The organism is Xenococcus sp. PCC 7305 (genome assembly GCF_000332055.1).
Taxonomy (GTDB): Bacteria; Cyanobacteriota; Cyanobacteriia; order Cyanobacteriales; family Xenococcaceae; genus Xenococcus.
Window position 1 is genome coordinate 1 of record NZ_ALVZ01000189.1, and the last position, 45,835, is coordinate 45,835.

Here is a 45,835-nt window from a genome sequence, read left to right on the forward strand (position 1 = left end):
GTGTTTGGCAGTGGAGATGGAGGGACATTAAGCGTCAATGCGGAGCGAGTAGAATTAATTGGCGGTTCGCGAGTCGCTGGTTCGAGTGGTCTTTTTGCGCCGATTGTGCCAGGAGCAACCGGTGATGGGGGAGATATTAATCTGGCGGCCGATAGCTTGTTAGTAGCAGGTGGGGCTCAGGCTTTTACGTTAACAGTAAGTGGTAGTACAGCAGGGGATTTTAATATTGCAGCACAAGATATTGAACTCAACGCAACTTCTCCCAATGGGACCCCTAGTGGTTTGTTTAGTAATACTTTTGCCAATGGCGATGGAGGAAATGTCAATATTGACACTGGTAGTTTGGCTCTAATAGATGGGGCAGAGATTGGTTCTACAGTAAGTGGAACTGGAAGAGCAGGAAATATAAAAATCAAAGCTAATTCGATAGTATTGACTAATCCTGCCCCCTTGGAAAGACCGAGTTCAATTGCTGCGTCTGTTCGACAAGGAGCAACAGGAGTTGGTGGGGATATCACGATTGAGACTGATAGCTTGAGCCTGAATGATGGAACTCAGATTAACTCTCTTGTCTTGGGTACTGGGGATGGCGGAAATGTCTCTATTACTGCTAGTGAAATTAATCTGAATGGATATTCTGCGATCGCGAATCGACCCAGTGGGGTCTTTACCGTAGTTAATCCAGGAGTTATGGGTAATAGTGGGAATGTGGCGGTGACCACTGATAATTTAACAGTATCTGATGGAGCGCAAATTTCGGTTGCTACTGGGGGCTTCGGTTCGGCTGGAAATCTTCAAGTGACAGCATCAGAATCAATAGAATTGACAGGTAATTTGATCGCTGAAGGGGGTGGTAGCAGTGGTCTATTCTCTAGTGCGGTTTTTGGTGATGGGAATGGGGGCAATCTGGATATTGCAACAGACCAATTAATCATTAAAGATGGTGCAACTGTTAGTGCGAGTAATTTCTTAAGTAGTAATTCTGCCGTGCCACCAGGAACTGGGATGGCTGGAAATATTAATATTAATGCTCAAACTATTGCACTCGATGGCGTGGATGCGGACACTGCTTCTAGTATCAATGCTGCAACTTTTGCTGGTGGTGGCGGCAATATTGTGCTGAACAGTCAGACAATCACTGCTACAAATGGCGCTCAAGTAACTGCCGATACTTCAGGTGCAGGCAATGGTGGATCAATTCAAGTAAATACCGATAATCTGAATCTTAGTAATAGAGCAAGCTTTAGTAGTAGTACTACTGCAACGGGGGATGGCGGAAGCATTGCGATCGCGGTACAGGAGGAATTTAACTTAAATAACCAAGCTCAAGTTTCTGCGAATAGTACCGGATTAGGTCAAGCAGGTAATATCGCGATCGCATCTGACACTTTAAAGCTTGATGAAGGTCGGATTACTGCTACTTCTACTCAGACTGGTGGTGGGGATATTGATTTAGTTACAGATTCTTTATTTTTAGATAACAATAGTTTAATTAGTACAAGTGTTCTCGATAGTACGGGGGGCGGCGGTAATATTTTGATTGAGAACAGCGGTTTTATCATTGGGGAAAATGGTAGTGCTATCAGAGCTGATGCCGTTTTTGGGGATGGAGGAAATATTCAGATTAACGCTCAGGGAATTTTCTTCGACCTAGATAGTGAAATTACTGCCAGTTCTAAGTTTGGTGTTGATGGTATCGTCGAAATTAACCTTAGTGAATCGGATGAAAAGTTGGGGACAGTATATTTTCCTGACAAATTATCTACTCCTGAAGCTATTATCGTCAGCAGTTGCCCAGTTCCAGAAAGCAATAGCTTTACCGTTACAGGATCGGGAGGATTACCAGAAAATCCCAGTTCTTATTTAAGAGGCAGAACTGTTTGGCAAGACACTAGAAGATTGACCCATGATCAAATCAAGGGGGGAGAGATTCAGGCAGAAACCACCAGTTCCAAGCCAGGTCAGGAGCAAAAAACTGCCAAGGTAAAGCCTATTGTTGAATCACAAAGTTGGATCATCAATCAAAGAGGCAAAGTCGAATTAGTAGCAGCAAACAGCCAAAGAATTTCTCCAAATATCTGGTCTCAAGATATTAATTGCGGAGACTTGTAAAGCGTGAATTCGATATTTATACTAAGTTGTGTTTTAAAGTGTACTTTTATATCTCGCGCAAAGACGTTTACCCAGCTTCGTGTTCTGGGCAAAGGCGCAAAGGGTATTAAGGATGGTTTTAAGGCGATTTCTCAAAATATTTGTACCAGGTTTTGATCAGATTTATCGATAATCTGTAAGGACGATTCGCGAATCGCCCCTACGTCAATGGTGTGTTCTTTCTCAGAAATCACCTAAGTATATGAACACAGTTTGGGATTACCTAAAACCTAACACCTAACACCTAAAACCTTTTCCCCCAACTAATCAATCAGCTCGAAAGAGTCGAAGAAGGTCGCAACTGATTTCTCGGAAATGGCATCACTATGTTGACTAACCGCCAAGATATAGAGCCGTTGTTCAACCAGTAAGAGACGATAGATAATCGTTTCGTCTTTGTTTTGCAGCTTAAATTCTCTGCCTGGATGCTTGTCAAAAGTAATGTCATCATCAGCAACTTTATTTAAATCAATCTTATTCTCAATAATATAATCACGCGATTTCTCTAATACTTCTTGACTATTGGCAACTCTTTCGGGTGTGACCTCTTCTGAGTAAGCAATTACATAACGAGAAGATGGTGGATGACTGGCAATAATATCGAAGTTAATATCTCCATTGGGCGATTCAACGACCTCAACTTCGTTAGTTAATGCTCCAGAAGGGAGCATGGCCGTAAATCCGACTGAATTAACTACAACTCGTGACCATGGTAGAGCTGCCTCATCAACAGTCAAGGAAGGTGATGTATTGGTTTCACTCTGCTGGTCAAATCTACGAATTTCTTCTTCAAACTCTCTGCGTCCTCTCTCGAAAAAGTCAGGTCGATCAAAGGGGCCTGCGATCGCCGGAACGACGGCAAGACAAGATAATGTAAGAACAGGAATACTCAGCCAAGGATATATTTTCATAATAATTCGGGCAAATAAAGTAAAATAAGAAGATAATTTGGAACTTTGAATTGGCAATTACTTTTAGATTGTCTCAAAGTCTTGGGTTATTGTTCTGTGTCACAATAATATCAAATAAAATTTTAATCTTTGCTTAAAAACTTTTAATAAAAGCATGACATCAAAATCTCACAATAATCAAGCCATGACTAGTTATGATATTGCGATCGCAGGTGGTGGGATTGTCGGTATTACGCTAGCTGCTATTTTGAAAAACTCGGGACTCAAAGTAATTATTATTGAAGCCAAGCCCTTAGCGGTTGCTGCGGCGAGAACTCAAGCCTATGCCTTTTCCTTGCTTTCGAGTCGGATTTATGAGGGAATTGGCGTATGGCAGGACATTGTTCCCCATATTGGAAAATTTAAACGCATTAGACTATCAGATAGCGATTTTTCCCAGACAGTCCAGTTTGAAACAACAGATTTGAATACTGATTATCTAGGTTATGTTGCTCAGCATAATGTTGTCTCGACCGCCTTGCAAAAATATCTTGCTGATTGCCCTAATATTGATTGGTTATGCCCTGGAGAAGTTACTAATGTTATCTATCAAGAGCAGATTGCTCAGGTATCGGTCAGGACGCAAGAGACAGAGCATTTGATCGAGGCAAAATTAGTTATTGGTGCTGATGGAGTTCGTTCCCATCTGCGTTCCTTGGCCAAGATTACGACTCGTGGCTGGAAATATTGGCAATCTTGTGTTGCTTTTACGATCAAACATACCGCAGCACAAAATGATACGGCTTTTGAGCGATTTTGGTCTACAGGGCCGATGGGAGTTTTACCTTTGCCGGGAAATCGTTGCCAAATCGTTTGGACTAATCCCCATGAGCGAGCGAAGAAGCTACAAGCCTTGAGTGAAGAAGAGTTCCTCGAAGAACTTACACATTACACCCAAGGATCTTTGGGGGATTTAACATTGATTAGCGATCGCGTTATTTTTCCTGTGCAACTAATGCAATGCGATCGCTATGTCCAATCTAGATTAGCTTTAATTGGTGATGCGGCCCATTGCTGTCATCCTGTGGGAGGACAGGGTTTAAATCTTGGGATTCGAGATGCTGCTAGTCTTGCTCAAATATTGATTGCGGCTCATGATCAAGGACAAGATATTGGTAGCTTATCAGTTCTCAAAAAATACGAAACTTGGCGTAAACAAGAAAACCTAGCTATTTTGGGATTCACTGATTTTCTGGATCGTTTCTTTTCTAATGATTGGCTGCCGATTGTAATTATTCGGCGCCTAGGTTTATGGCTAATGAGTAATCTGAGACCACTAAAAATATTTGCTTTGCAATTAATGGCAGGATTAAAAGGAAGAACCCCCAAGCTAGCTCAAAATAATTAAGATATTTTTGTTATGGGCTATAAGGAATAAGTTATCAGTTATTAGCTTTTCTTATTTCATATTTGGGTAATCCCCATGATCTGCGATTGCATCACCTAATTAATTAAGCCTTCTCACAAGAAGATTAACAATAAACTTTACAAAACAACAGTGTTTTCCCTCTTGCCATTTTTTTTCTGTGAAATATACTGGATGGACATAAACTGAAAGGTTTATTAATAATGTATTTGAAAGTCTTATTTTATTAGATATCTAAGGGTTTCAACTAAGTTAATCTTTTAGGTGTGAGGATCAGTTAAATTATGTCTAGATTATTTTGGAGGGCTTTGAAAGCTGCTCCTGTTGTTGTTGCAGGTTCTTTGCTCGTTAGCAATGCAACTATGGCTCAGACTGTTGCGAGTAATGAGTCTCCTGTTGATGGGACTTTAGAGCAGATCGATGGCTATAGCGGCTATGAGGAAACTGCGGAAGATGCGATGTCTCAGGTGACTAATGTTAACCAATTAAGAGATGTTTCTCCTGCGGATTGGGCTTATGAGGCGTTACGCAGTTTGGTAGATCGCTATGGTTGTATTGTTGGTTATCCTGATCAAACCTATAGAGGCAATCAAGCTTTAAGTCGTTATGAATTTGCTGCGGGCCTAAACGCTTGCTTAAATCAAATAGAACGTCTGATTGCTTCTTCTGAAGCTCTACTGAGAGAGGATATTGAAACAATCAATAAGCTGCTTCAAGAGTTTGAGGCCGAACTCGCGACACTCAATGGCAGAGTCGATAGCTTAGAAGGTCGGGTGGCTTTCCTAGAAGACCATCAATTTTCGACGACGACTAAGCTAAAAGGGGAAGTTATCTTCACTTTGGGTAATACTTTTGGCGACGATATTGATTCTCAATTCACCTTTAGCGATCGCGTTCGCCTAAACTTCAACACTAGTTTCACTGGAAAAGACATCTTACGGACTCGTCTCCAAGCGGGAAATACTCAAGGCTTCAAAGCTGGTATCACAGGGACAGACTCGACTCGTCTGGGTTTTGATCAAGGCGGAAATTCTAACGATATCAGGATCGACGATTTGTACTATCGCTTTCCGGTAGGAGATAAAGTAAGAGTCTGGCTGGCGGGTAATTCCATCGGAACTCACAACATCTTGAACGTTGGCAATCCTTATCTCAAAAGCACTGGTGCTGGGGCCTTATCCCGCTTCCATATTCGGAACCCTCTCATATTCCGTCCTGTACAAGGTACTGGTTTGGGTACTAATGTCAAACTAAGCGACTTGTTCACCTTTAATGCATCTTACTTAAGTACTAGTAACGATGGTGCTGATCCTTCTTTGGGTGAAGGGATCTTCAATGGTTCTTTTAGTGCTGGTGCTCAGTTAGTAGCTTCTCCGACAGATAACTTCGAGATTAATTTTGCCTATATTCGGACTTTTGAAACTGGAGATGATGTAAATATTTCTGGCAGTACGGTCAGTGGCAATGCGAAGCGACCTTTTGGTCGGGTTGACACTTCAACTAATCGTTTTGGGTTAGGCGCTAATTATCAATTTGGCGACAGAGTTGCGATCGCAGCTACCGGAGCTTATGCTGATGCCAGCGAACGAGGTGGTGACGGTAGTGCAGACATCTGGACTTGGAGTGCTAATATTGCATTTCTTGATCTAATGAAAGAAGGCAGTGTCTTAGCCGTTGCTGGCGGTTTACCTCCCAAACTAACCGATGGTGATGGTGTTACCGAAGATGAGGATTCTTCCTATATTATTGAGCTGTTTTACAAGTATCCCGTTAATAAAAACATCATTGTGACTCCTGGTGTTTATGTTGTAACTAACCCAGATCACGATGATAGTAATGATGCAGCTTATGTTGGGGTAATCAGAACTACCTTCAAGTTCTAGTTGTCCAAAATATTTCATATTGAGTTAGTCGAGATAGAGGTGTTTAGAAAAACATCTCTATTTTTTTCAGGCAAGATTGAAAACCAAAGAGGATAAAGAATTTACCTGAAGTCTAACTCTTAACAGAGTATTCGATACCTCACTAGGATGAGAACTGCTATAAGATAGAGAGCGACAATAAAACAATCAGGTTTGATCGAAATTTTTGTTTGAGGGGACAAGGCTTATCATATGGCACAAATAGAAACTAGAACCGAGCCCATGGTTATCAACATGGGGCCTCACCATCCCTCAATGCACGGCGTTTTACGCCTCATTGTCACGCTTGATGGAGAAGATGTTATCGACTGTGAACCAGTCATTGGCTATCTTCACCGAGGCATGGAGAAAATTGCAGAAAGTCGTACTAATGTAATGTACGTACCCTATGTAAGTCGTTGGGACTATGCAGCAGGGATGTTTAATGAAGCAATCACCGTTAATGCACCAGAAAAACTGGCTGGGATTGAAGTCCCCAAAAGGGCTCAATACATTCGAGTGATTATGCTGGAGTTGAACCGCATTGCTAACCATTTGCTCTGGTTGGGGCCATTTTTGGCCGATGTGGGGGCAACTACGCCCTTTTTCTACATATTTCGCGAACGAGAACTAATTTACGATCTTTGGGAGGCGGCCACAGGACAGAGATTAATCAATAACAATTATTTTCGTATTGGTGGGGTTGCCGTAGATTTACCCTATGGTTGGATTGATAAATGCGAAGACTTCTGTGATTACTTCGATCCTAAAATTGATGAATATGAGAAGTTAATCACTAATAATCCCATTTTCCGGCGTCGTGTGGAAGGAATTGGTACGATTACTCGTGATGAGGCGATTAACTGGGGTCTTTCTGGGCCAATGCTAAGGGGCTCAGGAGTGAAGTGGGATTTACGGAAAGTAGATCACTACGAATGCTACGACGATTTTGATTGGGACATCCAATGGGAAACCGTAGGGGATTGTTACGCTCGTTATCTGGTCAGAGTTAAAGAAATGCGGGAATCGGTGAAGATTCTGCGGCAGGCACTTAAAGGGATTCCTGGAGGCCCTTATGAAAATTTGGAGGCGAAAAGGCTCGAAGAAGGACGTAAGTCGCAGTGGAATGATTTTGACTATCAATATATAGCGAAAAAAGTTGCCCCCACTTTTAAAATTCCTACAGGAGAACATTATGTTCGCCTCGAAAGTGGCAAGGGAGAATTAGGTATCTTTATTGTTGGCAATGATAATGTCTTTCCTTGGCGATGGAAGATTCGTGCCCCTGATTTTAATAATTTGCAGATTTTGCCTCATTTACTTAAAGGGGTTAAGGTCGCAGATATCATGGCAATTCTCGGTAGCATCGACGTGATCATGGGATCTGTAGATCGCTAAATCAGTTAGCAGTTATCAGTCATCAGTTAATCTTCATTTGCTTTTCCCTTCCTTATCCCTCATCCCTCATCCCTCATCCCTCATCCCTTAAACATGAGTCGTTTTTCGCGAAAGATTTTAATTGCGATCGCTGTTTTTTTAGGTTTGTGGTTAATTTTTGACCTGACAGCCAAGATTGTCGCGGATTATCTTTGGTTTCAGGAATTAAATTATCTGTCCGTATTGCTTAAAAAATGGCGCACGCAGTTCTTGTTGGGGACAATTACTGCAGGAATTTCTTGCGTATTTCTGTGGGGTAATTTGTTGATCGCCAGTCGTTATCGTTGGCAATGGTTGAATGATGATGGATGGGTCAAAAGAAGTATCCCGTACCTCAGAGGGGAAGAACCTCCAGCCAATAGTTATAAAATTAAGCCCAGGCTTTTTGAAGAGTATTCAATTCCCCGCTTTCAAGTTAAGACTAAAACAGAAACCAAGTCAGTTTTTAATCTATCTTTATTGCTCCCGTTGACGGTGGTATTTAGTGTCACTCTGGCTTTTTTGGTGGTTTATTATACTAATTTTGCCCTTGTCATTTGGCAAAGAGGTTTTGGTCTTGATTGGACTTGGGATAAGTTATTGGAGACTTTTGCAACTAGTCCCCTCAAGGATTTGACGCCCTATTTATGGGTGGTAGTTTTTGTTAGTCTTATTGTATTTTTTGTTATCGCCAGAACTAACTGGTCGCTAATTTTTTTAGCAGCTTTTTTGAGCTTTGTTTTCAGTTTAATAATGGCTGGAAATTGGACATTATTTTTGCAATTTTTGCAGCCAACATTATTTTATGAAGCAGATCCTCAATTTGGTGAGGAGATCAGTTTTTATATCTTTAATTTGCCTATCTACGATTTATGTGATATCTGCTTTAATGGTCTGTTTGGCTATGGTTTAATTAGTATTTTTCTTTATTATTTATTATCGGGAAATAGTTTAGCTGAAGGTAGATTTCCTGGCTTTTCTCGCTTTCAAATTCGTCATCTCTCAATTTTGGGCGGTTTCTTGATGCTTTCTCTTTCCTGGCATCATTGGTTAAATCGCTATGACTTATTGTATTATCCCAGCGGGGTTGTTTATGGTGCAGGATTTACGACTGTCCATGTCAAATTACCTTTGGAAACTGCTTTATGTTTGGTTGCCAGCATCATTGCTGTTTGGCTATTTATCAATAGTTTTAGTGGCTATAAAAAGATCAAGGGCGCAATTAGGAAAAAACGCAAAATTCTTTTGGCTTTAATCCCTTTATTTCTTTATCTTTTTATTCTGATTGCTGGTTATACAACTAGTTCCCTGGTGCAGCGCTTCATAGTTTTGCCCAATGAATTGAATAAAGAGACAGAATATATCACGCGTAGTATCACGATGACGAGAAATGCTTTTGGTTTAGACGATATTGAAACCGAAACATTCAATCCTCAAGGAAGATTAACCGCCGCGGATATTCGCAAAAATCATTTAACTATTGAAAATATTCGTTTATGGGATACTCGTCCTATTTTGCAAACCAATCGTCAATTGCAACAGATTCGCCTCTATTATCAATTTCCCGACGCAGATATCGATCGCTATGTGTTGGAAGATGATCGAGAAAGCAATAAACAACAAGTTATTATTGCGGCTAGGGAATTAGACTATAGTGCGGTGCCAGATCGGGCGAAAACCTGGGTTAATGAACATTTGGTTTACACTCATGGTTATGGATTTACCCTCTCTCCAGTGAACCAAGTGGACAGGGCGGGATTGCCTGATTATTTTGTTAAGGATATTGGCACGGAGGAAGGAGGGCTTAATCTTTCTAGTGAGGCTATTCGCAATAGTATTCCCGTAGAAAATCCACGGATCTATTATGGGGAGCTCACTGATACCTATATTATGACCAACACTAAGTCTCGGGAATTAGATTTTCCTAGTGGTGAGGAAAATGTCTACACGGTTTATCAGGGTGCAGGAGGTATTCCCATCGGTGGTTATGGTTTGCGCTTGCTATTTGCTGAGTATCTCAAGGATTGGCAAATGCTGTTTACGCAAAATTTCACCCCGAAAACAAAATTGTTATTCCGCAGAGACATTGTCGAAAGAGTTAAATATATTGCGCCTTGGTTGCGTTACGATGACGATCCCTATTTAGTGGTTGTTGACACGGGGGATGAACCTGAAGGCGCTAAACCCAGTCATCTTTACTGGATTTTGGATGCCTATACAACTAGCGATCGCTATCCCTACTCCGATCCAGGAGAAAACAGGTTTAACTATATTCGCAACTCGGTCAAAGTTGTCATTGATGCTTATAACGGGGATGTGAATTTCTATGTGGCAGAGCTTGCTGATCCGATAGTTTTGACTTGGAGTAAGGTATTTCCCCAATTATTTAAAATTCTAGGACAAATGCCCGAAGCCTTACACAAACATATTCGTTATCCAGAGGATTTATTTAGCATTCTTTCTGAAAGGTTATTGGCTTATCATATGACTGATCCTCAGGTTTTTTATAACCGAGAAGATCAATGGGAAATTCCTCAGGAAATTTATGCTGCTGAAGCGCGTCCTGTGGCACCCTATTATTTGATAATGAGATTGCCAAGCGCCCGAGAGGAAGAATTTATCCTATTGCAAGGCTACACTCCGACTGCGCGTCCCAACTTGATTGCCTGGTTGGCAGCCCGCTCAGATGGTCAGAAATATGGCCGGCTTTTGCTTTATACTTTTCCTAAGCAAAAATTGGTTTATGGACCCAATCAAATCGAAGCTTTAATCAACCAAAATCCTGTGATTTCTCAGCAAATTTCCCTCTGGAATCGAGATGGGTCTAGTGCTATTCAGGGTAATTTGCTAGTTATTCCGATAGAACAGTCTCTTTTGTATGTAGAGCCGCTTTATCTCGAAGCAGAAGAAAATAGTGTTCCTACTTTGGCGAGGGTAATTGTTGTCTATGAGAATAAAATTGTGATGAAAGAGAGTTTAGACGCTGCGATCGCGGCTATTTTTCCAAGTTAAGAATTTCCTGTTAAGCATGAGGTGAGCCGTAATTAGAAATTCCATCTGGTCTGTTTATATGATTCGTTGTAGCGATCGCTCTCTTTATACCGGGATTTCTAACAATGTTGCTCAGCGTTTTGCTGCGCATCAATCGGGCAAATCGCAGTCAACAAAATACACGAGGTCCCGTCATCCTTTGAAATTGGTTTTCACTGCTGAAATTGGTGATAGATCGGCGGCTAGTCGGGCTGAATACTACATCAAAAAATTGCCGAAAAAGACTAAAGAGTTATTAGTTTCTGGGATGACTTCTTTGATTGAACTCGGAATTGTCGAGTCGGAATAGTAGAGATAGCGCTACGTGCAAGTCAAGAGTCAAGAGTCAAGAGTCAAGAGTCAAGAGTCATAGGCTTGAACGTTTACTAATGTCCTGACCAAATTGTGTAGTCCTATATGTGTCTTCGCCCCATACGGTGCTTAGGATTCAAGCGCAGCAAAATTACTAGATTTGATCTACTTATAAGGCGATCGCTACAATTGCTGTTGCTTGTGATCTTTTATTCCTTTGGATCTCCCGCTCTTCGGTTAAAACTTCCTTCGACGACTGAAGGTGCTTTGATTCGACGCCCCAAAATCAATAAATCTCTTTCCTGTTTGTCCATCTCTGCTACTTGGGGCAATAACCCCCAGCGAGTGAACCCATGCTTGGCAAATAATTGGACGCTGGGAATATTGTGACCAAAAACAAAAGCTAATAAACTTTTGATTCGTAGTTTAGGACATTCTGTGATCGCTTTTTTGACTAATCCATCAGCAATGCCCTGCCCTCGATAATCTTTCGCGACATAGAGACTGATCTCTGCCGTGTACTTATATGCAGGCCGCCCATAGAAATCATTGAAGCTTAACCAAGCGACGACTGGCTTTTGCGATCGCCTGGCGAATAAATTGACTATTTTGCGATCTCCCAATTTTTCAATTCCCGTCACCTCTGATTGAGCAATCTTGGGATTAATATCTACAACCCAAATAGGACGACAAGTTACATCGCGATCGTGAAACCAGGATAAACGACTCTCCACTTCAATCGGTCTAGTATCTGCTGTGGCAACGCGAGAATCAATTGTAGAATTATAAATCTCAACAATTGCTTTTAAATCTTCTTCTATTGCGGGACGAATATACATTGATTAATATTGAGTAATAATTTTTGGGAGATAATTCAGTCAGCTTCGTACCGAAAGTAACATCTATTTGAAGGAAGAAGCTATAATCGCATTATTTTCTGGCACTGAACAAAATCATATCTAATAAGTTATCTCAATAACAAATGAAACATCGCATTAGTAAGTTCTACGATACCTATGCAGATAAGTTGGTAGATTTTAGCAAGCAACATGGTGCTAAGTCCTGGATTATTTTTCTTTTTCTCTTTGCTTTTATTCTCGCAACAACTGCTCCTGGTTTTACTTTTGAGCAACCAGAATTGATAAAAACAAGTAATATCACATCGGCTCGGGTAGCTGATTGTAATCTGGATCAAGAAGTAAGAGGAGTTTGGTTGACCAATGTAGATAGTGATGTTTTATTCTCCGCCGAGAATACCACTAATGCGATCGCAGATTTGGCCGCATTAAATTTCAATACTCTTTATCCCACAGTTTGGAATTGGGGTTATACTCTATATCCTTCTCCTGTCGCCGAAAAAACCACTGGTATCGCATTAGACCCCACAGAAGGCTTGCAAGGAAGAGATGTGTTACAAGAAATAATTGATCAGGGACATCAAAAGAGTATGGCAGTGATTCCCTGGTTTGAGTTTGGCTTTATGGCTCCTGCCGATTCAGAATTGGCCAAGCTGCATCCTGAATGGTTAACCACAAGAGCAGATGGCTCAACTATTTGGCTAGAGGGCAAAGTCCATAAACGAGTTTGGCTCAACCCTTTACACCCGGAAGTCCAGAAGTTTATCACAGATTTGATTGTCGAAATTGTTGATAATTATGATGTGGACGGAATCCAGTTAGATGATCATTTTGGCTATCCTTCTGAGCTAGGTTACGACGATTATACGGTGGCTCTTTATCAGCAAGAACATGACGGGCAATCACCGCCTAAAAATGCCAAAGACCCCCAATGGATTCAGTGGCGAGCCGATAAGATAACGGATTATGTAGAAGAATTATTTCTCGCAATTAAGCAGGCTAAACCTCAAGCAATTATTTCCCTCTCTCCCAATCCTCAAGACTTTTCCCTCAGATCATTTCTCCTAGACTGGCAAACTTGGGAACGCAAAGGATTGATCGAAGAATTGATTGTGCAAATATATCGTAAGAGTATTCATAGTTTTATTAACGAAATAACCCAACCGGAAATTATTGCGGCGAAAGAACATATTCCTGTAAGCATTGGTATTTTATCAGGCTTAAAAGGTCGTAATGTCTTATTTAGTAGGATTCGACAGCAAGTGGGTATGACTAGACAAAGAAATTTTGCTGGAGTATCTTTTTTCTTTTATGAAAGTCTCTGGAATATGGCCTTAGAATCACCCGAGCAAAGAAAGCATAAATTAACATCATTATTTCAAAACCCCGCAAGCAGACTAGATTTAGCTTGTAAACAATAAACATTGACGAGCGACCCCGCGCTGCCGAAAGGCGCAAGGGAACGCGCGAGTTTGAACATTAGGGTTTTGAAAATATTAACTATTAGCTTGTGAGCTATCAATTATGAATAGTGGCTTAAAATATCTTACTAGTGATGATTATAGTTTGTTGATCGATAAAGCTGAGGTTGTTATTTATGACAAAGATGATGTTATCTTGCAGGAAGGTTGTGCTTGTCAGTCAATTTATATTCTGAAGCAAGGATTGCTAAAAGTAGAAAGAGCTACCTCGGGAATGGGATTTGCGATCGCATTTTTACAACCAGGGGAAATCTTTGGCGAGATGTCTTTTTTGGGGGAAGTAGCCACTAGTGCACAAATTATTGCAGAAACAGAAGTAGAAGTTTTTATTATCACGAAAACTGTTCTTGATTCTTTATTGAAGTCTAGTACTGAATTATCCAATCGTTTTTACCAGTCTTTGGCCTACAATCTTTCTAATAGGTTGCGAGCTACTTCTTCTTTAGTATCTTGTTTAATGAAAAGATTTGGTTGCGATCTCGATTATGAATCAAAACGAACAGGTTATCAAGGACATGACAATATCCCCCCCGAATTGATTGGGGAAGTCGAATTATTCAAACAAAATTTATTGGAAGTCGAAAGGAATTTACGACTCAAAAAGATCGAAGAAGAATCGGCTCAAGAAGTTGTAAATCGAGTCTGCAAAATGGTGATTAATGCCATGCGAGAACAGATTATAGATAACTCCGAACAAGAAAATGCGATCGGAACTTATTTATTTCGAGAAACCTTTCCTTTTTTGATGCTTAGCAGTTTTGTCGATTTGGCTTTCCGCAAGTCTCGTAGCTATCATAATGACTCTTATATTACAGAAGTCCTATCTCAAAATGAACCTGAAGGTGATGGACATCTAGGAATTTATATAGACCGTTGGATTCGCTCAATTCCTACTTGCTTAGCGCTCAAAAATCGCGGCAGCATAATAGCTAAAACAGTTAAAGAGCTGTCTACCCATTGGGCTCATAAGCATCCCATGCCAGTAACAAGTATTGCTAGCGGTTCAGCTAATGAAATTTTAGACCTTTATCTCCATGCGAACCCTCCTCATGTTCATGTCACTTGTATTGATACGAATCACCAACGTTTAGCCTATGCTGCTAATTTATCCCGCAAATTAGAATTTGATGACCATATCACTTTTATTCAAGATAATATTTTTCTGCTAGCTCAAGGTTCTAGTAATATTAGTATTCCTCCTCAACAAATGATTTACAGTTTGACTATGGGGAATTATCTTAAAGATCAAGAGTTTGTAGTAATTTTAGATTGGATTTATGATCATCTTCTACCGGAAGGTACTGTAATTTTAGGTAATTTTAATACGTATAATCCAGATCGCCCGTTATTAAAACATATTTTAGAATGGAATTTTACCTATCGCTCTATTGAACAATTAGAGGATTTATTTGCTAGTTCTAAATTTAGTGGTTTGCCGATAAAAATTGAAGCTGATGAATTTGGAGTGGAACTTTTTGTAATTTGTAACAAGTGCTAGGGAAATGGTTGCATAAAATTGCTTATCTAGTTGGCATGGGAGAAAGGAAAAAGGGGAAAATAAGGATGGCATAATTGCAAGACTGGCGAGGTAAAATTATGAAAAATCAAGAGAAGCAAGATAATGAAAAACACCATCGCATGCTGCAATGGCTCAATCATAATCGCCGACAATTGTTAGATTCTTACAAAAACCAATATGTAGCGTATAATGCCGATGGTCTAATTGCCCATAGTGAAAATCTTCAAAAATTATTAGAACAAGCTAACTCTCAAGAAGAGGACTATTTAGTTTATTTAGTACCTAGAAAAACAGCATCTATTCAAATACTTTAAACCAAGAAGAAATATTAGCAGAATGAAGAATACACAGTACAATCTCACTGGAGCAACTGTGTATCTTTATTATCTCTAAAATTTAAACGATAAATGACAATAAACGATTATCCCGAAATTAATCGATCGCCGAAACGAGAAGTGGGACTTCTAACTATCTTTCGTCTTGGGTTATTTAATATGGCCTTGGGATTGATGGCAGTGCTCACTTTAGCAGTTCTCAATCGAGTCATGATTAGTGAGTTGGGGATTCCTGCAACCATCACCGCAGGAGTTTTAGCTTTGTCCCAATTTATCGCACCAGCTAGAGTTTGGTTTGGACAATTATCTGATTCCAAACCGCTTTTTGGGCGATATCGTACAGGCTACATTCGATTGGGAGCCGTAATCTTTAGCTTTGCTGTTTTCCTAGCAGTTCAAGCAGTCTGGCAATTGGGTGCGATCACCAGAGATAATGGAGGCTGGAGCTGGGATCTCCCAACTATTGGCTGGGCGAGCATCTTAGGTCTGATTATGGTTATTTACGGTTTGGCGGTGAGCGCTAGCTCTACTCCTTTTACGGCATTATTAGTCGATATTTCAGACACCGAAAATCGTTCTAAACTGGTAGCGATTGTTTGGTCGATGTTGATGGTAGGTATTGTGATTGGTGGAATTAGTGGCAGTATTCTACTGAAAAGAATTAACCCAGGTGGTATTGAGGCGGGTCAAATTCCTCTAGAAAATTTACAAGCTCCAATTAATTCCATTTTTGCTATTGTTCCTTTTGTAGTGATTGCTTTGACTTTGATTGCTACTTGGGGTGTGGAAAAGAAATATTCTCGATTTAGCGATCGCAATAATAATGAAACGAGAGAAGATAGTATCACTTTATCTGAATCCTTAAAAGTTTTGACCTCCAGTCGGCAAACTGGGATCTTTTTCTCTTTTCTATGTTTAATAACCATTAGTTTATTTATGCAGGAAGCGGTATTAGAACCCTATGGTGGCGAGGTTTTTGGGATGTCGATCGCCGATACAACACAGCTTAATGCCAATTGGGGTGTCGGGATTTTAATTGGTTATAGTTTGACAGGGTTTTTAATTGCTCCTCGTTTGGGCAAAAAATTAACGACGAGGATGGGTTGCCTTTTAGTTGCGGCGAGTTTCGGTTTGATTATTCTTTCTGGTTTGACGCAAGAAGAAAATATTCTCAGGTTGGCCGTGGTTCTGTTTGGTGCCGCCGCAGGTATGGCAACCATTGGCAGTATTAGTCTGATGCTCGATTTTACCCTAGCAGAAACTGCGGGTACTTTTATTGGGGCTTGGGGCCTGGCTCAAGCAATGTCAAGGGCTTTTGCTACTCTCATCGGAGGTATTGTCCTTGACATTACCCGCGCTATTTTTACTATTCCTCTGATTGCCTATGGTTCAGTATTTGCGCTTCAGGCGTTGGGCATGATTGTTGCTGTGATTATATTAAATCGCATTGATATCAAAGAGTTTCAAGAAAACACGGGTCAGGCGATCGCGACCGTTATGGAAGGGGATCTCGACAGTTAACAGTAGGGGCGAAGGGCCCTTCTCCCCCACAAAAAGGCCCTTTTCCCTTACAAAAGTCAGCTCAATGGCGAATTTATAGAAAAGCTAAAGCTCAAGAGTGCCAAAGATGCCGTAAATTAAACTTGAAGGTGAATAAGATGCACAAGGCAAAAAATCTATGGATAATGCTCAACTTTGGGAACACTATCAAGACTGGCTATATTACAACGAAGAATTGGGATTCTATCTAGATGTCAGTCGGATGAGTTTTGATGATGCCTTTGTCAACAAAATGAAACCGAAGTTTGACAAGGCGTTTAAAGATCTAGAAGCTTTAGAAGGTGGTGCGATCGCAAATCCCGATGAACAGCGGATGGTGGGGCATTATTGGTTACGAGATCCTGACTTAGCTCCCACAGAGGAACTCAGACGAGATATTATCGAAACCCAAAATAAAATAATTGATTTTAAAGACAAGGTTCACAGTGGCATTATCCATCCCCCCAGTGGCGGGAAATTTACTGATATTCTTTCGATCGGTATTGGGGGCTCTGCATTGGGGCCTCAATTTGTGGCTCAAGCTTTGGCTAAAGTAGATGCACCTCTTCAGATTCATTTTCTAGATAATACTGACCCTAAAGGAATTGACAGGGTAATTGAAGAAATTGGCGATCGCTTACCGACTACTCTCGTCTCAGTAATTTCCAAATCAGGCGGCACTCCCGAAACTCGCAACGGGATGTTGGAAGTGAAAAAAGTTTATGAGGATCATGGTTTAGATTTTGCCGCCCATGCTTTTGCGATTACCGGTAAATCTAGTAAATTAGAGGCGATCGCAGAGAGAGAAGGTTGGCTGGCAACATTTCCCATGAGGGATTGGGTTGGCGGTCGCACTTCTGAATTGTCCGCCGTAGGGTTGGCCGCAGCAGCTCTCCAGGGAATTTATGTTCGAGGAATGCTTAAAGGAGCAAAAATGATGGATGCTCTGACCCGTACACCCGATCTCAAAAATAATCCTGCTGCTTTGCTTGCTATGGCTTGGTATTGTTCTGGCAATGGTAAGGGTGACAAGGATATGGTTATTTTGCCCTATAAAGATAGTTTGCTACTCTTTAGTCGCTATCTTCAACAGTTGATTATGGAGTCTTTAGGTAAAGAAAAAGACTTAGATGGCAATATTGTCAATCAAGGGATTGCTGTTTATGGAAATAAAGGTTCTACTGACCAACATGCCTATGTCCAACAATTAAGAGAAGGGGTAAATAATTTCTTCATCACTTTCATTGAAGTCTTAGAAGATCGAGAAGGTGCGCCCGTAGAAGTTGAACCAGGTATCACTTCAGGGGACTATTTGCTTGGTTTTCTTTTAGGCACCCGTGAAGCATTAAATGAAAAACAACGAGACTCAGTTACAATTACTATCTCTCAAGTTAACGAGATTACTGTCGGAGCCATGATTGCACTTTACGAGAGAGCCGTTAGTCTCTATGCTTCTTTGGTTAATATCAATGCTTATCATCAACCAGGGGTTGAAGCTGGGAAAAAAGCAGCTGCCTCTGTTCTGCAATTGCAGACTCGGGTGATTGAAGAACTCAGTCATACCGCATCTGGAATTTCGATCGCGGATTTGGCTCAAAAAGCGCAAGCGAGTAATGACATCGAAGTCATTTACAAAATCCTCCGTCATCTCCATGCAAATAAGCGCAATGTTTTGTTAGAAGGAGATTTTAGTAAACCTGATAGTCTCAAAGTTTCTTGGCAAAAAGAAAAGTAAAGGATGAGGGATGAGGGATGAGGGCTGAGGGATGAGGGATGAGGAAAAATTTCCGTGTCCTGACTCCTGATTTCCCAACTGCTCAAAAACATAAAAAAATTATTAAGATAAGGTGTATGATGGCAAGGACATTGCTCGAAGTTCTATTGTTTGTGGGCTTTTAAGCAAAATCAAACTAAATCAGGTAAACCGTAGTTTATGCCTTTATTAATCCTGATTGCAGAAGATGATCCTGGAATTAGATTAGCAGTTCATGATTATTTGGAGATTTCTGGTTACTCGGTGGTTGCTGCCGAGGATGGAGAACAGGCATTATCTCTGTTAGAGAAATACCATCCTCATCTTGTGATATCTGATATTAATATGCCTAAACATAATGGTTATCAGTTGATTAAGCAAATTCGACAACTTCCTCAATTTAGACTTTTACCCGTAATTTTTCTCACCGAATATGCCGATATAGAGCAACGCATCAAAGGTTATCAAGCGGGTTGTGATATTTATTTACCCAAGCCTTTTGAGATGAATGAGTTGGGCGCGATCATTCGGAATCTGTTAGAGCGATCGCAAATTATTAGTCAAGAATTATTTTCTTCAATCCAAAAGCAACAGTCTAAGCCTCAAACTATCATTCCAGAACTCAAAACAGACACTAGTCTCGCAGCAGATAAACTCAACTTAACCAATAGAGAGCAGGAAGTCCTGAATCTATTAGCCCAAGGTTTTTCTAATATAGATATAGGAAAAGAACTTCATTTGTCTCATCGTACTATTGAAAAATATGTCAGTCGTTTGTTACGTAAAACTGACACTAATAATCGAGCTGAATTGGTTAGATTAGCCTTAGAAAATCATCTTGTTTGACAATAGTTATCAGCTTTAAACTTGATAATTGTTCAAGTCCAAGACTAATCTTTGTCGGAATAATCTTTGGAAAAGGTAGTGATCAGCCAGAGCTGAGTTATAATTGTTAAGAAATTTGTAGCAAACGAAACAAAACTAATCAGTCTTTAGACCAATCTTATGTCTCTTCCTATTCGCAATCTGGCAATCATTGCCCATGTCGATCACGGCAAAACGACTCTAGTAGATGCACTTCTGAAACAATCGGGTATTTTTCGTGAAGGAGAAGACGTACCAGATTGTGTCATGGACTCCAACGATCTAGAACGAGAACGGGGAATCACTATTCTCTCCAAAAATACCGCCGTTCGTTATCAAGATACTCTAATCAACATTGTTGATACTCCTGGCCACGCAGACTTTGGTGGAGAGGTAGAACGAGTATTGGGAATGGTAGATGGTTGTATCCTCATCGTAGATGCCAATGAAGGCCCGATGCCTCAAACTCGTTTCGTCCTCAAAAAAGCTTTAGAAAAAGGGCTTCGTCCGATCGTGGTCGTTAATAAAATAGATCGTCCCCGTGCCGACCCTGATCAAGCGGTAGATAAAGTCTTTGATTTATTTGTCGAGTTGGGCGCAGATGATGACCAATGCGATTTTACAACTCTTTATGCCTCAGGTTTAGCAGGCTTTGCCAAGGACGAAATAGATGGTGAAGAGGTCGATATGAAACCTCTGTTTGAGGCTATCATCCATCATGTTCCACCACCGGCAGGAGACCCTGAAAAGCCTTTGCAATTGCAGGTAACAACTTTAGATTATTCTGATTATCTCGGTCGAATCATTATCGGCAGAGTCCATAATGGAGTAATTAAAGCAGGGCAACAAGTTGCTTTGATGAAAGAAGATGGCAAGATTGTCAAATCTAAAGTTTCTAAATTAATGGGATTCAACGGTTTGGCTCGAATTGACGTCCCAGAAGCTAGTGCGGGAAATATTGTTGCGGTTGCAGGGTTTGCTGATGCCAATATTGGGGAAACCTTGACTTCTCCTGAAGATCCTCAGGCTTTGCCTTTGATTAAAGTAGATGAACCTACTTTACAGATGACTTTCTCTGTCAACAATTCTCCTTTTGCGGGTCAAGAGGGGACTTATGTTACTTCTAGACAAATACGCGATCGCTTTAATCGGGAATTAGAAACCAATGTCGCTCTGCGAATTGAAGATGGAGACTCCACTGAAAAATTCTTGGTATCTGGAAGAGGGGAACTTCATTTAGGGATTCTCATTGAAACCATGCGACGCGAAGGTTATGAGTTCCAAGTATCTCAGCCTCAAGTAATTTACCGCGAAATTAACGGACAACCCTGCGAACCTTATGAGTATTTGGTGCTAGATGTTCCTGAAGATGCGGTGGGTAGCTGCATCGAACGTTTAGGACAGCGGAAGGGAGAAATGAAAGATATGCAAACTAGTGTCGGGCGCACTCAGTTAGAATTTGTTATTCCCGCACGAGGTTTAATTGGTTTCCGTGGTGAATTTATTCGCATCTCTCGTGGAGAAGGAATTATGAACCATAGCTTCCTAGAATATCGTCCTCTATGCGGCAATTTAGAAACTCGTTACAACGGTGTGATTATTGCTTTTGAGGAAGGAACGGCCACTTTCTACGCCTTGAAAAATGCTGAAGATCGCGGAGTATTCTTTATTACTCCTGGCACCAAAGTCTATAAAGGCATGATTGTGGGTGAACATAATCGGGCTCAGGATTTAGACCTTAATGTTTGTAAAGCAAAACAATTAACTAACCATCGGGCAGCTTCTGGAGATGAGTTGGTTCAGTTGCAAACTCCTGTGGAGATGAGTTTGGAAAGAGCTTTAGAATATATTGGCCCCGATGAATTAGTTGAAGTAACCCCTGAATCAATTCGCTTACGAAAAGTTAAAACTAAAAAGTTAGCGAAAAGATAATAAAAGATCTAAAATCGATGTGATCGAGAATCAATACTCAAGTCGGACTGTCGTTGTCTCATTAAGATAGCGACTTTTTTTGTCTTGTACTTTATGAATCCAAACATTAGAAGGTATAATAAGAAATTTGGGACTATTTTGTAATTTTTAACATTAAGGAGCGTATTGTAGATGTCTCGATATAGAGGTCCTCGTTTGAGGATTGTTCGTCGCTTAGGAGAATTACCAGGCTTAAGCAGAAAAAGTCCTCGCAAGGCTTATCCCCCAGGTCAACATGGTCAAAGCCGTAAAAAGCGTTCTGAGTACGGTATTCGTTTAGAAGAAAAACAGAAGCTTCGTTTTAACTATGGGGTTACTGAAAAGCAATTAGTGCGTTATGTCCGTAAAGCTCGTAGAGCTACAGGTTCCACTGGGCAAGCTATCCTAGAAATGCTAGAGATGCGTTTGGATAACACAGTATTTCGCATGGGTATGGCAGGAACAATTCCTGCGGCTCGTCAACTAGTTAATCATGGTCATATTACTGTTAACGGCAGAGTGGTAGATATTGCCAGCTATCAATGTCGTCCTGGAGATGTGATTACCGCCCGCGATCGCGATCGCTCTCGCGGTTTGATTAAAACAAATATGGAATATCCTGGGTTAGCAAATCTTCCCAGTCATTTAGAATTTGACAAGGATACTTTGGTCGGCAAGGTTAACGGTATTATCGAACGAGAATGGATTGCGCTTCAAATCAACGAACTACTAGTGGTTGAGTATTACTCACGGATGGCTTAATTCAGTTAGCAGTTAACAGTTAACAGTTATAGAATCTATTAATGTTTCGTTGGGTTGCGTAATTGTTAACTCAGCGGAACTTTGGTTTTTTAGTTGGATTTGTTAATGAGCTTGCTGATCAAATAATGGATTTAGAATCAACCGTATTTGAGTCAAAACTTCTATTAGAAGCTCGCGCCTATCTAAAGCTAGCAGTCCCTTATACAATTACTCAACTTTCCGAAGCTATCATCACTTTTGTTGATACAGTAATGATTGGTCTGCTAGGAAGTGAAGCGTTAGCCGCTGCGGCTTTGGGTGTGGTGAACTTTTTTACCCTACTCTTTTTGAGTAAAGGTGTTCTCGAAACTGTGAGTGTCTTTGCTGCTGAAGCGTTTGGAGCCGAGAAACCAGAGCAAGTCAAGCGCATCACTAGTCAGGGAATCTGGCTAGGATTTGCGATCGCTGTCCCGATGATGCTTATTGTTTGGCATCTTGACGTAGTTTTATTGTTAATCGGTCAAGACGAAAGCCTTGTGTTACTAGCAAAGCCTTACCTGCAAGCAGTAGTTTGGAGTTTTCCTGCGGCCATGGGTTTTGTCGTCTTGGAAGAAGTGGGGGCTGCAATTGGTCGTCCTCAGTGGATGACAGGAATTGTGGTTGCAGGTGGTGTATTAAATGGGGTTGCTGATTATCTGTTGCTGTTTGGGAAATTTGGTTTACCTGCTCTTGGTTTGGCAGGAATTGGTTGGGCAACAACATTAGGCTATTGGTTTTGTTTTATTGCAGCAGCAGGATTATTTCTCTTTCACCCCAACTTTCGCAAATATAACTTTTTCCCCAGTCTTAATCAATTCGACAAGGCTTTGTTAGTTGAGATCTTGAAAACTGGTTGGCCTCTGGGTTTACAGTATGGAATCGAGATGGGTATGTTCTCCGTTACAGCTTTATTGATGGGCTATTTTGGAAGTGCTCTGCTGGCTGCTCACGAAATCACGATTACCACCTTGGAGCTTTCTATTACTGTACCTTTGGGATTCTCCTATGCCACTGCCATCAGAGTTGGGCAGCTAATAGGTCAAAAGGATTTTCGGGGTGTCAAAAGATCCGGGTTTGTTAGTGTATCCTTGGGGATCATGGCCTCACTTCTGATTAGCCTGGTTTTTTGGCTGTTTCCCGACCAGATTGCTGCTCTCTATCTAGATATTAATAATCCCTCTAATATAGAGGAAATTGACGCCGCAATCTCTTTGATTCGCATCGCCGGAATTTTTCAACTAGTGTTTGGCATCCAAATGATTACTATGGGAGCCTTAGTGGGGTTAAAAGACACTCTCATTCCAACTTTGATCACCGTGGTATGTTACTGGGCTGTGGGGTTAGGAGGAGGTTATCTAATTGGATTCACTTTAGAGCAGGAAGGAGTAGGCCTATGGTGGGGTTTGACTTTGGGAATGACTTTGGCGGCGGTAATGTTGGTTTGGCGTTTTTTTCGTTTGATTTCTGCGGCCATTGATGAGCATGAAGCGCAAGAATTACAATTGAAAGATAAAAGATTAGTTGCTTAGACAGTGAAAAACAACGTTCTTTATGGATTCTCAGCAGCAAAAGATTACCCATTACCCACTTAAACCAAACACAATTCCCCAATTACTTCCAAGCGCTTACAATTGCTAAGATTCATAAATTCTTCTACTAGTTTTTCTGCTATAGAAGGAGAAATCCAGCCCATTTGTCTAAGCAAATGAATAGCAACCGCATATTTTGCTCTTTTCGCTCCATCAGCAACTTTAATCGCTAAACCTTGGCCTTCTCCCACTCGACCAATGCATTGAATCCCTTCGGCTCCAGATTTACTGACCAGTTTGCCTTCCGTGATCCTCATTAGTTCTGTATCAAAATGACCTTCTCCTGCAATCATTGTGGGATGACGGGTGACGGCTCGCACTATCCGCTCCAAATCCAAATTACTACCAGATGCCAATTGGGCATAAAGATAGGCCATTTGCTGTATTTGCATGAAATAAGTGGGTGCGCCACAATCATCACGGGCAGTGATCAGCTCATCCCCTGGCATGGCGAGAATTTCTGCTATTTTATTTAAAATCAATTTTTGTACGGGGTGAGCACGGTCTAAATAATCGTTTAAAGACCAATTTAGTTGGCGGCAAACGGCTAGCATGCCTGCATGTTTACCAGAACAGTTATGTTGGAGCACGCTTTCTCTGCCTTCAGGAATTGGACATTTTAAAGCATTTGCTTCAACGTCAATCCGCCACAAAATGTTGAACACCTGTCGCGAATGAGTAATCGTTCCGCGATGAGAACCACAAATAATTGCGAGATCTTTGTCTGTTAGCCCGTATCTTTCTAAGGTCCCTGTAGTAGTTACGGCTAAGGCTTGAAAAGGTTTGAGGGCAGAACGGATAAAAGTCGCGGATTGAGGATCCCCTGCAACGAGAAGAGTTCGATTGCGATTATCACAAACGGTAGCTTCAACGTAATGTACTGATTCTCCAATACCCTCTCTAAGTAGATGAACTTCTATTTTTGGGGTTTGAGTTCTTTTTGCCCTAGACACGTAATTTCACTCCCAATTACAACCTAAATTTAAAACTATCTATTTGGTCTTACAAGATGAACCAGATTATACTGCCAACTATCCCCAAAATACCGATAAAAAGGAAAGTTTTCTGCAATCGTCCTAAAATCGGTTGAATTTCATAGGCTACTATCAAGCGATCGCGATCCAGCATTGCCTGGGGTTTTTCCCAGATTTGCCCGTCATACCAGCCTGATTCTTCATAGGATATCTTGGCTTTATAGAGGCGATCGTATAAGTAAGACCATCCTAAATATAATCTTACTAAAAATAAAGTTGCGAGAAATCCTGAACCTGCTAAACCCGAAATCATAAATTTCAGGGGGTATTCTGTCGGAGGAAAACTAGCCGCTGCAATGGTCGCAGTAACGAGGAGCAATCCCCCAATTAGCCATAATATTTTTCTTATATAAGGCCAAGGTTCCAGTGTAACCCAAGAGAAAAACCAGGATTCTTGCAACTGCTGATATTCGTATTGAGGTTGTTGTTCTAAAGGAACTGGGCAAAATTCAAGAGCCGACTGATTCATTACTAAGAAAAAATTTTTAAATGTTTAAGGTTGATTCTACGCCATAATCAATTCTTTCTGCATGTCCCCAGAAAGCTTCTAAGTTATAGAATTCTCTTTCTTCTGCCAGAAAAACATGAACAATAACTTCACCATAATCGATTAAAACCCATCTGCCATCGGTTTTTCCTTCTACTCTAATGGGTTCTCTCTCAAAGTCGTCTGCAACTTTTTGCTCGATCGAATCACAGATTGCTCTTAATTGAGGCTTGGAAAATCCTGTAGCAACTACAAAATAATCTGCGAGATAGGAAACCTCTGACACTTTCAGCAACACAATGTCCTGGGCTTTTTTGTCATCGGCAGCTCCGGCGATCGCGTAGGCCATAGATTCACTCAATATATCATCAGATAAACTTTTTTCTTCAATTGCAATATTGTTCGCTTGGTGTAATTCTGATTTGCTCATTAAAAATTTTTAATTTTTTGTGTCGTGTGCTAAGTAGTTTCAGTTTGCTTTGTATAGTATTATTCTAATGAATTTGCCTGAACTCAAACCACTTTATGGGTCAAGACTAAATTATTTGTAATCTTCAAGACTTGGGAAAAAAGGTTTTAGGTTTTGGGTGTTAGGTTTTAGGTTTTAGGGAAATCGCAATAATAGTTCGATTTGATTTAATTTTAAATATTTTTATGAGTCAATTATGTTTTATTCCCTTGATTCTCAGCCTGTTCCTGGGTTCTATTACTTTGAGTGGTTTTTCTAGCTCTACGCCTATTAGTGCCTCACTAGAAGACCAGGTTCTCCAAATTATTCGTAATCACCCAGAAGTCCTGATCGAGTCTGTGCAGTCATACCAGCAGCGCAAACAGCAAGAACGCCTGCAAGCCCAGCAGACATTTTTACAACAGATCAAGGCTGCTCCAGTATCGGTAATTGGCAATTCTCCCACCATTGGGGCCGCAGCTAACAAAATTGTTCTCCTAGAGTTCTCAGACTTTCAATGTCCCTTTTGTGCTCAGGCAGAACCCACAGTAGGGCAGTTTATCGCTAAACATCAGGATCAAGTCACCTTGGTATACAAGCATTTTCCTCTGAGTCAGATTCATCCTCAAGCAGAATCCTCGGCTCATGCTGCTTGGGCTGCTCAACAGCAAGATAAATTCTGGGAGTATCATAATGCTTTATTTGCCCAACAAAACCAATTAGGGGAAGCTTTATATTTGACAATTGCCGAAAATTTGAATTTGGATATTGACCAATTTAATCGCGATCGCAATAGTCCGGAAGCTAAAGCTGCAATCAATCAAGATCTCGAACTTGCTCAGAGAGTTGGCATTAGAGCAACACCTTTCTTTGCTCTAAATGGCGAGATTCTTTCTCTTCCTCTCAAAATATCGGCAATGGAAGACATACTTCTCAGCAATCAATGAATAATGAATGATAAATAATAGTAGACGCGAGCGCAAATACAACACCTAGCCAAAAAGATTGAAACCCTTGTGAACGTGAGTGAGTTCGATGAGTACAAAATTTACTAGTTCTGAATAGGGATTTGGGGATTTGGGGATTTGGGGATTTGGGGATCTAGGGAAAAGCCTATTACTTCGTGGTTCAACTTGGGAAATTTAATCAAAAGGAAAATTCGTCGAATTGACGTTTGTGAGAAAAGACTTTTGACTCTTGACTCTTGACTTTTGACTTTTGACTTTTGACTCTTGACTCTTGACTCTTGACTTCCGCGTAGCGGCACTAATTTTTAATCCCCGTAGAGCCAATGCCTTGGATAAATTGACGTTGACCAACCAAAAATAACAAGATTACAGGAATAGTTGCTATAACCACTCCTGCCATCATTAAGGGCCAATTATTGGTAAATGCTTCTTGGAACTCCGAAAGAGCTAACTGTACAGTCCTCAATTCAGGTCGGGTAGTAAAGACTAAAGGCTTAAACAAATCGTTCCATTCGGCGATAAAGGTGAAGAGAAATAAAGTGATTAACGCGGGGCGGGCTAAGGGCAACATAATGCGAGTCAGGATTTGCCAACGATTTGCCCCGTCGAGAGCTGCCGCTTCTTCTAACTCAATAGGAATAGTCGAAAAATACTGACGCATTAAGAAAATTCCAAACCCATTAGCGGCGGTGGGCAAAATCAAGGCCCAGTAAGTATTGAGAAGATGTCCCCATTTCAAGACTACAAAAATCGGAATGACTAATAACTGAAAAGGAATCACCAAAGTAGCAATTATTATTAGTAAAATGGCTTCCCTACCACGAAATTTCATTCTCGCCAAAGCATAACCAGCCAATGCAGAAGTGACAATTTGTAAAGCAGTAACGCTAAGAGCCACAATTGTCGAGTTGGCAAAGGCTAAGAGAAAATTACCCCTGCTCCAGGCTTCACGATAATTTTCCCAGGTAAATGAATCGATCGCAAAAACAGAATCTAATGGCGCAGCAGCGGGAGCAAAAGAGGTCAACAGAACAATCCCTAAAGGCAATAATACTAATCCTGCACCGCCAATTAGCAGTAATAAAGTAATAATTTTAGATATACGAGACATCAGAGGGATTTATGAGGGATGAGGGATGAGGGATGAGGTATGAGGGATGAAGGATGAGGTATGAGGGATAAGGAGTGTGATATTAAATTTTCAATTTTCAAACTCGCGCGTTCCCTTGCGCCTGTCGGCGGCGCGGGGTCGCTCGTCAATTTTCAATTTCTAATTGTTGCTCTAATAATTCCATAAAACAATCTCTCGTCGGCAAAGAAGGTTGCGCTCCTGGCTTGGTAACGGCTAAAGCTCCTGCTACATTGCCCCAGATTACAGCCTCTTTAAAAGATTTCCCCGCTGCGATCGCAGCAGATAGAGCACCATTAAAAGCATCCCCAGCGGCTACTGTATCTACTACTTTGACAGGAATCGGTTTCAGCCAAAAATCTTCTTCTCCTGTGCTGCAAAAAGCTCCTTGACTACCAAGAGTAATAATTACTTTTTTGGCTCCCATTTGATGGAGAAAAGAAGCGGCCTGCCGGGCAGTGGTGATACCATCAACCGTAAAACCCACCAATTGACTGGCTTCTATTTCATTGGGAGTGATAATGTCTACCAACTTATAAAGTTCTTCTGGCAAACTCGACCTAGCCGGGGCCGGATCTAAGATAATAGGGCAATTACTTGATTTGGCTCGTCTTAGAGCTTCCATTACAGTCGGCAAAGGAATACCCAGTTCGATTAAAATCACTTTGGCTTGGGGAATAATTTTCTCAAATGCCTTTAGTTCAGTTTCCCTGACAAGATTATTGGCTCCTGCGGCACAGGCGATCGCATTATCCCCTCTTTGATCAACCACAATCGAAGCAACCCCAGAATGGGATTGAGAATCTATGGTAACCCCTGTGGTATCGACTCCGGCTAATTGAAGGTTTTCTAATAAAACTTGACCAAAATTATCACTCCCGACTCGACCAATCGAGTACACAGGAACTCCTAATTTTGCTACAGCCACGGCTTGATTTGCTGCTTTCCCCCCAGTCGCGCAGAAAAAACGATTTCCAATAACCGTTTCTCCCCTTGTTGGTAAATGAGGAACTTCGACTACTAGGTCGAGATTAATACTGCCAAAGACAACTACAGTCATTCTTTTGTCTGAGTTTATAATACTTGAGGTAGAAGAAGTCTCCCATTATATGCTGTAACTGCTACTAATATGTGGATTGTTAAGTATTAATTATCGATTGCGGTGGCCGCACTTTGAATTACCTCCATTAGTTCAGCGATATTATTTTCATTAATGGGGATTAAACAAGGGAACACAGTTAAAGCCTCAAATTGGTTAGCAGCTGCGGTAGTTGACCCATCCAAGGTAACAATGGGAATCTGAGCGAGATCGGGAAAAGTTACTAGCGATCGCAGAGATTCTAAAGGTAATTTCAAATTACTACTGTCCCAAATAATCGTATCTATCTGCCAAATCCTTGCCAACATACTCGCTTGTTCTAAGCTATCTGCTTCAATAATATGATGACAAAAATTAAACGAAGGACTCTCAAATAATAAATCTATTTCCGAATTTGCCAAACTTGATTCTTTATCTGTTAGACAAAGCCGTAAGATAGTAAGTCTTTTGCCTTGACAATAATTTTGACTTTTTAGTGAAGGGAAATGTTGGGCCAAAATTTGGGGATTAATCTTATTTCCTGATAGAAGCATCACCTGCTCTGCGATCGCAGATTGAGTATCGCCTGGGGAATAATTTTGAGCCATCAAAATCACAGGAATATCGCGAGTTTGAGCATCACTTTTTAAAGCCGCCAGAATATTCTGTTGGGGAAGCTTCATCATCTCATTATTCAAAATAATTTTGACAGGTTGCAGATGGCTTGCCTTATACAAAGCTTCGTTTTGGTTGCGGGCGATCGCTGCATGATAACCTAGCCGCTTGAGGTTTTCGCTAAGCTCTTCAATCATCGCAGCAGAGGTTTCAATGATTAAAACTAGAGAAGATGGTTCGGAGTAATTGCGATCGGCTTGAGAGGAGTTGCCCTTGACCTCGGAATTATTTACAGGAAGAAGCAAGGTAAATTCGCTACCATGATCTACTTGAGAGGTAAAAGAAATATCTCCACCATGAGATTGAGCTAATTGTTGGGCCAAAATCAATTCCAAACCCGTTGTTCTTTCTGGAGAAGCCAGGAAATTGTCTGGCTCGAACATTTCTTCTAATAAGGATTTTTGAAAAGTCTCAGAGATTCCCCGACCGGTATCCCAAACAATAATTGCGATCCATTCAGTCCATTGCTCAATCCGAATCCCAATCTCTCCTGCTCCAGGAGTTGATTTTAAAGCATTTTCTAATAACCGAGTCAGAATTTGACTTAATCTTAGTCGATCTGCAATGACAAATGCGGCCTCAGGCTCAAGAGCAAATTTGAATTGAGGTAAAACCAAAGGTTTAGTCTGGCGAGGCTCTTGAACGGCTTCTAGTTTGTTGACTACCTGTTGATATATTTGACGACAAAATTTTTCCAGCTCAATATTTTCCCATTGGAGTTTGAGCTTTCCCGTCGCGAGACTGGTAATATCTAGCAGATCAGTTACGATGCCCATCAACTGTCTGCCACTACGATAAATCAAATCCAGATAACGAATTTGTCTAGATGTCAAAGAACCTAATTTTTCTTCTTTGAGTAGGCTTGATAACCCAATTATAGCGGTTAGGGGAGATTTTAGATCATGGGAAATATTGACCATAAATTCATCTTGTAGTCTTCTCAATTTATTGAGATCAGAGCTTGGTTGAATGGCAGATACCTTAGATTCCATAAGCCCGCCAAGATTGTTGTTCAAGTTTAGAATTTGAGGATCGTGGGGATTTTTGACCATGGCACTCAAGGAAAGTTGCGTTCCGATGACTAACCAATATTCGGCGAAAGATTGCTTATCAAAAGTTTTTTGTCGGTCCTGAATGGGAAGTTGAATCGGAAATTGCCAATAATTCCAGTTCAGCCCCTGAATATCGTTCTGTGTTGTCGGGTAATTCCTTTCTACAATCGGGTCAGCAAAATTATCCAGCGAGTTTTGATCATGATTTCCCCAAGCTATTTTGTGAGGAACACTATTGATGATATTCGGGATTTGCGAATTAATAAGTGGAGAGGGAAACTCTTGATTCTCTATTGGACAATAACATTCGGTAGAGTGAGCAGATTTTTGAAATTCCGCAGTCGACGAAAAAATAACTGGTTGTAATATTGGGTCTTCGGTGGTGGAAATTTTATTTTGCCTTTTAAAATCCATCAGCAAAGTTGCTTGCTGCCCGTGAGGATGGTGATCCCAAGCCGTATTTTGATAACAGATTTGGCCCTCAGCATTATGTAACATCAGAGGAAGCTTAATTTGTTCTAACAATTCAAATAAGATACTGAATGTATTTTTGCTGATGTCTTCAAGATGCGTCTTGAGAGAAGGTCTATCGAGTTGATGAGCAACAGCCGTGTAGTGCCCTTTTGCTAAGTATTTCAGTAGCTTGGGAATATCCAAAATCCCTGCGACTTCATTTGTCTCATTAACAATCAAGTAATTTTTCTCTGAGATGAGGAATTCTTGGTTGTTAAGCAATGCAACCAAATCTCTAATTTTAATTTGAGAAGAAAGAGTAGTGATTCGTGATATTAAATCTTTTAAGTTTGGTTCTTGAGACGGAATTCGCGACTTAAAAAATGATCTTGGCCTTGGCTCAGCGGGCACCTCACCAGAAATACTATTGTGGGTGATTAGTGTCAGTATCTTGTGACTTTCTAAGATTCCTAAAGGATGAAAATCCTGATCTACAATGGCAATAACGCTACTGGAGCTTAAATAAAAGGCTTCAACTATCTGCTCCCAACTTACATCAGCCTGAGCTTGTGGAATCTTGGTCACGAAATCGTTAAGAGTAACTTCTAAACTAGACATTAACTATTTTGCTGAGTTCTTTGACAGCTATTCCCTGATTCAGTTCTTTAAAATCAGCAACCATAGCATCTCTATAATTGCTACTCACTTCATAATAGAGTAAAAACTATCAATTACTACCGCTCTAAAACAGTATTAGTCAATTACTTAATGCAAATGCTGGTGACAAGAGTCTAATTCTTATCCTATACCGATGATTTTCATCTTGTCGCAATAAATGTTAACTTTCTATAAGTACTAATAATTAATCTTCTGTTAGGAGAATGAAAAAACCTTATTTGGTTTGTTGTCAATGTCAGATCATCAAGATTCTCTAAATTCCGGCGATCGCTACTCTTCCAGTAAGCTTTATGTCGCTTTGTTCTCACCCAATCAAAATCTAACTTCGCTTATTGTCAATTTATTGGATCAAGAATGCTACCATCTTAAAGTTATTGAGGAATCAGAACAACTGCTCAAGTTCGTGGAAGAAAATCTTGAACAAATAGATTGTTTTGTCTTTGTCAAGAATCACACTCAGGATGCTCTTTTAGAGCAACTACGAGGAACAGGAGTCTTTCTGCCTATAACCATTATTGATGGAGGTTTTGTTGCGGAGAGGGACTATAGTTCGGAGTTGAATTTGGATCCGCAGAATGCCGAGGTGACATTACGTTTAGAGAACATAGAGCAAATAGATTTTTGTATTAAAAGAGCAATTAAAAAATTTCTTAATTTGGCACCTAGTTGCTCTTTGGTAGATCGAGGGCAGCAGCAGCAGCAGCAGATTAGTTTAAAGTCGAAAAGTAATAATCAGGACTTTCTTGTTGTGCAGCAACGTCGTTTAACCCAAAAGCTGAAGGAACGATTAGGGTATTTAGGGGTTTATTACAAAAGAGATCCCCAAGACTTTTATAGTAATGCTACAGAATTAGAACAAAAGCAAATAATTCAAGAGCTAAAGGAAGAATATCAGCAGATTATTTTGAGTTACTTTGATGAAGATCCTCAAATCAACCAATTGATCGATAAATTTGTTAATCAAGCTTTTTTTATTGATATTTCTGTTCCCCAAATTTTAGAAATCCACATGGAGCTAATGGATAAATTCTCTCAGCAACTTCAGTTAGAAGGTAGAAGTGAAGAGATATTGCTCGATTATCGTTTAGCCTTGATTGATCTCATTGCCCATCTCTGTGAAATGTATCGTCGTTCAATTCCCAGAAAAGACATTTCCTTGGATTTATTGTTTGAGGTAGATTGAAGTTATTTTTTTATGAATTAATATTATTATGAACAAATTTAGAAAGACTTATGTCCTCAAACTTTATGTTGCGGGGAATACACCTAATTCGGTTAGAGCCCTAAAAACGTTAAAAAATATTTTAGAACAAGATTTTCAAGGGGTCTATGCGCTCAAGGTTATTGATGTTCTGAAAAATCCCCAGCTAGCAGAAGAAGATAAGATTTTGGCAACGCCCACTTTATCAAAGGTTTTGCCCCCTCCAGTGCGGAAAATTATTGGGGATCTTTCCGACAGAGAAAAAGTGCTGATTGGTTTAGACTTGCTATATGAGGAAATTCGCGATCGCAGTTAGACTATTCAGTTATCAGCTCAAGGCCCGGCAATAGTTTAACAAAAGTGAAATTGACCCGAAATCTAGTAAAATTAACCTAATTTAAAATTAATTGATGTAAATAACTTTTTAACAGCTCGACATGTAGCAATCGGTTTACATAATTGTTTAATCAAACTTATAATATATTTCATTTTTTCTGAGCTTAGATGAATCAAAAAAATCCCATGCAATCAGGGGACAATGCTGCCCCATTTAGAGGTGTTCGCAAAATTAAAACGACAATTGAAGGTTTTGATGAGATTACCCATGGTGGATTACCAGAAGGTAGAACTACTCTTGTTAGTGGGACATCTGGTACCGGAAAAACTCTGTTAGCTTTACAATTTTTGTACCATGGCATTAAGTATTTTGATTATCCGGGTGTTTTTGTGACATTTGAGGAATCCCCTCAAGATGTAATTAAAAATGCCTATAGTTTTGGTTGGGATTTACAAAATCTGGTTGAACGTGGAAAGCTATTTATTCTGGATGCTTCTCCCGATCCAGAAGGCCAGGAAGTGGTCGGAAACTTCGATCTTTCAGCATTAATCGAGCGAATTCAATATGCGATCAATAAATATAAAGCGAAATTAGTTTCCATTGATTCGGTTACCGCAGTCTTTCAGCAATATGACGCGGCGTCGGTTGTCAGAAGAGAGATCTTTCGGCTAGTAGCTCGTCTAAAACAACTTAAGGTCACCTCCATTATGACCACTGAGCGGATTGAGGAATATGGCCCGGTGGCGCGTTTTGGCGTTGAGGAGTTCGTCTCTGATAATGTGGTAATTGTGCGTAATGTTTTAGAAGGAGAACGTCGTCGTCGGACTATCGAAATTCTGAAGTTAAGGGGGACAACCCATATGAAAGGGGAATATCCCTTTACGATGACCGATGATGGGATTAATATTTTCCCTCTAGGGGCTATGCGTCTAACTCAGCGCTCTTCCAATATTCGAGTCTCTTCAGGAGTCAAAAACCTCGACGAACTTTGCGGTGGTGGCTTCTTCAAGGATTCAATTATTCTGGCTACTGGAGCGACGGGAACAGGAAAAACTCTTTTGGTTAGTAAGTTTCTCCAGGAAAGTTGTAATCGAGGAGAAAGAGCGATTCTGTTTGCCTATGAAGAATCGAGAGCTCAATTATCTCGTAATGCTTCTTCCTGGGGAATTAATTTTGAGGAAATGGAACAAAAGGGTTTACTCAAAATATTATGTTGCTATCCCGAATCTGCAGGATTGGAAGATCATCTGCAAACTATCAAATCAGAAATTGCCAAGTTTAAGCCGTCAAGAATTGCGATCGACTCTCTGTCTGCTTTGGATAGAGGGGTAACCAATAATGCTTTCCGCCAATTTGTGATTGGTGTCACCGGCTATGCTAAACAAGAGGAGATTACAGGTTTCTTTACCAATACAACGGATCAATTTTTGGGCTCTCATTCGATTACTGAGTCCCATATTTCGACAATTACTGACACCATTATCCTCTTGCAATATGTGGAGATTCGTGGGGAAATGTCTCGTGTAATCAATGTCTTTAAAATGCGTGGTTCTTGGCATGATAAAGGAATACGCGAATATGTAATTAGTTCTGATGGGCCCGATATTAAGAATTCTTTCCGTAATTATGAAGGGATTATTAGTGGTTCGCCAACCCGGATTGCGGTGGATGAGAAAAGCGAACTGTCGCGGATTGTTCGTGGCATTAAGGATAAACCAGAATAATTTACCTAATTCGTACGACTATCATGCTTTGGCCCTATAAAACTCCTGGTATTCCTGATAATCTTTTTACTCGCCTTCCTGGTATTCCTTTGAGTAAAAGAGAAGTTCGTCTGTTATTAATTTCTTCTTTGAGGATGCAACCTGATTCTGTTTTTTGGGATATTGGTGCGGGAACAGGGACTATTCCTGTGGAGATTGGCTTACTATGTCCTCAAGCTCAAATCATTGCCGTAGAGAGAGATGAAGAAGTTGCCAGTCTGATTAGAAAGAATTGCGATCGCTTTGAGGTCCCAAATGTTCGGGTCATAGAGGGCAGTGCCCCCGATTGTTTTCAAGGTTTAACTTTAAAGCCTGATCGCATTTGCATCGAGGGAGGCAAGCCGATCAAAGAGATTCTCAAGCAAGCTTGGCACCATCTTCAGTCCGAGGGCAGGATTGTGGCAACTGCTGGTAATTTAGAAAATTTATATACGATTTCTGAAGGCTTATCTGAACTACAGGCTCGCAACATCGAAGTTGTCCAGTCTGCTGTCAATCGCTTAGAAACTAGAGGCATTCACCAGACTTTTGCTGCGGTTAATCCGATGTTTATCCTCAGTGGGGAAAAGCTTTAAGAAAGGGATGAGGGATAAAGGATGAGGGATGAGGGATAAGGAATAAGTAATAAGTAATTAGGCAGGAAGGATGAAGGATAGATTTTATGGATAAGAGTCTTTTGTCCTTGAGCCCGCAGACGAAATATAATTTGCTGCTGTTATTTGCAGCGGGACTTTTTTTTTGGATAAGTGTTACTTGTTTGTTGTCTACTTTGCCGACCTATATTCAAGATGTGGGAGCATCCACAGAGGAGATAGGGCTTGTTATGGGCTGTTTTGCCATTGGCTTATTATGTTTTCGGCCTTGGTTGGGACAAGCAGCAGATCTTAGAGGTCGTAAACTAGTAATTTTAATTGGAACTCTTGTTGCAGGAATTGCTCCTATTGGTTATCTTTTTTGGCAATCCATTGGTGGCCTCGCAGCTATCAGAGCGTTTCATGGCATTAGTGTGGCGGCTTTTACGATTGGCTATGGTGCTTTAGTGGTGGATTTTGCTCCCCGAGGACAAAGGGCGACTTTAATCGGTTACATGAATTTGGTCTCGCCTCTTGGTATGGGTTTGGGCCCCGCTTTAGGGGGATTCTTGGTCGTCTCCAATAGTTATCGGTTACTGTTTGGCGTTGCTGCTAGTTGTGGCATTTGCTCTTTAGTTTTGGCGACTCAACTGAGGAAGATCCCCCAAAACATAAGAACTCCCCAACTGAAAACTTCAGAGGAACAACCGTTACGCAGTTTTAAAGAATTAGTCCAAGACCCTGCTTTGCTGACCCCGACGATTGTTTTGTTGCTTGTTGGGCTAGTTTTTGGCACTTTAATAACTTTCTTACCTTTGTTTGCTAGAGATCTCAAATTGGATTTTAATGTAGGGTTCTTTTATTCGATGGCAGCGGTTTCTAGTTTTACCGTCCGTCTTTTTATCGGGAGTTTTGCAGATCGTTATGGTCGGGGAATTGCTATCAGTAGTAGCTTAGTATGTTATTTAGTTTCGATGGCTTTACTTGCGATCGCAAATGATCCTAGTATCCTATTATTGTCTGCGTTTATTGAAGGAATAGCTGGAGGAATCTCGATTCCGATGATTTTGGCTCTCATTAGCGATCGCTCTGAGCGTCAGGAACAAGGCAAAGTCTATGCTGTTTGTTTAGGTGGCTTTGATTTGGGAATGGCTCTAGCCGGACCGATTTTAGGTCAATTAGCTCAAGCTTGGAGTTATCGAGGTTTATTTTGGTTTTCGACTCTGTTATCTGCGATCGCTATAATAATTTTCATGACCCGTTCTAGCAAAAACTTGCCTCATTCTCTAAGATTTGCATTAGGCCGAGAAGCAGATCTTTATGCTAGAGACTAGCAATATTCCAAACTGTTAACTGATAACTGATAACTGATAACTGTTAACTGATAACCGATGACTACTAATATTCATAATTACGAACTGACTGAACTTGATACGAACCCTTATATTTCGCTAAATAATCAAGGTCATGAAGAAAAATTTTATCTCACCAAAGAAAGTTATCGCCTAGGAAGAGATCCCAATTGGTCAACTATTCCAATTCCTAAAAGTTGGACGGTGATGTCTCGAAGACAAGCAATAATCACCAAAGAAGGAAGTGAATATCGCATTCAAGAATATCGTAGTCCAGACAGAGCAACCGATAAATCTACAGGCAATGGTATTTTTCTTGACCAGGCTCGGATCACAGGAGGTTATCTACTCCGCAATGGCAGTCAACTTCATATTGGGTTAGATCCTCGGTATCAAATTATTCTCACCTATCGCAATCCAAAAAGTACTAATGCTCCCCTACCCAACAAACGTCGCTTGGACTTAACTGGTTTGACAGAAGGTAGAATTGAATTGGGGAGATCTCTCAATGCTCGCAACTACGCTTCTATGCAGTTAGCTTCTCCGACAGTTTCTCGCCTTCACTCTACAGTTTATTCCGATGGCAAAGGAGGTCATGTTTTACAAGACCATAGTTCTAATGGAACTTTTGTTAATGGTCATCGGATTGGCAAAAATCAATTACTCCATCGGGATGATACAGTTCAAATTGGCCCCTATAATCTCATTTATACTGGCACGGCTTTAGAGTTAAGTAGTACTACCAGAAATATTCGTCTTGATGCCCATAACTTATCACTAAAAGTTTTAGATAAAGCCAAAGATCAAAAAACACTGCTCGACGATATTTCCTTAGCTATTGAACCAGGACAATTAGTTGCTTTGGTAGGAGGTAGTGGCTCAGGAAAATCTACCCTGATGCAATCTTTATTACAAATCAATAATCTCGATTCGGGAGAAGTATTCCTTAATGGGGATGATTTACGGCAAAATTGGGCAATTTATCGTTCTCAGGTTGGTTATGTTCCTCAAGAGAATATTATCCATCCCAACCTAACGGTAGAAGAAGTGCTTAAATATGCTTGTAAGTTACGTCTACCCCCAGATACCAATGTCAAAGGGGAAGTGGGTAAGATTTTAGAGCAAGTCAAGCTCACCTCAGTTAGTCATACCTTAATCAGTAACATCAGTCCTGGACAAAGAAAATGTGTCAGTATTGGTGTGGAATTATTTTGCGATCCCAAATTATTTTTCCTTGACGAGCCCACATCAGGATTAGATCCTGGTTTGGAGAAGGAAATGATGCAATTATTACGGGAATTGGCAAATCAAAATAGAACTATTATTTTGGTCACTGATGCTACGGCCAATATTGCAGTTTGCGATCGCATTGCTGTGTTGGGCTTAGGAGGTCAACTCTGCTATTTCGGACCACCCCAGGAAGCTTTAGAGTTCTTTGGGGTGCCAGAAGGCGATTTTGCAGATATTTATATTGAATTAAATCAAGGTAAGACAGAAAAAGCAATTCTTGCTAATGTGGGCAATTGGCATCATAAATTTCGGCAATCACCTCAATACAATTCCTATATTCGCCATACCCTAAGTCCAGGAAAACAACAGCAACAGTCTACTGACACCTCAATTAATACGGGAATTTCGGCCTTTAAGCAACTGTTGTTGTTATCCCAGCGTTATTGGCAATTGATAAAACGCGATCGCGTAAGTCTCATCCTGGCCCTTCTCTCCGGTCCCCTCACTATCTTGATCACGGCCTTCTCTTTGGGAATGGGATTACCTGTCAGCGTGGGTGGTAATCATATCTTAGAATCATTATTTATTTTTAGTGGTATTTCTATTTGGATTGGATTATCCAACTCAATTCAAGAAATCTCCCGGGAGTCGGCAATTTATTTTCGCGAAAGACTGTTAAATCTGGGACTAATTCCCTATATTGGCTCAAAACTCCTAATCCGTAGTGGTATTGCTTTAGTTCAAACGATTTTAATTACAATTTCGATTTTAGTCTTATTTCGATTTTCAGGTTCTACTTTGATATCCTGGCCCATTGGCCTAGCAATCACAACCTTTCTAACTCTGATTGCTAGTACTAGTCTTAGTTTGATGGTTTCTGCCAGCGTCAAAGATACTAATCAGGGGATTAGTATTTTGCCCCTAATCATGATTCCGCAAATTATTCTCTCGGGAGTCTTATTTCAATTAGATGGCCTGTCGAAAATAGTATCATGGTTCATGATAAGCCGTTGGTCAGTAGGAGCCTACGGAATTATTGCCCAGGTCAATGAGATACCAGGTGCCACTATGGCTAATAACGAGGTTTACCAGGCAGATTGGAATCATTTATTATTCAATTGGGGAATCTTATTAGTTCATATTTTGGTTTATCTGGTGATTACAATGATCGTTCAGAAACGTAAAGACATTTTTTAAACATTGGAAGGCAGAGGGCAGAGGGCAGAGGGCAGAGGGTTTTGAGTCCATTTAGATTTTCTCATCTAAACATGTGTTTTTAGAATCGGATTTAGTATGACTTGTCAAATCCTCTTGCCATTCCAGAAGTTTTCCGTAGTTTTCTCTCAAAGTTATAAATCAGTAATTTTCAATTTTCAAACTCGTGCGTTCCCTTGCTAGGTCGACATTCCCTTGCGTCTTTCGCCGACGCGGGCTTCGACCTCTGTCGGCGGCGCGGGGTCGAGACCCTTCGGGTAGAGCTCCGCAAGCGTCAATTTTTAATTTGCAATTGTAACTTTTGCTTGAGAATTAAAAAGAAAAAGGGAATATCTTCCAACAAATATCTTCTCCATAATCTCTTGGGCTCTTGCATCAGTCGATAAAGCCATTCTAAACCTGCTTGGCTAACCCATTTGGGAGCTCTAGCACGGAAATCAGCCTCAAATTCAATAGTTCCACCGATCGCAAAAAAGGTTTTGATCTTATTCAATTGTGACTTATGACTATTAATCCATTTTTCTTGTTTGGGTGCACCAACCCCAACGGCTAAAACTGTAGCCTCAGAGTTATTGATAAGTTGGATTATCTTGTCGCATTCTGCTTCGTCTTTTTCAAACCCAAAAGGCGGACAATAAGAATCGATAATCATGTCACGCCCTACTTTGGCATTGATATTCTTGCGAGCAATTTCCGCCGCACCTTCGACACCACCCAGCAAGAAAATCTTAACCTCTTCATCATGCTGATAATGCTCATAGAAAGCGGGAAATAAATCAGAACCTGAAATCTTCTCTTTGATAGGCTGACCGAGAAAACGTGAAGCTAGCATCAGCAATTGACTATCACAAACACGATAATCTGCTTGATGATAAATATTGTAGAAACTACGATCCTTTTGCAGTTTCATAATGTGATCGATATTGGGCGTAAATACTACACCACCAACTTTAAGTTCGTTGAGTAGCTCCAACAGACTTAAATTATCAATTGAGACATTTAAAATATTTACGGACTTCACTGCTTCTTCTCGGGGAATAATCATTTGACGATTTATTTTTTACTTGTATGTCTAGGCAAATTATCTTTGCTCTGATGTATTGGGCTGTTAGGTACTATTCAACAAATAAATGCAGCACTAAATTAATTAAATACAGCACTAAATTAATTTGGTTTATCTTAATTTGCTTTATCAAGGTCATAATGATTTATGACGATAGTGATATAAGCTGATATTCAAGTTATTACGAGTTTATAACGAGACTCTATAATAAAAATTATTGTTTTCATGAAGTTTTATTCAAGACAATAGCTTTGTGAGTATTTTTACTTAAGCATATATAACTATAGACGATCAAGCACGTAAGTCCAATTAAAAGCGATCGCATTTTCTCCGGTTCTGCGATCGCTATGACTTGTCAAACTAGTGGGCACAAGCGTCAATACAGCCCTCATTCAAGAAGCTTGAAAACCTTATTATAAAAAACTCTTGACTCTTGACTCTTGACTCTTGACTCTTGACTCTTGACTTCCCCACAGCACACTAGCTTTCTGTAGCTTCTGCTTTTGCGACAAATCTTTCTTCGGCTGTCGTCATCACCTGCTCAAATTTTTCCAGGATTTCCCCTGGATATTCTTCAAACACTTTAGTAGATAAAGATAACCGATTGTTATATTCATCAACCTGAGCAATCACTACTTTGATTTCTTGCCCAATTTGGAGAATATTTTCTAACGAATCAGTCCGAGTGCCGCTGACTTCTTTCACATGGAGTAGACCTGTCACTCCGCCAAGATCAACAAAGGCTCCATAGGGTTTCATATTAACTATTGTTCCCGTCACTAATGCCCCTTCTACCAATCTAGTCAACGCCTCAGCTCGCATGGCATTGCGTTGGGATAATACTAATTTACGTTTTTCGGGATTAACTTCGATGAAGGTAACAGTTAAAAGTTGTCCGATCAAAGATTCTAGATTATCTCTTTGCCGTAAATGCGATCGCGGAATGAAACCACGTAAGCCCTCGACATCGCCAGTAATACCACCTTTATTGACTCCTGTAACTCTGATTTGGGTTGATTTTGAACTCTCAGAAATTTCGGTGACCTTATCCCAAGCATCCTGTAATTGCATTTGGCGACGAGATAAGGTGACCTGTCCATCAGCATTTTGTTCTTGGATAATTAGAAATTCAAATTCTTCGCCAAGGGGAATAATATCGGCAATATCTTCGACAACCTGTAACGCAGTTTCTCTAGTGGGGACAAAACCAGGACATTTCCCTCCAATATCAATATACGCACCTTCAGAATCATATTGAACAACTTTGCCTTTTACGATTTGCCCTTTTGCAAATTCATAATCGTATTTTTCTAACGCTTTAGCAAAGTCATCCATTGAAAAGGAAGCATTATTTTTGGAAGCAGCGGTATCGGAATTCATCTTTATTATTGTTATGGGTGATTAAGCCATTGTAAAGAAGACTTGCGTCTAGAATTGGCTTTTATAACTTATAGTTCATAATTCATAATTTTGAGCTAAACAACTCTAAGATTTTTGGCCAAGCATCTTCGGCTGCTTCTGGGTTATAACTACCACGGCGATCGCAGAAAAAGCCATGATCAGCTCCAGGATAACGAAATATTTTGTGAGATACCTGTTGTTTGGCTAATTCACTCGCAATGACATCTACCTGTTCATTAGGAATTAAAGAGTCAGCATTCCCAAAAAAGGCATAGATTGTCCCTTGAATATTTTTAGTGCGGTTAATGGTGGGCTCGGTTTCCCCAGGACACCAATTAACAATGCCTGCTCCATAAAAAGAGGCTGTAGCTTTAATCCTTTGTAGGGTGGCCGCTAAATAGACTACATGACCGCCAAAACAAAAACCAACTGTTCCCACTCCTGTAGTTTTGACTTGCGGTAATTGGTAGAGATAATCGATCGCGGCGTCAAGATCACTGAGTAATTCGGTGGCAGTAGTTTTGATTTTATATTCTCGTCCAATTTTCACATCTTCTGGCTGATATCCTGTGGTGAAACCTGGTGCTTGGCGTTGATACATGGCCGGTGCGATCGCGACATAACCCTGTCGAGCAATTCTTTCAGTGACATCTCTAATATGCTCATTAACGCCAAAAATCTCTTGAATCACAATAATTGCAGGATAAGTCCCCTCGGCGATCGGACTTGCTAGATAGGCATCGATTTCTAAGTCTTGATTGTTGATTTTGACTTGCTTGGTTTTAATTTGAAATTTCATGGTAACTAACCAACTCGTAAAGTATTTTGAAGTAAAAGACAATTAAACGTCATCAATAGGAGATAATCAGGCTAAATTTTAAATGAATTTTGACCTGAAATAGTCATTTTGTACTTTAGCAGCGGAAAAATTTTTTAATTAACTGGAGATTAATAATAAAAAATGGTCTATTCAACTCTCATTGCCACAGCTTCCTCTTTTCCTTTATCTGATGGTTGGACTCCAACAATAGGTATCGTAATGATTCTTTGTAATGTTATGGCGATCGCTATTGGTAAATCCACAATGCGAGATCCCGGTGTTGGTCAAGCCTTGCCAATGCCTGAAATGTTTGGTGGTATGGGTTGGTCTGGTTTGCTCGCAACCACTAGTTTAGGTCATATAATCGGCATTCTTATGATTGTCTTGCTGGATACCTATGGTGTAATCTAGTAGTTCATAAAAGAATAATCTGCAAGAAAAGCTATGGGGCCATTATCTAAAGCTCCATGGCTTTTTTCTTGATAATATTTTGTGCAACGTCAGTTAGACGAATTTTTTTTGATTAAATTTCCCAAGTTGAACAAGGAAGTAATAAGCTTTTTCGCAAATCCCTAAATCCCCAAATCCCTGCTCAGAACTAGTAAATTTTGTACTCATCGAACTCACATTATGCATGTTTAGTCTTTTCTAAAGCGCTCCTTAGCAGACTTAAAAGCCTGCTCCATTACTAACTGAATCTTTTGCGGATCAGGTTTTTTCCCGCCCATCAGATCCCCAAAATAGACACAAGCTCCTTCTCCCAAGGCCCAAGTATAGGCAGCAGCCCAAGAAGCAGCCAATATGCTTCCCATACCAGGAATAAATTTAATCAACTCTCTTCCCACAGCCTGGGCGAGAAATCCCCCGGCGATCGTACTCACCACACCTCCTGCCTGGGAAGGGTTTAAGGTTTGTCCATATAGTTTCCCTAACAATCCGACCAAGGAAACCTGTAATGCCGTGAGAACAGGCATAGTTGCAAAAGGAAGAGGTACCGCAGCTAAGGTTGCGGCAATAGTCGAGAAAGCAATTATGTAACGTCGGGCAGTGTCTCGATAAAGATTGCTAATTTGCTCTCCTGCACCTTGATCAAGCAGTTGATAGATTGCTTTAGCTTCGGCTTCTGGTAACAATTCGGCCAAGGTATCCCGCAACGCTTCTAATCCATAGAATACGGGATTATAACCATCTTCTTCGAGAGTAAAATCAATTAGGATAGCGCGATCGCATAAACTGGAAAAATTTTCCTGTAAGACTGTAAATAACTGAGTAATTTCTTGGTAGTCAGGAGGGTAGCTCGGATGATCGGTAATTTCGGCGGGATAAACTTCATGGAGGCAGGTAATCGCTAGCAAACAGGGGATATGAGGATATTTCTCTCGCAATTTGGTGGCAATTTGTTTTAACGTATCTAGGGCAAAGTCATTAATTTTGATTGTCAGAATTAAAATATTAGCGCGATCTCGATTGTTGGCGAGTTCGCTTTCTAATTCCCGGACAATAGTCTCAGTGCTCTGCTCGACATCCCCCAAGCCAACAGTATCCGTGAAAATGAGTAGCGGCAAATCTTCAGACGGATAGGCATAACGCTGGGTATTTTGAGTGTGAGGACGATATCCTTGCCCGATAATTTCTTCGGAAACCCCTGTTAATCCTCGGACAATCGAGCTTTTTCCTGCTTGGGGTTTGCCAATCAACAAAGCTTCTGTGGTTGGTAATTCTTGTTTGACCCGAGCCAAAATTTCGGCAACTTGCTCGTCACTAACATTTAGAGATTTAGTAATTCTATTGATTTTGGGGAGCAAGGTTTGTAAGTTGCCCGTTGTATTTTTCCAGATGCCGATGGCATTTTTGAGAATATTTTTGCTTCCTGATAGCCTAGGAAATCGACTCTTTTGCTCGTGATTCTCTTCTTCACTCATAAAGCTTTTACAGATCTCAACAAAACCGAATTGTTCCTTTTAAATTGTATAGAATTATTCTCGATCGCTTAGTTAAAAAAAGCAAAATAAAAACATGCTCTATCATTTAGACTTTCAAGTAGAATATTCCGACACAATGAGCCAGCAAGACCTATTTGCTATTTGGGCAGAAGAGGCGGACGTTGCCTTAGGAGCGAAGGAGGCAGGAGTTGTGGTTGATTTGTGGAAATGTGTCGGGACACGTCGGGTAATCGCGATCGTGAATGTAGATTCACTAGATGAGCTTGATCGCATTGTCTTTGGTTTGCCAATTATGAAACAAATGGGACAACATGTGCAAATTCAAGTTACCCCACTTCGTCGTTATGAAGATTTTGCCGCAGATGTCAAATCGATGATCATTCAATGAAGCAATAGACTTTTTCCTAGATCCCCAAATCCCCAAATCCCCAAATTCTTATTCAGAACTAGTAAATTTTGGACTCACCGAACTCACATTAATTAACTTTTAGCAATGGCACTAAAACTATTCAATTGTTTAAACTGTTTGGCTTGTTCCTGCATTCGTTCATAAATGCGATCGCATACCAACTCACATAACTCAAAGGTCAAGGGATCACTCACTTCGTAGTAAACACTGACACCTTGAGGCTTACGAGACAAAATACCTGCTTGAGTTAAAAGTTTCAGATGTTTAGAAAGATTGGCTTGTCCTAAGCCTGTGGCTACACCAATTTCGCTAACATTCATCGCCCCTGATCTTAAACAACTTACAATTTGCAACCGACTAATTTCCGATAGCACTTTAAAATATTCAGCTACTGGGGCTAGAAAATCGGCAGTTTTATTTTGCAGTAACTTCTCGGTCATAATGATTATTGATAGTAAATTTGAAAAATAATTGAATTTTATAAATAATAGCATTATATAGCCATACAGTTAAATAGCTAACAAAAAATTGTCACTTGTTTAAATCGAAGGCAGAAGAATGAAGGCAGAAGGCAGAAGGTAACGGGCATAGTGGGAGAATTAGACTCACCACTATGCCCTGTTCCACTTAAAGAAGTAGAGGAATTCAACCTAAAGGGATAAGTTAGAAGTAGTTTTATCCTTCTGCCCTCTCTCTTGGTGAGCGTCTCTTGGTAGACATTCCCTTGCGCCTTT

Annotated in this window: 37 protein-coding genes; 24 read left to right on the forward strand and 13 right to left on the reverse strand. The window is 40.5% G+C overall.

The genetic code is table 11. From position 1 onward, the window contains the following. Nucleotides 1-2,112: S-layer family protein (locus XEN7305_RS14715; RefSeq protein ID WP_193788913.1), on the forward strand; the 2,112-nt coding region annotated here is incomplete at its 5' end. Nucleotides 2,113-2,414: 302 nt separating this feature from the next. Here XEN7305_RS14715 and XEN7305_RS14720 read toward each other — a convergent pair. Beyond that, nucleotides 2,415-3,062: a hypothetical protein gene (locus XEN7305_RS14720; RefSeq protein ID WP_006510255.1), complete on the reverse strand. Its 648-nt coding sequence runs from the start codon at nucleotides 3,060-3,062 to the stop codon at nucleotides 2,415-2,417. Between the two features lie 154 nt (nucleotides 3,063-3,216). Between XEN7305_RS14720 and XEN7305_RS14725 the strand changes: the two genes are divergently transcribed. From XEN7305_RS14725 to XEN7305_RS14745, 5 genes are all read left to right on the forward strand, one after another. Continuing rightward, on the forward strand, nucleotides 3,217-4,449 hold the full coding sequence (locus tag XEN7305_RS14725) for an FAD-dependent hydroxylase (RefSeq protein WP_006510256.1): 1,233 nt from the start codon (nucleotides 3,217-3,219) through the stop codon (nucleotides 4,447-4,449). 302 nt (nucleotides 4,450-4,751) lie between these two features. Then, nucleotides 4,752-6,350: an iron uptake porin gene (locus XEN7305_RS14730; RefSeq protein ID WP_006510257.1), complete on the forward strand. Its 1,599-nt coding sequence runs from the start codon at nucleotides 4,752-4,754 to the stop codon at nucleotides 6,348-6,350. 231 nt (nucleotides 6,351-6,581) lie between these two features. Next, nucleotides 6,582-7,766, forward strand: coding sequence for an NAD(P)H-quinone oxidoreductase subunit H (locus tag XEN7305_RS14735; RefSeq protein WP_006510258.1), 1,185 nt, complete (start codon nucleotides 6,582-6,584; stop codon nucleotides 7,764-7,766). Nucleotides 7,767-7,859: 93 nt separating this feature from the next. Next, complete coding sequence (locus XEN7305_RS14740; protein ID WP_006510259.1) at nucleotides 7,860-10,796, forward strand: UPF0182 family protein; 2,937 nt, start codon at nucleotides 7,860-7,862, stop codon at nucleotides 10,794-10,796. A gap of 58 nt (nucleotides 10,797-10,854) precedes the next feature. After that, entirely contained in the window at nucleotides 10,855-11,124 is a 270-nt protein-coding gene (locus XEN7305_RS14745) for a GIY-YIG nuclease family protein (protein ID WP_006510260.1), read from the forward strand. A 211-nt stretch (nucleotides 11,125-11,335) separates the two neighbouring features. On the opposite strand, the gene XEN7305_RS14750 is transcribed toward XEN7305_RS14745, so the two are convergent. Next, on the reverse strand, nucleotides 11,336-11,965 hold the full coding sequence (locus XEN7305_RS14750; protein ID WP_006510261.1) for a GNAT family N-acetyltransferase: 630 nt from the start codon (nucleotides 11,963-11,965) through the stop codon (nucleotides 11,336-11,338). Nucleotides 11,966-12,108: 143 nt separating this feature from the next. On the opposite strand from XEN7305_RS14750, the gene XEN7305_RS14755 reads away from it, so the two are divergent. The 9 genes from XEN7305_RS14755 (at nucleotide 12,109) to XEN7305_RS14795 (ending at nucleotide 23,733) form a co-directional block, all read left to right on the forward strand. After that, nucleotides 12,109-13,404: a glycoside hydrolase family 10 protein gene (locus XEN7305_RS14755; RefSeq protein WP_006510262.1), complete on the forward strand. Its 1,296-nt coding sequence runs from the start codon at nucleotides 12,109-12,111 to the stop codon at nucleotides 13,402-13,404. Between the two features lie 103 nt (nucleotides 13,405-13,507). Then, nucleotides 13,508-14,962, forward strand: coding sequence for a cyclic nucleotide-binding domain-containing protein (locus tag XEN7305_RS14760; RefSeq protein WP_006510263.1), 1,455 nt, complete (start codon nucleotides 13,508-13,510; stop codon nucleotides 14,960-14,962). 98 nt (nucleotides 14,963-15,060) lie between these two features. After that, complete coding sequence (locus XEN7305_RS14765) at nucleotides 15,061-15,297, forward strand: DUF5678 domain-containing protein (protein WP_006510264.1); 237 nt, start codon at nucleotides 15,061-15,063, stop codon at nucleotides 15,295-15,297. A 93-nt stretch (nucleotides 15,298-15,390) separates the two neighbouring features. After that, complete coding sequence (locus tag XEN7305_RS14770) at nucleotides 15,391-16,839, forward strand: BCD family MFS transporter (protein WP_006510265.1); 1,449 nt, start codon at nucleotides 15,391-15,393, stop codon at nucleotides 16,837-16,839. 157 nt (nucleotides 16,840-16,996) lie between these two features. After that, entirely contained in the window at nucleotides 16,997-18,592 is a 1,596-nt protein-coding gene (locus XEN7305_RS14775; protein ID WP_006510266.1) for a glucose-6-phosphate isomerase, read from the forward strand. Nucleotides 18,593-18,790: 198 nt separating this feature from the next. Beyond that, nucleotides 18,791-19,456, forward strand: coding sequence for a response regulator transcription factor (locus XEN7305_RS14780; protein WP_006510267.1), 666 nt, complete (start codon nucleotides 18,791-18,793; stop codon nucleotides 19,454-19,456). A gap of 159 nt (nucleotides 19,457-19,615) precedes the next feature. Further along, entirely contained in the window at nucleotides 19,616-21,406 is a 1,791-nt protein-coding gene (gene typA / locus XEN7305_RS14785; protein WP_006510268.1) for a translational GTPase TypA, read from the forward strand. 171 nt (nucleotides 21,407-21,577) lie between these two features. Then, nucleotides 21,578-22,186: a 30S ribosomal protein S4 gene (rpsD, locus tag XEN7305_RS14790; protein WP_006510269.1), complete on the forward strand. Its 609-nt coding sequence runs from the start codon at nucleotides 21,578-21,580 to the stop codon at nucleotides 22,184-22,186. Nucleotides 22,187-22,311: 125 nt separating this feature from the next. Beyond that, nucleotides 22,312-23,733: an MATE family efflux transporter gene (locus XEN7305_RS14795; protein WP_006510270.1), complete on the forward strand. Its 1,422-nt coding sequence runs from the start codon at nucleotides 22,312-22,314 to the stop codon at nucleotides 23,731-23,733. A 59-nt stretch (nucleotides 23,734-23,792) separates the two neighbouring features. Here the strand turns inward: XEN7305_RS14795 and XEN7305_RS14800 are convergent, their stop codons facing one another. From XEN7305_RS14800 to rsfS, 3 genes are read right to left on the reverse strand one after another with little or no spacing between them, the layout of a single operon-like run. Next, nucleotides 23,793-24,746, reverse strand: a complete 954-nt coding sequence (locus XEN7305_RS14800) for an asparaginase (protein WP_006510271.1) — start codon at nucleotides 24,744-24,746, stop codon at nucleotides 23,793-23,795. A 49-nt stretch (nucleotides 24,747-24,795) separates the two neighbouring features. Beyond that, nucleotides 24,796-25,296, reverse strand: coding sequence for a CGLD27 family protein (locus XEN7305_RS14805; protein WP_006510272.1), 501 nt, complete (start codon nucleotides 25,294-25,296; stop codon nucleotides 24,796-24,798). A gap of 16 nt (nucleotides 25,297-25,312) precedes the next feature. After that, nucleotides 25,313-25,744, reverse strand: coding sequence for a ribosome silencing factor (gene rsfS / locus XEN7305_RS14810; protein WP_006510273.1), 432 nt, complete (start codon nucleotides 25,742-25,744; stop codon nucleotides 25,313-25,315). Nucleotides 25,745-25,968: 224 nt separating this feature from the next. On the opposite strand from rsfS, the gene XEN7305_RS14815 reads away from it, so the two are divergent. Further along, nucleotides 25,969-26,709 carry a DsbA family protein gene (locus tag XEN7305_RS14815; protein WP_006510274.1) on the forward strand — a complete coding sequence of 247 codons (741 nt, stop codon included), beginning with the start codon at nucleotides 25,969-25,971 and terminating at the stop codon, nucleotides 26,707-26,709. A 319-nt stretch (nucleotides 26,710-27,028) separates the two neighbouring features. On the opposite strand, the gene XEN7305_RS14820 is transcribed toward XEN7305_RS14815, so the two are convergent. The 3 genes from XEN7305_RS14820 to XEN7305_RS26745 form a co-directional block, all read right to left on the reverse strand. Then, nucleotides 27,029-27,841 (reverse strand): carbohydrate ABC transporter permease, encoded by an 813-nt coding sequence (locus XEN7305_RS14820; RefSeq protein ID WP_006510275.1) that lies wholly within the window; start codon nucleotides 27,839-27,841, stop codon nucleotides 27,029-27,031. Nucleotides 27,842-27,986: 145 nt separating this feature from the next. Further along, complete coding sequence (gene rbsK / locus XEN7305_RS14825; protein WP_006510276.1) at nucleotides 27,987-28,919, reverse strand: ribokinase; 933 nt, start codon at nucleotides 28,917-28,919, stop codon at nucleotides 27,987-27,989. An 86-nt stretch (nucleotides 28,920-29,005) separates the two neighbouring features. After that, nucleotides 29,006-31,735: a hybrid sensor histidine kinase/response regulator gene (locus tag XEN7305_RS26745; protein WP_006510277.1), complete on the reverse strand. Its 2,730-nt coding sequence runs from the start codon at nucleotides 31,733-31,735 to the stop codon at nucleotides 29,006-29,008. A 292-nt stretch (nucleotides 31,736-32,027) separates the two neighbouring features. On the opposite strand from XEN7305_RS26745, the gene XEN7305_RS14835 reads away from it, so the two are divergent. From XEN7305_RS14835 to XEN7305_RS14860, 6 genes are all read left to right on the forward strand, one after another. Further along, on the forward strand, nucleotides 32,028-32,978 hold the full coding sequence (locus tag XEN7305_RS14835) for a circadian clock protein KaiA (protein ID WP_006510278.1): 951 nt from the start codon (nucleotides 32,028-32,030) through the stop codon (nucleotides 32,976-32,978). Between the two features lie 28 nt (nucleotides 32,979-33,006). Beyond that, a complete protein-coding gene (gene kaiB, locus XEN7305_RS14840; protein WP_006510279.1) occupies nucleotides 33,007-33,312 on the forward strand; it encodes a circadian clock protein KaiB in 306 nt (101 codons plus the stop codon). Nucleotides 33,313-33,500: 188 nt separating this feature from the next. Further along, nucleotides 33,501-35,057 (forward strand): circadian clock protein KaiC, encoded by a 1,557-nt coding sequence (gene kaiC / locus XEN7305_RS14845; protein WP_006510280.1) that lies wholly within the window; start codon nucleotides 33,501-33,503, stop codon nucleotides 35,055-35,057. Nucleotides 35,058-35,080: 23 nt separating this feature from the next. Beyond that, nucleotides 35,081-35,671, forward strand: coding sequence for a precorrin-6Y C5,15-methyltransferase subunit CbiT (gene cbiT / locus XEN7305_RS14850; protein ID WP_006510281.1), 591 nt, complete (start codon nucleotides 35,081-35,083; stop codon nucleotides 35,669-35,671). Between the two features lie 86 nt (nucleotides 35,672-35,757). After that, complete coding sequence (locus XEN7305_RS14855; RefSeq protein WP_006510282.1) at nucleotides 35,758-37,002, forward strand: MFS transporter; 1,245 nt, start codon at nucleotides 35,758-35,760, stop codon at nucleotides 37,000-37,002. 57 nt (nucleotides 37,003-37,059) lie between these two features. Next, on the forward strand, nucleotides 37,060-39,447 hold the full coding sequence (locus tag XEN7305_RS14860) for an ATP-binding cassette domain-containing protein (protein WP_006510283.1): 2,388 nt from the start codon (nucleotides 37,060-37,062) through the stop codon (nucleotides 39,445-39,447). A 292-nt stretch (nucleotides 39,448-39,739) separates the two neighbouring features. Here the strand turns inward: XEN7305_RS14860 and XEN7305_RS14865 are convergent, their stop codons facing one another. The 3 genes from XEN7305_RS14865 to XEN7305_RS14875 all read right to left on the reverse strand — a co-directional run bounded on the left by XEN7305_RS14865 (nucleotide 39,740) and on the right by XEN7305_RS14875 (nucleotide 42,728). Then, a complete protein-coding gene (locus tag XEN7305_RS14865; RefSeq protein WP_006510284.1) occupies nucleotides 39,740-40,510 on the reverse strand; it encodes a WecB/TagA/CpsF family glycosyltransferase in 771 nt (256 codons plus the stop codon). A gap of 498 nt (nucleotides 40,511-41,008) precedes the next feature. Then, nucleotides 41,009-41,908, reverse strand: a complete 900-nt coding sequence (locus XEN7305_RS14870; RefSeq protein WP_006510285.1) for a S1 RNA-binding domain-containing protein — start codon at nucleotides 41,906-41,908, stop codon at nucleotides 41,009-41,011. 82 nt (nucleotides 41,909-41,990) lie between these two features. After that, nucleotides 41,991-42,728 (reverse strand): dienelactone hydrolase family protein, encoded by a 738-nt coding sequence (locus tag XEN7305_RS14875; RefSeq protein ID WP_006510286.1) that lies wholly within the window; start codon nucleotides 42,726-42,728, stop codon nucleotides 41,991-41,993. Nucleotides 42,729-42,890: 162 nt separating this feature from the next. On the opposite strand from XEN7305_RS14875, the gene psaK reads away from it, so the two are divergent. Further along, nucleotides 42,891-43,160, forward strand: a complete 270-nt coding sequence (psaK, locus tag XEN7305_RS14880; RefSeq protein ID WP_006510287.1) for a photosystem I reaction center subunit PsaK — start codon at nucleotides 42,891-42,893, stop codon at nucleotides 43,158-43,160. Between the two features lie 227 nt (nucleotides 43,161-43,387). On the opposite strand, the gene XEN7305_RS14885 is transcribed toward psaK, so the two are convergent. Continuing rightward, a complete protein-coding gene (locus XEN7305_RS14885; protein ID WP_006510288.1) occupies nucleotides 43,388-44,671 on the reverse strand; it encodes a YcjF family protein in 1,284 nt (427 codons plus the stop codon). Between the two features lie 94 nt (nucleotides 44,672-44,765). Between XEN7305_RS14885 and XEN7305_RS14890 the strand changes: the two genes are divergently transcribed. Next, nucleotides 44,766-45,080 carry a muconolactone Delta-isomerase gene (locus XEN7305_RS14890; RefSeq protein ID WP_006510289.1) on the forward strand — a complete coding sequence of 105 codons (315 nt, stop codon included), beginning with the start codon at nucleotides 44,766-44,768 and terminating at the stop codon, nucleotides 45,078-45,080. A 92-nt stretch (nucleotides 45,081-45,172) separates the two neighbouring features. Here the strand turns inward: XEN7305_RS14890 and XEN7305_RS14895 are convergent, their stop codons facing one another. Then, the gene (locus tag XEN7305_RS14895) at nucleotides 45,173-45,541 is read right to left on the reverse strand and encodes a helix-turn-helix transcriptional regulator (RefSeq protein ID WP_006510290.1); all 369 of its coding nucleotides are present in this window, start codon (nucleotides 45,539-45,541) and stop codon (nucleotides 45,173-45,175) included. Nucleotides 45,542-45,835: the final 294 nt, after the last annotated feature.

What these genes read in the sequence shown, in the direction of transcription:
- kaiB (WP_006510279.1), top strand. Translation starts at nt 33,007, where the DNA reads ATGAACAAATTTAGAAAGACTTATGTCCTCAAACTTTATGTTGCGGGG.
- XEN7305_RS14775 (WP_006510266.1), top strand. Translation starts at nt 16,997, where the DNA reads ATGGATAATGCTCAACTTTGGGAACACTATCAAGACTGGCTATATTAC.
- XEN7305_RS14860 (WP_006510283.1), top strand. Translation starts at nt 37,060, where the DNA reads ATGACTACTAATATTCATAATTACGAACTGACTGAACTTGATACGAAC.
- cbiT (WP_006510281.1), top strand. Translation starts at nt 35,081, where the DNA reads ATGCTTTGGCCCTATAAAACTCCTGGTATTCCTGATAATCTTTTTACT.
- XEN7305_RS14855 (WP_006510282.1), top strand. Translation starts at nt 35,758, where the DNA reads ATGGATAAGAGTCTTTTGTCCTTGAGCCCGCAGACGAAATATAATTTG.
- XEN7305_RS14755 (WP_006510262.1), top strand. Translation starts at nt 12,109, where the DNA reads ATGAAACATCGCATTAGTAAGTTCTACGATACCTATGCAGATAAGTTG.
- XEN7305_RS14820 (WP_006510275.1), bottom strand. Translation starts at nt 27,841, where the DNA reads ATGTCTCGTATATCTAAAATTATTACTTTATTACTGCTAATTGGCGGT.
- rpsD (WP_006510269.1), top strand. Translation starts at nt 21,578, where the DNA reads ATGTCTCGATATAGAGGTCCTCGTTTGAGGATTGTTCGTCGCTTAGGA.
- XEN7305_RS14750 (WP_006510261.1), bottom strand. Translation starts at nt 11,965, where the DNA reads ATGTATATTCGTCCCGCAATAGAAGAAGATTTAAAAGCAATTGTTGAG.
- XEN7305_RS14745 (WP_006510260.1), top strand. Translation starts at nt 10,855, where the DNA reads ATGATTCGTTGTAGCGATCGCTCTCTTTATACCGGGATTTCTAACAAT.
- XEN7305_RS14735 (WP_006510258.1), top strand. Translation starts at nt 6,582, where the DNA reads ATGGCACAAATAGAAACTAGAACCGAGCCCATGGTTATCAACATGGGG.
- XEN7305_RS14885 (WP_006510288.1), bottom strand. Translation starts at nt 44,671, where the DNA reads ATGAGTGAAGAAGAGAATCACGAGCAAAAGAGTCGATTTCCTAGGCTA.
- XEN7305_RS14890 (WP_006510289.1), top strand. Translation starts at nt 44,766, where the DNA reads ATGCTCTATCATTTAGACTTTCAAGTAGAATATTCCGACACAATGAGC.
- XEN7305_RS14770 (WP_006510265.1), top strand. Translation starts at nt 15,391, where the DNA reads ATGACAATAAACGATTATCCCGAAATTAATCGATCGCCGAAACGAGAA.
- XEN7305_RS14725 (WP_006510256.1), top strand. Translation starts at nt 3,217, where the DNA reads ATGACATCAAAATCTCACAATAATCAAGCCATGACTAGTTATGATATT.
- XEN7305_RS14805 (WP_006510272.1), bottom strand. Translation starts at nt 25,296, where the DNA reads ATGAATCAGTCGGCTCTTGAATTTTGCCCAGTTCCTTTAGAACAACAA.
- psaK (WP_006510287.1), top strand. Translation starts at nt 42,891, where the DNA reads ATGGTCTATTCAACTCTCATTGCCACAGCTTCCTCTTTTCCTTTATCT.
- XEN7305_RS14730 (WP_006510257.1), top strand. Translation starts at nt 4,752, where the DNA reads ATGTCTAGATTATTTTGGAGGGCTTTGAAAGCTGCTCCTGTTGTTGTT.
- XEN7305_RS14895 (WP_006510290.1), bottom strand. Translation starts at nt 45,541, where the DNA reads ATGACCGAGAAGTTACTGCAAAATAAAACTGCCGATTTTCTAGCCCCA.
- XEN7305_RS26745 (WP_006510277.1), bottom strand. Translation starts at nt 31,735, where the DNA reads ATGTCTAGTTTAGAAGTTACTCTTAACGATTTCGTGACCAAGATTCCA.
- XEN7305_RS14780 (WP_006510267.1), top strand. Translation starts at nt 18,791, where the DNA reads ATGCCTTTATTAATCCTGATTGCAGAAGATGATCCTGGAATTAGATTA.
- XEN7305_RS14870 (WP_006510285.1), bottom strand. Translation starts at nt 41,908, where the DNA reads ATGAATTCCGATACCGCTGCTTCCAAAAATAATGCTTCCTTTTCAATG.
- XEN7305_RS14760 (WP_006510263.1), top strand. Translation starts at nt 13,508, where the DNA reads ATGAATAGTGGCTTAAAATATCTTACTAGTGATGATTATAGTTTGTTG.
- XEN7305_RS14740 (WP_006510259.1), top strand. Translation starts at nt 7,860, where the DNA reads ATGAGTCGTTTTTCGCGAAAGATTTTAATTGCGATCGCTGTTTTTTTA.
- XEN7305_RS14720 (WP_006510255.1), bottom strand. Translation starts at nt 3,062, where the DNA reads ATGAAAATATATCCTTGGCTGAGTATTCCTGTTCTTACATTATCTTGT.
- XEN7305_RS14865 (WP_006510284.1), bottom strand. Translation starts at nt 40,510, where the DNA reads ATGATTATTCCCCGAGAAGAAGCAGTGAAGTCCGTAAATATTTTAAAT.
- kaiC (WP_006510280.1), top strand. Translation starts at nt 33,501, where the DNA reads ATGAATCAAAAAAATCCCATGCAATCAGGGGACAATGCTGCCCCATTT.
- XEN7305_RS14815 (WP_006510274.1), top strand. Translation starts at nt 25,969, where the DNA reads ATGAGTCAATTATGTTTTATTCCCTTGATTCTCAGCCTGTTCCTGGGT.
- rsfS (WP_006510273.1), bottom strand. Translation starts at nt 25,744, where the DNA reads ATGAGCAAATCAGAATTACACCAAGCGAACAATATTGCAATTGAAGAA.
- rbsK (WP_006510276.1), bottom strand. Translation starts at nt 28,919, where the DNA reads ATGACTGTAGTTGTCTTTGGCAGTATTAATCTCGACCTAGTAGTCGAA.
- XEN7305_RS14765 (WP_006510264.1), top strand. Translation starts at nt 15,061, where the DNA reads ATGAAAAATCAAGAGAAGCAAGATAATGAAAAACACCATCGCATGCTG.
- XEN7305_RS14795 (WP_006510270.1), top strand. Translation starts at nt 22,312, where the DNA reads ATGGATTTAGAATCAACCGTATTTGAGTCAAAACTTCTATTAGAAGCT.
- XEN7305_RS14875 (WP_006510286.1), bottom strand. Translation starts at nt 42,728, where the DNA reads ATGAAATTTCAAATTAAAACCAAGCAAGTCAAAATCAACAATCAAGAC.
- XEN7305_RS14835 (WP_006510278.1), top strand. Translation starts at nt 32,028, where the DNA reads ATGTCAGATCATCAAGATTCTCTAAATTCCGGCGATCGCTACTCTTCC.
- typA (WP_006510268.1), top strand. Translation starts at nt 19,616, where the DNA reads ATGTCTCTTCCTATTCGCAATCTGGCAATCATTGCCCATGTCGATCAC.